At 72.9% G+C, this 47809-nt stretch carries 51 protein-coding genes; 30 read left to right on the top strand and 21 right to left on the bottom strand.

Annotated features, from left to right (window positions below; all coding sequences use genetic code 11):
- Positions 1-84, bottom strand: an 84-nt coding sequence (locus ACFY9V_RS17125) for a biotin carboxylase N-terminal domain-containing protein (RefSeq protein ID WP_355335748.1), incomplete at its 3' end; no start/stop codon positions are given.
- A 456-nt stretch (positions 85-540) separates the two neighbouring features.
- Here ACFY9V_RS17125 and ACFY9V_RS17120 point away from each other — a divergent pair.
- On the top strand, positions 541-1005 hold the full coding sequence (locus ACFY9V_RS17120; protein ID WP_355349849.1) for a hypothetical protein: 465 nt from the start codon (positions 541-543) through the stop codon (positions 1003-1005).
- A 93-nt stretch (positions 1006-1098) separates the two neighbouring features.
- Here the strand turns inward: ACFY9V_RS17120 and ACFY9V_RS17115 are convergent, their stop codons facing one another.
- The 4 genes from ACFY9V_RS17115 to ACFY9V_RS17100 form a co-directional block, all read right to left on the bottom strand.
- A complete protein-coding gene (locus ACFY9V_RS17115) occupies positions 1099-1704 on the bottom strand; it encodes a Maf family nucleotide pyrophosphatase (protein WP_391161730.1) in 606 nt (201 codons plus the stop codon).
- A 160-nt stretch (positions 1705-1864) separates the two neighbouring features.
- Positions 1865-1996 carry a morphogenic membrane protein MmpB gene (gene mmpB, locus ACFY9V_RS17110; protein ID WP_262928358.1) on the bottom strand — a complete coding sequence of 44 codons (132 nt, stop codon included), beginning with the start codon at positions 1994-1996 and terminating at the stop codon, positions 1865-1867.
- A gap of 100 nt (positions 1997-2096) precedes the next feature.
- Positions 2097-2303, bottom strand: coding sequence for an acyl-CoA carboxylase epsilon subunit (locus ACFY9V_RS17105; RefSeq protein ID WP_391161729.1), 207 nt, complete (start codon positions 2301-2303; stop codon positions 2097-2099).
- A 79-nt stretch (positions 2304-2382) separates the two neighbouring features.
- Positions 2383-3972 (bottom strand): carboxyl transferase domain-containing protein, encoded by a 1590-nt coding sequence (locus tag ACFY9V_RS17100; RefSeq protein WP_391161728.1) that lies wholly within the window; start codon positions 3970-3972, stop codon positions 2383-2385.
- 133 nt (positions 3973-4105) lie between these two features.
- On the opposite strand from ACFY9V_RS17100, the gene ACFY9V_RS17095 reads away from it, so the two are divergent.
- From ACFY9V_RS17095 to hutH, 8 genes are all read left to right on the top strand, one after another.
- Positions 4106-5002, top strand: a complete 897-nt coding sequence (locus ACFY9V_RS17095) for a biotin--[acetyl-CoA-carboxylase] ligase (protein ID WP_391049059.1) — start codon at positions 4106-4108, stop codon at positions 5000-5002.
- A gap of 396 nt (positions 5003-5398) precedes the next feature.
- Positions 5399-6451 (top strand): adenylate/guanylate cyclase domain-containing protein, encoded by a 1053-nt coding sequence (locus ACFY9V_RS17090; RefSeq protein ID WP_391161754.1) that lies wholly within the window; start codon positions 5399-5401, stop codon positions 6449-6451.
- Positions 6452-6634: 183 nt separating this feature from the next.
- Complete coding sequence (locus tag ACFY9V_RS17085) at positions 6635-7150, top strand: GntR family transcriptional regulator (protein ID WP_391161727.1); 516 nt, start codon at positions 6635-6637, stop codon at positions 7148-7150.
- Positions 7147-8070 carry an ABC transporter ATP-binding protein gene (locus ACFY9V_RS17080; protein ID WP_355349868.1) on the top strand — a complete coding sequence of 308 codons (924 nt, stop codon included), beginning with the start codon at positions 7147-7149 and terminating at the stop codon, positions 8068-8070. Before ACFY9V_RS17085 ends, ACFY9V_RS17080 begins: the two co-directional genes overlap by 4 nt.
- Positions 8070-8768 (top strand): hypothetical protein, encoded by a 699-nt coding sequence (locus ACFY9V_RS17075; protein WP_391049066.1) that lies wholly within the window; start codon positions 8070-8072, stop codon positions 8766-8768. Before ACFY9V_RS17080 ends, ACFY9V_RS17075 begins: the two co-directional genes overlap by 1 nt.
- A gap of 107 nt (positions 8769-8875) precedes the next feature.
- Positions 8876-9688 (top strand): enoyl-CoA hydratase-related protein, encoded by an 813-nt coding sequence (locus ACFY9V_RS17070; protein ID WP_355349874.1) that lies wholly within the window; start codon positions 8876-8878, stop codon positions 9686-9688.
- A gap of 112 nt (positions 9689-9800) precedes the next feature.
- Complete coding sequence (locus ACFY9V_RS17065; protein ID WP_355349877.1) at positions 9801-10952, top strand: sensor domain-containing diguanylate cyclase; 1152 nt, start codon at positions 9801-9803, stop codon at positions 10950-10952.
- 109 nt (positions 10953-11061) lie between these two features.
- Positions 11062-12615, top strand: a complete 1554-nt coding sequence (gene hutH, locus ACFY9V_RS17060; RefSeq protein ID WP_355349880.1) for a histidine ammonia-lyase — start codon at positions 11062-11064, stop codon at positions 12613-12615.
- Positions 12616-12652: 37 nt separating this feature from the next.
- Here hutH and ACFY9V_RS17055 read toward each other — a convergent pair whose 3' ends face one another.
- Positions 12653-12976, bottom strand: a complete 324-nt coding sequence (locus tag ACFY9V_RS17055; protein ID WP_391161725.1) for a hypothetical protein — start codon at positions 12974-12976, stop codon at positions 12653-12655.
- A 101-nt stretch (positions 12977-13077) separates the two neighbouring features.
- Between ACFY9V_RS17055 and ACFY9V_RS17050 the strand changes: the two genes are divergently transcribed.
- Together ACFY9V_RS17050 and ACFY9V_RS17045 are read left to right on the top strand one after the other, a co-directional pair.
- The gene (locus ACFY9V_RS17050; protein ID WP_391049076.1) at positions 13078-13428 is read left to right on the top strand and encodes a hypothetical protein; all 351 of its coding nucleotides are present in this window, start codon (positions 13078-13080) and stop codon (positions 13426-13428) included.
- A 257-nt stretch (positions 13429-13685) separates the two neighbouring features.
- Positions 13686-15026 (top strand): Ig-like domain-containing protein, encoded by a 1341-nt coding sequence (locus ACFY9V_RS17045; protein ID WP_391161724.1) that lies wholly within the window; start codon positions 13686-13688, stop codon positions 15024-15026.
- 5 nt (positions 15027-15031) lie between these two features.
- On the opposite strand, the gene ACFY9V_RS17040 is transcribed toward ACFY9V_RS17045, so the two are convergent.
- The gene (locus tag ACFY9V_RS17040; protein WP_355349892.1) at positions 15032-16162 is read right to left on the bottom strand and encodes an ROK family transcriptional regulator; all 1131 of its coding nucleotides are present in this window, start codon (positions 16160-16162) and stop codon (positions 15032-15034) included.
- A 721-nt stretch (positions 16163-16883) separates the two neighbouring features.
- A complete protein-coding gene (gene xylB, locus ACFY9V_RS17035) occupies positions 16884-18305 on the bottom strand; it encodes a xylulokinase (RefSeq protein WP_355349895.1) in 1422 nt (473 codons plus the stop codon).
- 91 nt (positions 18306-18396) lie between these two features.
- Here xylB and xylA point away from each other — a divergent pair, with 91 nt between their 5' ends.
- From xylA to ACFY9V_RS16990, 9 genes are all read left to right on the top strand, one after another.
- The gene (xylA, locus tag ACFY9V_RS17030; RefSeq protein WP_355349898.1) at positions 18397-19587 is read left to right on the top strand and encodes a xylose isomerase; all 1191 of its coding nucleotides are present in this window, start codon (positions 18397-18399) and stop codon (positions 19585-19587) included.
- Positions 19588-19894: 307 nt separating this feature from the next.
- Entirely contained in the window at positions 19895-21346 is a 1452-nt protein-coding gene (locus tag ACFY9V_RS17025) for an FtsX-like permease family protein (RefSeq protein ID WP_391161723.1), read from the top strand.
- A gap of 24 nt (positions 21347-21370) precedes the next feature.
- Positions 21371-22054 carry an ATP-binding cassette domain-containing protein gene (locus ACFY9V_RS17020; RefSeq protein WP_391161722.1) on the top strand — a complete coding sequence of 228 codons (684 nt, stop codon included), beginning with the start codon at positions 21371-21373 and terminating at the stop codon, positions 22052-22054.
- A gap of 166 nt (positions 22055-22220) precedes the next feature.
- The gene (locus tag ACFY9V_RS17015; protein ID WP_391161721.1) at positions 22221-22616 is read left to right on the top strand and encodes a VOC family protein; all 396 of its coding nucleotides are present in this window, start codon (positions 22221-22223) and stop codon (positions 22614-22616) included.
- A 260-nt stretch (positions 22617-22876) separates the two neighbouring features.
- Positions 22877-23383, top strand: coding sequence for an Asp23/Gls24 family envelope stress response protein (locus ACFY9V_RS17010; RefSeq protein ID WP_355349910.1), 507 nt, complete (start codon positions 22877-22879; stop codon positions 23381-23383).
- Between the two features lie 211 nt (positions 23384-23594).
- On the top strand, positions 23595-24167 hold the full coding sequence (locus ACFY9V_RS17005; RefSeq protein WP_391161752.1) for a sigma-70 family RNA polymerase sigma factor: 573 nt from the start codon (positions 23595-23597) through the stop codon (positions 24165-24167).
- Complete coding sequence (locus ACFY9V_RS17000) at positions 24158-24769, top strand: hypothetical protein (protein ID WP_355349913.1); 612 nt, start codon at positions 24158-24160, stop codon at positions 24767-24769. Before ACFY9V_RS17005 ends, ACFY9V_RS17000 begins: the two co-directional genes overlap by 10 nt.
- A 4-nt stretch (positions 24770-24773) precedes the next feature.
- Positions 24774-25100: an Asp23/Gls24 family envelope stress response protein gene (locus ACFY9V_RS16995; RefSeq protein ID WP_391161720.1), complete on the top strand. Its 327-nt coding sequence runs from the start codon at positions 24774-24776 to the stop codon at positions 25098-25100.
- A 103-nt stretch (positions 25101-25203) separates the two neighbouring features.
- Positions 25204-25542, top strand: coding sequence for an STAS domain-containing protein (locus tag ACFY9V_RS16990; RefSeq protein WP_355349918.1), 339 nt, complete (start codon positions 25204-25206; stop codon positions 25540-25542).
- On the opposite strand, the gene ACFY9V_RS16985 is transcribed toward ACFY9V_RS16990, so the two are convergent.
- Complete coding sequence (locus ACFY9V_RS16985) at positions 25497-26387, bottom strand: DUF3626 domain-containing protein (RefSeq protein WP_391161719.1); 891 nt, start codon at positions 26385-26387, stop codon at positions 25497-25499. The two genes, ACFY9V_RS16990 and ACFY9V_RS16985, sit on opposite strands and share 46 nt — an antisense overlap.
- Positions 26388-26437: 50 nt before the next feature.
- Positions 26438-26890: a nuclear transport factor 2 family protein gene (locus ACFY9V_RS16980; RefSeq protein WP_391161718.1), complete on the bottom strand. Its 453-nt coding sequence runs from the start codon at positions 26888-26890 to the stop codon at positions 26438-26440.
- 127 nt (positions 26891-27017) lie between these two features.
- On the opposite strand from ACFY9V_RS16980, the gene ACFY9V_RS16975 reads away from it, so the two are divergent.
- On the top strand, positions 27018-27581 hold the full coding sequence (locus ACFY9V_RS16975) for a PadR family transcriptional regulator (protein WP_355349927.1): 564 nt from the start codon (positions 27018-27020) through the stop codon (positions 27579-27581).
- A 22-nt stretch (positions 27582-27603) separates the two neighbouring features.
- Positions 27604-28776: a cystathionine gamma-synthase gene (locus tag ACFY9V_RS16970; RefSeq protein ID WP_355349930.1), complete on the top strand. Its 1173-nt coding sequence runs from the start codon at positions 27604-27606 to the stop codon at positions 28774-28776.
- A gap of 95 nt (positions 28777-28871) precedes the next feature.
- Here ACFY9V_RS16970 and ACFY9V_RS16965 read toward each other — a convergent pair whose 3' ends face one another.
- From ACFY9V_RS16965 to ACFY9V_RS16955, 3 genes are read right to left on the bottom strand one after another with little or no spacing between them, the layout of a single operon-like run.
- Positions 28872-29135, bottom strand: a complete 264-nt coding sequence (locus ACFY9V_RS16965; protein ID WP_391049106.1) for a hypothetical protein — start codon at positions 29133-29135, stop codon at positions 28872-28874.
- Positions 29132-29689, bottom strand: coding sequence for a sigma factor-like helix-turn-helix DNA-binding protein (locus tag ACFY9V_RS16960; RefSeq protein ID WP_391161717.1), 558 nt, complete (start codon positions 29687-29689; stop codon positions 29132-29134). The genes ACFY9V_RS16965 and ACFY9V_RS16960 overlap by 4 nt, the downstream gene beginning before the upstream one ends.
- A 32-nt stretch (positions 29690-29721) precedes the next feature.
- A complete protein-coding gene (locus ACFY9V_RS16955) occupies positions 29722-30279 on the bottom strand; it encodes a MarR family transcriptional regulator (RefSeq protein WP_391161716.1) in 558 nt (185 codons plus the stop codon).
- 207 nt (positions 30280-30486) lie between these two features.
- Between ACFY9V_RS16955 and ilvA the strand changes: the two genes are divergently transcribed.
- The 3 genes from ilvA to ACFY9V_RS16940 all read left to right on the top strand — a co-directional run bounded on the left by ilvA (position 30487) and on the right by ACFY9V_RS16940 (position 33866).
- The gene (ilvA, locus tag ACFY9V_RS16950) at positions 30487-31716 is read left to right on the top strand and encodes a threonine ammonia-lyase (protein WP_355350136.1); all 1230 of its coding nucleotides are present in this window, start codon (positions 30487-30489) and stop codon (positions 31714-31716) included.
- A 282-nt stretch (positions 31717-31998) separates the two neighbouring features.
- Positions 31999-33018, top strand: a complete 1020-nt coding sequence (locus ACFY9V_RS16945) for an ATP-binding cassette domain-containing protein (RefSeq protein WP_391049111.1) — start codon at positions 31999-32001, stop codon at positions 33016-33018.
- The gene (locus ACFY9V_RS16940; protein WP_355350130.1) at positions 33015-33866 is read left to right on the top strand and encodes an ABC transporter permease; all 852 of its coding nucleotides are present in this window, start codon (positions 33015-33017) and stop codon (positions 33864-33866) included. The genes ACFY9V_RS16945 and ACFY9V_RS16940 overlap by 4 nt, the downstream gene beginning before the upstream one ends.
- Before the next feature lie 132 nt (positions 33867-33998).
- Here ACFY9V_RS16940 and greA read toward each other — a convergent pair whose 3' ends face one another.
- Together greA and ACFY9V_RS16930 are read right to left on the bottom strand one after the other, a co-directional pair.
- Positions 33999-34496, bottom strand: coding sequence for a transcription elongation factor GreA (gene greA / locus ACFY9V_RS16935; RefSeq protein ID WP_188280881.1), 498 nt, complete (start codon positions 34494-34496; stop codon positions 33999-34001).
- 230 nt (positions 34497-34726) lie between these two features.
- Positions 34727-35158, bottom strand: a complete 432-nt coding sequence (locus tag ACFY9V_RS16930; protein WP_391161715.1) for a DUF4307 domain-containing protein — start codon at positions 35156-35158, stop codon at positions 34727-34729.
- 145 nt (positions 35159-35303) lie between these two features.
- Here ACFY9V_RS16930 and mca point away from each other — a divergent pair, with 145 nt between their 5' ends.
- Both mca and ACFY9V_RS16920 read left to right on the top strand, forming a co-directional pair.
- The gene (gene mca / locus ACFY9V_RS16925) at positions 35304-36176 is read left to right on the top strand and encodes a mycothiol conjugate amidase Mca (RefSeq protein ID WP_391127072.1); all 873 of its coding nucleotides are present in this window, start codon (positions 35304-35306) and stop codon (positions 36174-36176) included.
- A gap of 14 nt (positions 36177-36190) precedes the next feature.
- Positions 36191-36478, top strand: a complete 288-nt coding sequence (locus ACFY9V_RS16920) for a hypothetical protein (RefSeq protein ID WP_355350121.1) — start codon at positions 36191-36193, stop codon at positions 36476-36478.
- Between the two features lie 189 nt (positions 36479-36667).
- On the opposite strand, the gene ACFY9V_RS16915 is transcribed toward ACFY9V_RS16920, so the two are convergent.
- The 4 genes from ACFY9V_RS16915 to ACFY9V_RS16900 form a co-directional block, all read right to left on the bottom strand.
- Positions 36668-39913, bottom strand: coding sequence for a tetratricopeptide repeat protein (locus ACFY9V_RS16915; protein WP_391161714.1), 3246 nt, complete (start codon positions 39911-39913; stop codon positions 36668-36670).
- Between the two features lie 378 nt (positions 39914-40291).
- Positions 40292-41449, bottom strand: a complete 1158-nt coding sequence (locus ACFY9V_RS16910) for a hypothetical protein (protein WP_355350115.1) — start codon at positions 41447-41449, stop codon at positions 40292-40294.
- Between the two features lie 281 nt (positions 41450-41730).
- Positions 41731-42465, bottom strand: coding sequence for a trypsin-like serine protease (locus ACFY9V_RS16905; protein WP_355350112.1), 735 nt, complete (start codon positions 42463-42465; stop codon positions 41731-41733).
- 152 nt (positions 42466-42617) lie between these two features.
- A complete protein-coding gene (locus ACFY9V_RS16900; protein ID WP_391161713.1) occupies positions 42618-43604 on the bottom strand; it encodes a LysR family transcriptional regulator in 987 nt (328 codons plus the stop codon).
- A gap of 127 nt (positions 43605-43731) precedes the next feature.
- Here ACFY9V_RS16900 and ACFY9V_RS16895 point away from each other — a divergent pair, with 127 nt between their 5' ends.
- Positions 43732-44976 (top strand): MFS transporter, encoded by a 1245-nt coding sequence (locus ACFY9V_RS16895; RefSeq protein ID WP_391161711.1) that lies wholly within the window; start codon positions 43732-43734, stop codon positions 44974-44976.
- A 124-nt stretch (positions 44977-45100) separates the two neighbouring features.
- Positions 45101-45646, top strand: coding sequence for a VOC family protein (locus ACFY9V_RS16890; RefSeq protein ID WP_391049126.1), 546 nt, complete (start codon positions 45101-45103; stop codon positions 45644-45646).
- An 18-nt stretch (positions 45647-45664) separates the two neighbouring features.
- On the opposite strand, the gene arsB is transcribed toward ACFY9V_RS16890, so the two are convergent.
- Both arsB and ACFY9V_RS16880 read right to left on the bottom strand, forming a co-directional pair.
- On the bottom strand, positions 45665-46831 hold the full coding sequence (gene arsB / locus ACFY9V_RS16885) for an ACR3 family arsenite efflux transporter (RefSeq protein ID WP_391161751.1): 1167 nt from the start codon (positions 46829-46831) through the stop codon (positions 45665-45667).
- Positions 46828-47136 carry a metalloregulator ArsR/SmtB family transcription factor gene (locus ACFY9V_RS16880; protein ID WP_355350097.1) on the bottom strand — a complete coding sequence of 103 codons (309 nt, stop codon included), beginning with the start codon at positions 47134-47136 and terminating at the stop codon, positions 46828-46830. Before ACFY9V_RS16880 ends, arsB begins: the two co-directional genes overlap by 4 nt.
- A gap of 199 nt (positions 47137-47335) precedes the next feature.
- Between ACFY9V_RS16880 and ACFY9V_RS16875 the strand changes: the two genes are divergently transcribed.
- The gene (locus tag ACFY9V_RS16875) at positions 47336-47749 is read left to right on the top strand and encodes an arsenate reductase ArsC (protein ID WP_391161710.1); all 414 of its coding nucleotides are present in this window, start codon (positions 47336-47338) and stop codon (positions 47747-47749) included.
- Positions 47750-47809 lie beyond the last annotated feature (60 nt).

Genomic DNA, 47809 nt, shown 5'->3' with positions numbered 1-47809 from the left:
CACACTCGCGATCCCCGCATCCCGGCAGGCACGGGCAACGCGGACAGCAATTTCACCGCGGTTCGCGATGAGCACCTTGCGCACGATGGCTCCCTCCTTGAAACAAGCCGAGTTTAGGTACTGGCCACACTTGGTGCCGAGGCACCCCTGCACGTGAGCTTCCCCACACGGAGGGTGATCCATGGGCCTGAAGAACCCGTGAACGCCTGCTCAGTCCACGGTACGGCCCCGCTCGGGCCGATGTCCCGCACTCATCGGTGTGGGGGAGATCTCCCTGTAAGTCTGCGAAGAGACCTGACGTTCTTTTGTGGAAACCCTACGAATAGCGAGCGGAATCTTTGCCGTCGGTGTTTCCCGACCGGCCGCCGGTGTCCCCGAACGAGTGGGGTGACGTTCCGGATCGCGCGCGCCGGACTCCCCGTACGGGTGGAACGACCGGCGTGGCCAGACCCCTTGCCGCCGGTTGTACCGGTGAGTAGCCTGCGACAGGCGGGGGTACCAGCGGTAACCGGGCCCCGGACGACGGCCGAAGGGGACAGTGTGCGCAGAGGTATAGCCGTCGGCACCGCCGTGGTCCTTGTTCTCGAAGCCCTCACCATCGCCTTCGTAAACTGGATACTCGGCCTCGCCGTACGCCATCAGTCCATGTCGCTCGCCGGTCTCGACTCCGACGCCATGGCCATCGGATCGTGGGTGGGCGGCGCGCTGTTCGGCCTCTTCCTCATCCTGTGCGCGGTGCTCGTCGTGCGGATAGTGCGCCGCGACGAGATGACCGGCCGGGTCGCCAGGATCGTGCTCATCGTCTGCGCGGTGGTGCACGGCGTGGTCGGCGCGCTGGTCGTCGGCCTGATCGGCTGGTACGCGTTCGTGCTGATGATGGTGATACTGGGCGGCCTCGTCGCCACGCTGCTGATGTACGCGCCCGAGGACCGGCCGCGGGAGGCCGCCGAGAGCGGGACCGCGAACGGCAACGGCGGCGAACTCCCGCCGCCCGCCACGGCCTGAGCGCCCCCGGAACCGGCCCCAGACCCGGAACCGACCCCGGAACCGGCCCAGGACCGACCCCGGACCCCGCCTCCCGCGCCAGCTGACGGCGGCTCAGACCCACAGATCGGTGATCCGTACCCCCAGCTCGGCCAGCAGCCGCCGCAGCAGCGGCAGGGACAGGCCGATCACGTTGCCCGCGTCGCCTTCGATGCCCTCCAGGAAGGGCGCGGAGCGGCCGTCGAGGGTGAACGCGCCCGCCACGTACAGCGGTTCACCGCTCGCCACATACGCGGCGACCTCGTCGTCGTCCGGCGTCCCGAACCGTACGGTCGTGGACGCGGTCTCGGCGACCTGCTTGCCGCTCGCGGTGTCGATCACGCAGTGCCCGGTCCGCAGCACCCCGCTGCGCCCGCGCATCGCCTGCCAGCGCGCCACCGCCTCGGCCGCGTCCGCGGGCTTGCCCAGCGCCTGGCCGTCGAGTTCGAGTACGGAGTCGCAGCCGATCACCAGCTCGCCGCCGTCGAGCGCGCCGCTCCCGGCCACCGCGTTGGCCTTCGCCTCGGCCAGTACGCGGGCCAGTTCGGCGGGCGTGGCGGCCGTGATCGCGTCCTCGTCGACACCGCTGACGATCACGCGCGGGTCGAGGCCCGCCTGTTTCAGCAGCCCGAGCCGGGCGGGCGAGGCGGACGCGAGGACAAGGGTTCTGGAGCTGCTCATCGGCCCATCGTAGGCACCGACACCCGTACGGGGGACGCCGGTTCAGGACGCGGGTTCACGGCCGCGTCCGGGGCGGCTGGCGGCGCCGGTGCCGCTCTCCGGGCCGGTCCTGGCCGGTGCGGGCCGTTCTCCGGGCCGGTCCTGGCCGGGACGCGCGGGTTCACGACCTCCAGGTCGCCACCAGCATGACCACGGCGGCTGCCAGCGCGATCACCAGCATCGCGCGGCGCAGCATCGCCTGCGCCTTGCGCATCTCCTCCGGCGGTTCGTCCCGCGGGTCCGACCACAACATGTCTCCAGGGTTGCGCCCCGGCGAACCGGAGCGCCTGAGTACGGATACTCAGGATCACCCTGTTACTGGTGTGACATCCGCCGCCGACCCGACATTCCGCTCACGCGGGCCACGCCGACGCCCGCCACGCGCCGGGCCCCGGCGCCGGTACGCCGCGCGGCACATTGCGCGCCAGGTCGGCCCAGCCGTCCAGCGGGGCCGGGCCGTCGGCGCTCTTCCCGGCCGCCGCGGCCCGCGCCTGGACGAGGGCGACGACGGCCGCCAGTTCCTCGGGGGTCGGGCTGCCCCGCTCCACCTTGATCACCATGAGCGCTCTCCTCCTCGGCTCGCGGGTCCGTGTCCGGCGGGTCCCGCGGGTCCTCGCCCCCGGGCCCCGCGCGGTCCGTCTACAGCGGGATGTTGCCGTGCTTCTTCGGCGGCAGGCTCTCCCGCTTGTTGCGCAGCGTCCGCAGCGCCTTCACGAGCTGCGCGCGGGTCTGGGAGGGCGCGATGACCGCGTCCACGTAGCCGCGCTCCGCGGCGATGTACGGATTCAGCAGCGTGTCCTCGTAGTCCGCGATGAGCCGCGCCCGCAGCTCCTCCGCCTCCTGCGGGGTGGCCGCCTCCGCCAGCGTGCGGCGGTGCAGGATGTTGACGGCGCCCTGCGCGCCCATCACCGCGATCTGGGCCGTGGGCCAGGCCAGGTTCAGATCCGCGCCCAGGTGCTTGGAGCCCATCACGTCGTACGCGCCGCCGTACGCCTTTCGAGTGATGATCGTGATCAGCGGAACCGTGGCCTCGGCGTACGCGTAGATCAATTTGGCACCGCGGCGGATGATGCCGTCCCACTCCTGACTGGTGCCGGGGAGAAATCCGGGAACGTCGACGAAAGTGACCACGGGGATGTTGAAGCTGTCGCAGGTCCGCACGAAACGCGCCGCCTTCTCGGAGGCGTTGATGTCGAGACAGCCCGCGAATTGGAGCGGCTGGTTGGCGACCACGCCCACGGGACGGCCTTCGACACGGCCGAGACCGGTGAGGATGTTCGGCGCGAACAGCGCCTGGGTCTCCAGGAATTCGCCGTCGTCCAGGACGTGCTCGATCACCTTGTGCATGTCGTACGGCTGATTCGCCGAGTCCGGGATCAGCGTGTCCAGTTCGAGGTCCTCGTCCGTGACCGCCAGATCCGCCTCGGCGGCGAAGGACGGCGCCTCCTGGAGGTTGTTGCTCGGCAGGTACGACAGCAGCGCCTTGACGTACTCGAAGGCGTCCTTCTCGTCACCGGCCAGGTGATGCGCGTTCCCCGACGTCGAGTTGTGGGTACGGGCGCCGCCCAGCTCCTCCATGCCGACGTCCTCGCCGGTCACCGTCTTGATCACATCGGGACCCGTGATGAACATGTGCGAGGTCTGGTCGACCATCACCACGAAGTCGGTGATCGCGGGGGAGTACACCGCGCCGCCCGCGCACGGGCCCATGATCAGGCTGATCTGCGGGATCACCCCGGAGGCGTGGGTGTTGCGGCGGAAGATCTCGCCGTACATGCCGAGCGAGGTGACGCCCTCCTGGATGCGGGCGCCGCCGGAGTCGTTGATGCCGATCACCGGGCAGCCGGTCTTCAGCGCGAAGTCCATCACCTTGACGATCTTCTCGCCGTAGACCTCGCCGAGCGCGCCGCCGAAGACCGTGAAGTCCTGCGAGAACACCGCGACCGGGCGGCCCTCGACCGTGCCGTAGCCGGTGACGACACCGTCGCCGTACGGCCGGTTGCTCTCCAGGCCGAAGTTGGTCGAGCGGTGCCGAGCCAGCTCGTCCAGCTCGGTGAACGACCCCTCGTCCAGGAGCAGTTCGATCCGCTCGCGGGCCGTGCCCTTCCCCTTGGCGTGCTGCTTGTCCACCGCGCGCCCGGAGCCCGCGTGCGTCGCCTCCTCGATACGGCGGCGCAGGTCCGCGAGCTTGCCCGCGGTGGTGTGGATGTCGTGTTCCTGCTCGGACATGGAGGCGGCTCTCCTGCTCTCGGCGGGACTTGCTGACTGGCCGGTAACGCTGTTCCGTAGCGTAGTGGCGACTCTGGGGTACGAGCAGTGCGGCGTTGGACACACTCCGGTACCCGCCTCATAGGGTGAGGACATGACGCCCAGCCGCTGGTCCGACCTGGAACGACCGCCGCTCAACGCCGCCGCGCTGCGGCGCGCCGTGGTCACCCCCGACGCGCTGTGGACCGCGCTGGACGTGGTGGACGCCACCGGCTCCACCAACAGCGACCTGGCCGCCCGCGCCGCGCGGGGCGCCCCCGAGGGGGCGGTCCTCGTGGCCGAGGAGCAGACCGCGGGCCGCGGACGGCTGGACCGCCGCTGGTCGGCGCCGCCGCGCTCCGGGCTCTTCTTCTCGGTACTGCTCCGACCGGGTGGCGCCATGGCCGCCCGTACCGCGCCCGACGGCACGCCGCTCCCGGCACACGCCCCGGTGCCGGTGCACCGCTGGGGCTGGCTGCCGCTGCTCGCCGGGGTCGCCACCGCCACCGCCCTGTCGCGGGCCGCGGGCGTCGACACGGCACTCAAGTGGCCCAACGACCTGCTGGTCACCGTGGACGGCGAGGAACGCAAGGCGGGCGGCATCCTCGCCGAGCGCGCGGGCGACGACGGCGTCGTCATCGGCATCGGCCTCAATGTGTCGCTGCGCGCCGCCGAGCTGCCCGTCCCCACCGCCGCGTCCCTCGCCCTGGCCGGGGCCAAGGGCACCGACCGCGACCCGCTGCTGCGGGCGGTCCTGCGCTCGCTGGCCGACTGGTACGGAGCCTGGCGCGCGGAGGACGGCGACCCCGCCGCGTCCCGGCTCCAGCAGACCTACGCGGCGGGCTGCGCCACCCTGGGCCGGGAGGTCCGCGCGGAGCTGCCGGGCGACAAGGAACTGGCCGGTACCGCGGTCGGGATCGACGGCGACGGCCGCCTGGTGATCGCTACCCCGGACGGCGCCGAGCAGCCGGTCGCCGCGGGCGACGTCGTCCACCTCAGGCCCGCGCGCTGACGCGGCGGGACACCGCCGCGGAGACCGGCTCGCGCGCCGTTCCGTCGCGCGTCACGGGTGTCTCACCGGCGCCCTGGTGAGAGTGAGCCACGGCACACCTGCCGTATCGTTGAGGGGCTGCGTCGTCTCGATGATCGGAAGGGCTGTGCGCAGGGATTCCTCAAGGGCTGGGCGGTGAGCGTGGAGAACGCGGGCACCCCGCCAGACGAGCCGCACGACTCGGATCCGGGTGCCGCCCCGGAGCCGGACGGCGTCGATCCCGCCGACCCTCCGATCGCACCGGACGCCGCGGACGTACCCGACCCCGTGAACGCGCCGGATCCGGCCGATTCCGTCGACGGCACGGACGCGTCAGACCCGGCCGACCCGGCCGACCCGGCCGACCCGGCCGATCCAGTGGATCTTGAGGAGCCGGGAGAGCCGGGCGAGTCGGGGGAGCACCCACTGGCGCTGCGCCTGGAACAGCTCATCCTCGGCGCGCCCCGCCGCTACACCCCCTTCCAGGCCGCCCGCACCGCGGGCGTCTCCATGGACCTGGCCTCCCGCTTCTGGCGGGCCATGGGCTTCGCCGACATCGGCCAGGCGCGCGCGCTCACCGAGGCGGACGTCCTCGCCCTGCGGCGGCTGGCCGGCCTGGTCGAGGCGGGGCTGCTCAGCGAGTCGATGGCCATCCAGGTCGCCCGCTCCACCGGCCAGACCACGGCCCGGCTCGCCGACTGGCAGACCGACTCCTTCCTCGAAGGTCTCACCGAGCCGCCCGAGCCGGGGATGACCCGCGCGGAAGTCGCGTACCCGCTGGTCGAACTCCTCCTGCCGGAACTGGAGGAGTTCCTCATCTACGTCTGGCGCCGCCAGGTCGCCGCCGCCACCAGCCGGGTCGTGCAGTCCGACGACGAGGAGGCCGTCGACCGGCGGCTGGCCGTCGGCTTCGCCGACCTCGTCGGCTTCACCCGGCTCACCCGGCGCCTGGAGGAGGAGGAACTGGGCGAGCTGGTCGAGGCGTTCGAGACCACGGCCGCCGACCAGGTCGCCGCGTACGGCGGACGGCTGATCAAGACCCTCGGCGACGAAGTCCTCTTCGTCGCCGACGACCCCGGCACCGCCGCCGAGATCGGCATACGCCTCATCGAGACCATGACCGGCGACGACAGCATGCCCGCCCTGCGCGTCGGCATGGCCTTCGGCACCGTCACCACCCGCATGGGCGACGTCTTCGGCACCACCGTGAACCTCGCCTCCCGGCTCACCTCGATAGCGCCGCGCGACGCCGTCCTCGTCGACGGCGACTTCGCCGAGGCGCTGGGCGAGGCCGGTGACGCGCCGCTGTCCGAGGCGGACGTGGACGCCACCGAGGCGGAGAAGTACCGCTTCGCCCTCCAGCCGATGTGGCGCCGCCCCGTGCGCGGCCTCGGCGTCGTCGAGCCCTGGCTGCTCTCCCGCCGGGACTGAGGTCCGCTCCGCCCCGACCGCGCCACGGGCGCGCGCTCCGGCCTGCCCGCGCGCCGCGTCCCTGACGCCGTGTCCCGCTTCCGCCGGGTCACCCGACATCCCTTCGCCTCTTTTGGCGTGCCCTCTTGCCCACCCTGTTGGTTCCTTAGTACGGTAGGGAACCACCAGAGCAACGGAGGCAGGATGTCACTCCTGGAAGAGGGCGGGCCGATCTTCGCCCAGATCGCGGCCGAGCTGGCGAATCAGATCGCCGACGGGACGGTGGGCGAGGGCGAGCGCGTCGCGTCGAGCAACGAGCTCGCGGTCTTCTACCGGGTCAACCCGGCCACCGCGGCGCGCGCGCTCACCGTCCTGTCGGACGAGGATCTGGTGGAGAAGCGGCGCGGCGTCGGCATGTTCGTCGCTCAGGGCGCGCGGGACCGGCTGGTGCGGGGCAGGCGGCGGCGCTTCGCCGAGCGGTACGTACGGCCGCTGGCGGTCGAGGCGGCGCGCCTCGGGATCGGGCAGGACGAACTGCTCGGCCTGCTGCGCGACGAGCTGGCCTCGGTCGCGGTGACGTCGCAGGCGGCGGGCGCCACCGCGCCGCACTCCGCACCGCACTCCGCGCCGTCCGCCGGAACCCCGGCCGCCACGACCGCCCCGCCTGGTACCACGACCGCCACCACGACCACGGCGGCGACGGTCGGGGGCGACGTATGAGCCCGGTCGTCTCGCTGACCGGCGTCGGACGCGCCTTCCGCGACCACCAGGCGCTCACCGACGTCAGCTTCGAGCTGGACACGCCGTGCATCGCCGGACTGGTGGGCCGCAACGGCGCGGGGAAGACGACGCTGCTGCGCATCCTGGCGGGCCAGGAGATCGCCACCTCCGGGACCGTGCACGCCTTCGGCGCCCGGCCGTTGGAGAACGACGCGGTGCTGCGCCGGATGATCCTCGTCCGCGAGGACCAGACGTACCCCGACCTGAAGGTGCGGCACGCCGTCGCGGCGGCCTCGCTGCTCTACCCGAACTGGGACAAGGAGCTGGCGGGCACGCTGCTGGACGCGTACGAGCTGCCGCCGACCCGGCCGATCAAGAAGCTCTCGCGCGGCATGCGGACCGCCCTCGGCATCATCATCGGGCTGGCCGCCCGCGCCGAACTCACGCTGTTCGACGAGCCGTACGCGGGCCTCGACGCGGTCGCCCGCTCGCTCTTCTACGACCAGCTCCTCGCCGACTACGCCGCCCACCCCCGGTGCGTCGTGCTCTCGACCCACCTCATCGACGAGGCCGCCGAACTCCTCGACCGCGTCCTGGTCCTGGACCGCGGCCGGCTGGTCCTCGACGCGCCGACCGAGGAACTGCGCGGCACCGCCACGACCGTCACCGGCCCGGCCACCGCCGTGGACCGCTTCATCGCCGCCCGTGCGACGCTGAGCCGCCGCACGATGGGCGCGCAGACCAGGGCGGTGATGGTAGGCCGCCTGGACGACCGCGACCGCGAACTGGCCGCACACCTGCGCCTGCGCCTGGAGGAGTGCACCCTCCAGCAGCTCGCGGTCCACGCGGCCGAGCGTCACGGCGCGCCCGGCGCCGGACCCCACGACCCGTCCGGCCTCACGACTGCGAGGGCATCCTGATGCGTCCCACCCCGGTGCTCTCCGTCGTCCGGTATCTGCTGCTGGACCGCTTCACCTACCTCGTCCTGCCCTGGGAGTGGGCCGCCTTCGGCTTCGTCCTGGACGTGGTGATCCTGCGGCTCACCCCGGCGGCCCACGCCGACCACCGCTGGGTCGGCGGCCTGGCCGCGGCCTTCCTCGTGATGTTCGCCGTGGGCCTCCAGACCGTCGCCCGCGCGCTGCCGTTCGCCCTCACCCTCGGTGTCAGCAGACGCACCTACCTGCGCGGCGTCACCGCCCTGGCCGGGGCCCTCGCCGTGACCTTCGGGCTGGTCGTCGCGGTCGGCCAGGTCCTCGAACGCGCGACCGGCGGCTGGGGCATGCGCATGGCCTACTTCCGCGTCCCGTTCCTGCTGGACGGCGCCTGGTACGTCTCCTGGCTCACCGCCGCCGTCGCCTTCTTCCTGCTGTTCGTCTACGGGATGTGGTACGGCCTGGTCTTCCGCCGCGCCGGGTTGCCCGGCACCACGGCCTTCGGCGGGGCGCAGCTCGGGGTGCTGGCCCTGGTCGCGCTGATCGCCACATGGGCGCACGGCTGGAAGGGCATAGGCCACTTCTTCGCCGGGCTCACCGCCCTGGGGGTCACCGGGGTCCTCGCGGCCGTCGTCGCCGTGCTGCTGGCCGGGGGATTCGCGACCGTCCACCGTATGACCGTATGAATCCGACGTGAGGCGAGCGCCGTCCGGCCCTGTGCGACCGTGCCGTCCCCCGCGGGGAGGGGGATGGCAGGATGGGGGTTCACGGTCGTTAACCGGAGGGCGGGCGAATGGAAGCGCAGGGGACGGCGGAACGACGGTTCGGGGAGTGGGTGGCGGTCCGCCGGCACGGCGACCGCGTCGCGGAACTGGTGCTCGACCGGCCGAAGGCGATGAACGCCGTCTCCACGCGGATGGCCGTCGCGATCGGCGACGCCTGCGCGGCGCTGGCGGCCGACCCCGGTGTCAGCGTCACGGTCCTGACGTCCACCCATGACAAGGCGTTCTGCGTCGGCGCCGACCTCAAGGAGCGCAACGCGTTCACCGACGCCGACCTCGTACGCCAGCGCCCGCACACCAGGGCCGCGTACACCGGCGTCCTGGAACTGCCGATGCCCGCCGTCGCGGCGGTGCACGGCTACGCGCTCGGCGGCGGCTTCGAGCTGGCGCTCGCCTGTGACGTGATCGTGGCCGACGAGACGGCCGTCGTCGGCCTGCCCGAGGTCTCGGTCGGCGTCATCCCCGGCGGTGGCGGTACCCAACTGCTGCCCCGCAGGGTCGGCGCCGCCCGCGCGGCGGAACTGGTCTTCACCGCCCGCCGCGTACCGGCCGCCGAGGCGCTCGCCCTCGGCCTGGTGGACCAGCTCGCGGCCGGGAACGACGCCCGCGCCGAGGCGCTGGCGCTGGCCGACCGGATCGCCGCGAATTCGCCGGTCGGCCTGCGCTCGGCCAAGCGCGCGCTGCGCCTGGGCCAGGGCCTCGACCTGCGCGCCGGGCTGGAGATCGAGGACGCCGCCTGGCGCGCCACCGCCTTCTCCGCCGACCGCGCGGAAGGCGTGGCCGCCTTCAACGACAAGCGGCCCCCGCGGTGGCCCGGCGCGTGATCGCCGCGCGCGGCCACTGTGCGTAGTCGCCGACGGGCGGGCGCAGCGCCGAACGGGCTCCGTTCGGCGCAGCCAGCGCTCCAAACCGGACAAACCTCCCTAGCCTGGACAGATGGTGGACGGGACGGCCGATCTCCGGCTTCGAGCGGTCGTCGAGCTGGCACAGGCACTGGCGACCGAACAGACGCCGCTGGCCGCGGTACGGGCCGGGGCGCGGCGGGCGCGGCTCGCGATGGACGCGTCCTTCGCGGCGATCTCGACGTGGGAGCGGGAGACCGGGCGGCTGCGGGTCCTGGTCAACGACGGGGAGCTGGCGCCCGGCGAGGAGCCGGAGCCGGACGACGAGTCGTACTCGGTGCACGACTTCCCGGAGATCGTGGAGTTCCTGCACGGTGAGTGGGCGCGCGGCGGCGAGCCGCACGCCTGGGTGGAGACCGCCGAAGGAACCGGCGCGTCGCCCGGCGGCAGCAGTTGGGGCCGGGCCGCGGCGCTGCGGCGGCGCGGACGCGGCTCCTGCGTGGTCGCGCCGATCGTGCTGCACGGCAGGGCGTGGGGCGAGCTGTACGTGGCCAGGCGCGCCGGGGTGTCCGGCTTCGACCGCGGGGACGCCGACTTCGCGACGGTGCTGGCCGCCGTCATCGCCTCCGGGATCGCCCAGACCGAACGGCTCGCCGAGGTGCAGCGGCTGGCCTTCACCGACCCGCTGACCGGGCTCGGCAACCGCCGGGCCGTGGACGTACGCCTCGACGAGGCGCTGGAACGGCACCGGGCGGACGGGGCCGTGGTCAGCCTCGTGGTGTGCGACCTCAACGGTCTGAAGAAGGTCAACGACCGGCTCGGGCACGCCGTCGGCGACCGGCTGCTGGAACGATTCGGCTCGCTGCTCTCGCTGTGCGGCGCCATGCTTCCCGGCAGCCTGGCCGCCCGCCTCGGCGGTGACGAATTCTGCGTCGTGGCCGTCGGGCAGGAGCCGGACGAGGTGGTCGCGGCGGCCGACGAGCTGTGCGGGCGGGCCGCGCAGCTCGAAGTCGGCGAGGGCGTGGCCTGCGGCGTGGCGTCCACCGGCGATCCGATCGGGCCCGTGCGCTCGGCGCGGCGGCTGTTCCGGCTGGCCGACGCGGCGCAGTACCAGGCCAAGGCGCTGCGCGCGGCGCACCCCGTCGTCGCGGGGCGCGCCGGGCCCGAGGACCCCGTCGTGCGGCTCGCCGACTCGCCGCCGGCCCGCGAGGGCGAGCGCCGCCGCATCCGCGGCAACCGTCCTTAGGGCGTGTCCGCGACGTCCCGTCCGGCCGGGACCCGCGGGGGCGGGGCCGGAGAGTGCTGGTCGCAGAGGGGAGTGACAGGGCGGCTTTCAGTGCTTAGGGTGCGTGAATATGAATATGCATAACGTGGTCATCGGTGCGCACGGCGCCCCCGCCGACGACGTACTCGCCGTGGCGCGCGACGGCGCGCGGGTGGAGCTGGCGCCGGAAGCGCTGGCGGGGATCGCCAGGGCGCGTGAGGTGATCGAGGCGCTGGCGGCGAAGCCCGAGCCGGTCTACGGGGTGTCGACGGGCTTCGGGGCCCTGGCGGTACGGCACATCAGCCCGGAGCTGCGGGCCCAGTTGCAGCGCAGCCTCGTACGGTCGCACGCGGCGGGGATGGGTCCGGCGGTGGAGCGCGAGGTGGTCCGCGGGCTGATGTTCCTGCGGCTGAAGACGCTGGCGTCCGGCCGTACCGGGGTGCGCCCGGTGGTCGCGGAGACGATGGCGGCGCTGCTGAACGCCGGGATCACGCCCGTCGTCCACGAATACGGCTCGCTCGGCTGCTCGGGCGACCTCGCCCCGCTGGCGCACTGCGCGCAGGTGCTGATGGGCGAGGGCGAGGCGGAGGGCCCGGACGGTACGGTGCGCCCCGCCGCGGAACTCCTCGCGGAGCACGGCATCGAGCCGGTCGTCCTGCGGGAGAAGGAGGGCCTGGCCCTCATCAACGGCACCGACGGCATGCTCGGCATGCTGGTGATGGCCTGCGCCGACCTGGCCCGGCTCTTCACCGCGGCCGACATCACCGCCGCGCTGACCCTGGAGGCCCTGCTCGGCACCGAGAAGGTCCTCGCCCCCGAGCTGCACGCGATCCGCCCGCACCCCGGCCAGGCGGCCAGCGCCGAGAACATGCGCCGGGTGCTGGAGGGGTCCGGGCTCACCGGCCACCACCAGGACGACGCGCCGCGCGTGCAGGACGCGTACTCCATCCGCTGCGCCCCGCAGGTCGCGGGCGCGGGCCGCGACACCCTCGCGCACGCCCGCCTGGTCGCCGAGCGCGAACTGGCCGCCGCCGTCGACAATCCGGTGGTCCTTGAGGACGGCCGGGTCGAGTCCAACGGCAACTTCCACGGCGCGCCGGTCGCGTACGTCCTGGACTTCCTCGCCATCGCCGCCGCCGACCTCGGCTCCATCGCGGAGCGCCGCACCGACCGGCTGCTGGACAAGAACCGCTCGCACGGCCTGCCGCCGTTCCTGGCCGACGACCCCGGCCTCGACTCCGGTCTGATGATCGCCCAGTACACGCAGGCCGCGCTGGTCAGCGACATGAAGCGGCTCGCGGTGCCCGCGTCGGTGGACTCGATCCCGTCCTCCGCGATGCAGGAGGACCACGTCTCCATGGGCTGGTCGGCGGCGCGCAAGCTCCGTACGGCCGTCGACAACCTCACCCGGATCATCGCCGTCGAGATGTACGCGGCCACCCGCGCGCTGGAGATCAGGACCACGACGGGCGAGCAGCGCCCGGCGCCCGCTTCGGCCGCGGTCCTGGCGGCGGTACGCGCCGCGGGCGTGCTGGGCGCGGGCCCCGACCGCTTCCTGTCGCCGGACCTGGAGGCGGCCTACCGCTTCGTACGGGCCGGAGAGCTGGCGCGCGCGGCGGAGTCGGTCACCGGCCCGCTCGCGTGAATCCGTGAGCGGAACGGCGACCGTGTGAGCGACGCCGTCAGAAGCTCTGGCGGGTGCGGCGGCCGGCGTTGACGATCAGCCCCGCGCCCGCCACCAGGAACGCGGCACCGCCGATGAGATACGGCTTGGTGTCGATGCTGCCGGTGTCGGCGAGGCCGATCTGCTCCGCGGCGGAGCGCGTGGTGGCCGTGCTGGCCGTACTGGCCGTACTGGCCGTGCTTGTCGTACGGGTGTGGGCCGCGGTCTTCGTGTGCGCGGAGGTCGCGGCGTCGTCGGGACTCGCGCTCGCGGACGGGACGAAGAACAGCGCCGCGAGCGCGGCGGCGGCTGCTGCGGCGACATAGGGACGGGGCGAGGTCAACGGATCCCCCAGCTGGTGCGGCGAATTGACCGTAGGGGCAGATGGTAGTGACTTGGTGTGGCTCGTGGGAAGCCGCGGCGAAGGCGCTTACGCTCCGTGGCATGAGCGCTACTGAGATTCCCCGCGGCGAGAGCGGTCCGCGGTACGTACGACTCCAGGTGGAACTCGTCCTGGAGGTCTCCGGGCCCGACGAGCTGCGCGGCGCGGCCCTGGACCACATCGGCGCCGACGAGTTCATGCCGCCGCAGGAACGCCTGCACGCCCGCGACGCCGTCGGCAAGGACGAGTCGGAGGCGCTGGCGTACCTCGTCGACCCGGCCGACCTGCTCTCGGCCGTGCCGGGCGTCGACCTCGTCCAGGCGTCGTGGTCGTGCGCGCACACCGAGTACGACCCGGACTCCGACGAGTGGGACCTCGACGAGGAGGACGCGGACGGGGACGCCGAGGACTAGGGCCTGTCCGGGGGTCCGGCGGCGCCGGAAGCGGAGCCGGACGCTTCGCGCCGACCGGCCCGGAGGCGGCGCCGGGACAACCCCTCCCACCTGCGCGAACGCGCCGCCTCCCGTCGCGTGCGGCCGGAAACGGCCCGCGTGCGTTACCCCACAATTCCGGCACTCGGGGCACGGTTACCGGTGTCGGCCTGTTTTCATGGCATGTGGACGAAGCTCGTCATTCACCCGCGAGCGACCCCAGCCCATTGGAGACACGCGTGACGCCGCCCGACAACGCACATGCCCCCGCCAAGCGCTCGCCCTTCACCCGCCGCCGCGCACTCGCGGCCGCCGCGGTGCTGATCGGCGGCGCCGTCACGCTGACGGCGTGCGGCGGCGGAGGCGGCGGTGGCGACAAGGCCGCGGGCGGCGACAAACCGACCAGCTCCGCCAGCTCGTCCCCGTCTGCCGGGCAGTCCCCGTCGGCCGCCGCCCAGTCCAAGGAGGACGCCGCGGCGGCGAAGCAGGCGTCCGACGCGAAGATCACCATCACGCCCAAGGACGGCAGCACCGGCGCGAGCATCCACAACGACGCCAAGGTCACGGTGGCGGGCGGCACCCTCACCTCGGTCACCATGACGTCCAAGGCCACCGGCAACAAGATCGCGGGCACCATATCCGCCGACCGCACGAGCTGGACCCCGGACGTCGCGCTGGCCCGCGGCACGCAGTACGCGATATCGGCCGCCGCCACCGACTCCCAGGGCCGTACGGCCGCGGCGAACGGCACCTTCTCGACCGTCTCCGCCTCCAGCAGCTTCATCGGCTACTTCACGCCGGAGGACGGCTCCACCGTCGGCGTCGGCATGCCGGTCTCGATCAACTTCGACAAGGCGATCACCAACCGCGCCGCCGTCGAGGCCGCGGTCTCGGTGACCTCCAGCAGCGGCCAGCGGGTCGAGGGCCACTGGTTCAGCTCCACCCGGCTCGACTTCCGCCCCCAGCAGTACTGGCAGGCGGGCTCGCACGTCTCCCTCAAGCTCAAGCTCGACGGCGTCAAGGGCGGCGCGGGCATCTACGGCGTCCAGGACAAGACGGTGAACTTCACCGTCGGCCGCTCCCAGGTCTCCACGGTCGACGCCGCGACCCACCAGATGACCGTCGTCCGCGACGGCAAGGTCCTCAAGACCATCCCGATCTCGGCGGGCGCCCCGGACCACAGCACGTACAACGGCCAGATGGTCATCTCCGAGAAGTACCAGACCACGCGGATGAACGGCGCGACGGTCGGCTTCACCGAGGACGACGGGAAGGGCGAGTACGACATCCCCGACGTCCCGCACGCCATGCGGCTCAGCAACTCCGGGACCTTCATCCACGGCAACTACTGGGGCAGCAAGTCGATCTTCGGCGCCACCAACACCAGCCACGGCTGCGTGGGCCTGAGCGACACCAAGGGCGGCAAGGACCCCAACACCCCGGCCGCCTGGTTCTACAACAACTCCATGGTCGGTGACGTCGTCATCGTCAAGGACTCCGCCGACAAGACGATCCAGCCGGACAACGGGCTCAACGGCTGGAACCTGTCCTGGGCGGCGTGGACGGCTCCGCAGGCGTAAGGCTTTCACGCCTCCTGCTGGAGGGCCCAGCTCGCCGGGTCCTCCAGCACCGTGCGGACGGAGCTGTACGCCGCGCCCCGCAGCACCCCGTCGCGGCCCAGCCTGGACGTCACCACGTCCTCAGGGCGCCACTGCCGGTCGGTGACGCGGGCCGCCAGCTCCCGCCGGACGCCCGGCAGCAGCCACGGCGCCAGTTCGGCCAGCGGGCCGCCGACCACCACCGCCTGCGGGTCCAGCAGGTTCACCGCGCCGCTCAGCGCGATGCCGAGCGCCGCGCCCGCCTCCTCCAGCGCCTTCAGCGCCGCCGGGTCGCCGTCGGCCGCCGCCGCCCGCAGTGCCGGGCCGCCGCCCGCGCCCACCCCCGCCGCCCGCAGCAGCGCCTCCTCGCCCGCGTACGTCTCCAGGCAGCCGTGCGCGCCGCACGAGCACAAGGGGCCGTCCGGGTGCACCGGTACGTGGCCCAGCTCGCCCGCGAAGCCGCGGGCGCCGCGGAACAGGCGGCCCTCCACGACGAGGGCGGCGCCGATGCCGATCTCCGCGGAGACGTGCACGAAGTCCGCGAGCCTCTCGTGGCCGCCGAGCCACAATTCGGCGAGCGCGCCGAGATTCGCCTCGTTCTCCACGACCGTGCCCTCGCCGAGGGGGGCCGCGACGGCCACGTCCTCCCAGCCCAGGTTCGGGGCGCGCAGGACCGTGCCGCGGTCCTTTCCGACCAGGCCGGGGACCGCCACTGTCGTGGCGACCGGGCGCAGGCCGCTCCCGGCCGCCTCCCTGGTCACCTTCGCCGTCAACTCGGCCAGTTCCGCCAGCACTTCGGCGGCCGGGCGGCCGCGGTTCGCCGCCTTCGCCTCGGCGTGGCAGCGGACGGTGCCGCGCAGGTCCACCACGCAGGCGGCCAGGTGGTCGACGCCGACCTCGGCGCCGAGGCCGGCGGGGCCGCGCTCGCTCAGGGCCAGGGCGGTGCCGGGGCGGCCGACGGTGCCGGGGCGCTGCGCGCCGCGCTCTTCCACCAGGCCGGCCGCCAGCAGTTCGTCCACCAGCGTCGAGACGGTCGCCCTCGTCAGGCCGACCTCTGCCGCGACGGCGGCGCGCGTGACGTTCTCGCCTGCGGCGAGGGCACGCATGACCAGTGCCATGTTGCGGCGCCTCAGGCCCGCTTGCGCGCCCATTCCCTTACCCACGCCGTCCTCCATCCCATCCCCCCAAGTATGTGCGGCTGCGCCGCGGCGGTGTTCTCTGCCCGCCCGCCCACCCGTGCGGGTGTTTTCTTCGTCTGCGGGTGCCGCTTGTGCCTGGGTCGGTGCCGGTCCGGGGCACCTCCTCGAAATGCGGCTACCTGGTCTCCTGTATCCGGCACCCTTCTTGTCACCGCATTTCTGCGGGGGCACCCCGGCCCGTCCCCTCCCGGCCCGTCGGCGTCCGACGGTCCGGTGGGGGTTGCCGGGAGGGGGATTCTTTCGGCGGGCCGCCCTGCGCCGGTGCCCCCTCCCCGGTGAGTCGGAATGCTCGGGCCCTTCCTCCAAGAGCCCAACGAAGCCCCTGCCACCCCCCCCAGCACCCGCACCCCCGGCTGGACGTCGGGTGGCGCAGGTCCCGCACGCCCTCCCACCCCCTCCCCCCCCAGCCACAGCGGACAGGCGGGCGCCGGCGGACCGGAGGGGACGGTGCGGGGTGCCCCCGCAGGGGGACGAACGGAAAGGGGCTGGACGTTTTCGAAGTGGGTGCACGTTCGTCGCCCGAGGAGGTGCCCCGGGCCGGGACCGACCAGGCACGGGCGGCACCCGCAGACGAAGAAAGCACTCGCACGGGTGGGCGGGTGGGAAAGAAACGGGCGCCGCCCCCAGAAAGGCGGCGGGGTCAGCGGCCGGCCGCCAGCGGGAGCGCGGAGGAGAGGCGGGCGAGCGCAGCGTCATCGCGGGGAAGGGGCGGGTGGAGAGCCCCTGCCGCGGTACCCCAGCGGAGCGCGACGGCGGAGGGAGACTCCTTGGTGAGGAGAGCCGCGGCCTGCGCGGCGGCGCCCAGCGCGACCAGCTCCGCGGCACGCGGCACCTGAACGGCCCGCCCCGAAAGGCGGCGGACGGTGTCGAGCCAGGCCGCGCCCCGGGCGCCGCCGCCGATGAGGAGAAGGGGCTGGTCGGAGGGGGCGGAGTCCACGGCGAGCACCTGGTCGAGGGCGGAGAGAAGCGCGTAGACGGCCCCGTCGTAGGCGGCCTGGAGCACCTGTCCGGCGGACGTGTCGTGGCGCAGGCCGGTCAGCAGCCCCGAGGCGTACGGCAGGTTGGGAGTGCGCTCACCGTCGAGGAAGGGGAGGAAGGCGACGGAGCCGCCGGGCTCCACCTCCTCCCGGTCGAGCCGCAGGAGCGCGGCCACCTTGTCGACGGCCAGCGTGCAGTTGAGGGTGCAGGCCAGCGGCAGCCAGCCCCCGTCGGCGGCGGCGAAACCCGCGACGGTCCCGGACGCGTCGGTCGGCCGCCGCCGCGAAACGGCGTAGACCGTACCGGAGGTACCGAGGCTGAGGACGGCGCGTCCGGGTTCGAGGCCGAGGCCCAGCGCGGCGGCGGCGTTGTCGCCGGTGCCGGAGGCGACAAGGGTGCCGGGCCGCAGGGGCAGACCGGCGGAGACGGTGCCCGCCTCCTCGCCGGGCCCGAGGACGGTCGGGAGCAGCGCGGGGTCGAGCCCGATCTCGGCGAGCAGCCCGTCGTCGTAGGTCTCGGTGCCCGAGGCCCACCAGCCGGTGCCGGAGACGTCGCCGCGGTCGGTGACGGCGGCGCCGCCGAGCCGCTCGGTGAGGAAGTCGTGGGGGAGGCGTACGGCCGCGGCGGCTGCCGCGACCTCGGGCTCGTGCTCGGTGAGCCATGCCCACTTGGCGGCGGTGAAGCTGGCCGCGGGGACGGAGCCGAAGCGCTCGGCCCACCACTGCGCGCCGTGCCGTTCGACGAGCGCGGCGGCCTGCGGCGCGGACCGTACGTCGTTCCAGAGCAGCGCGGGCCGCAGCGGGCGTCCGGCGGCGTCGAGGACGACCAGCCCGTGCTGCTGCCCGCCGACCGATATCGCCTCGGCGCGCGCCGCGTACTCCCCGGTCTGCCCGATCGCGTCGCGCAGCGCCGTCCACCACACCTCGGGGTCGGTCTCGCGTCCGGCCCCCGAGCTGACCGTGTGCGGCGCCTGCCCGGCGGCCAGGACGGCGCCGCTGTCCACGTCGACGGCCAGCACTTTCGTGGACTGCGTGGAGCTGTCCACCCCGAGCACGACCCGTCCCGTCCCTGCTTTCGACCCCATGCGATTCCCGATCCCTTCGCGAGCGCCACTTCCCATCGCTGGTCTCGCATACTAATTTGTTTAACAGTCTGACGAATAGGAGCCAGTCGCAATGACTTCCGAGAGTCTTACCCCGGCCCCCGAGCACAAGTTCACCTTCGGCCTGTGGACCGTCGGCTGGCAGGGCCGCGACCCGTTCGGCGACGCCACCCGCGCCCCGCTGGACCCGGTCGAGTCCGTCAACCGGCTCTCCGAGCTGGGCGCGTACGGCGTCACCTTCCACGACGACGACCTGATCCCGTTCGGCTCGACGGACGCGGAGCGCGACGCGCTGGTCAAGCGGTTCCGGCAGGCGCTGGACACCACCGGGATGACCACCCCGATGCTGACCACGAACCTCTTCACGCACCCGGTCTTCAAGGACGGCGCCTTCACCGCCAACGACCGCGATGTCCGCCGCTTCGCCCTCCGCAAGACCCTCCGCAACATCGACCTCGCCGCCGAGCTGGGCGCGGAGACGTATGTGGCGTGGGGCGGCCGGGAGGGCGCGGAGTCCGGCGGCGCCAAGGACGTACGGCTGGCGCTCGACCGGATGAAGGAGGCGTTCGACCTGCTCGGCGAGTACGTCACCGAGCAGGGCTACAACCTGCGGTTCGCGGTCGAGCCGAAGCCGAACGAGCCGCGCGGCGACATCCTGCTGCCGACCGTCGGCCACGCGCTGGCCTTCATCAACTCGCTGGAGCGCCCCGACATCGTCGGCGTCAACCCCGAGGTCGGCCACGAGCAGATGGCCGGGCTCAACTTCCCGCACGGCATCGCCCAGGCGCTGTGGCACGGCAAGCTCTTCCACATCGACCTCAACGGCCAGACCGGCATCAAGTACGACCAGGACCTCCGCTTCGGCGCGGGCGACCTGCGCTCCGCCTTCTGGCTGGTCGACCTGCTGGAGACCGCCGGATACCAGGGGCCGCGGCACTTCGACTTCAAGCCGCCGCGTACCGAGGACTACGACGGGGTGTGGGCGTCGGCCGCGGGCTGCATGCGCAACTACCTGATCCTCAAGGAGCGCGCCGCCGCCTTCCGCGCCGACCCCGAGGTGCAGGCCGCGCTGCGGGCCTCGCGCCTGGACGAGCTGGCCCTGCCGACGCTCGGCGCGGAGGACACGCTGGGCGGACGGCTGGCCGGACTGCTCGCCGACCGCGGCGCGTACGAGGACTTCGACGTCACGGCGGCGGCCGAGCGGGGCATGGCCTTCGAAGCGCTCGACCAGCTCGCCATGGACCACCTGCTGGGTGTCCGCTGACCGGGGGCAGGCGGCCCGGCCCGCGGTGACTCCCGCGGGGTGCGGGTCGCACCCCGCGTCAGACTTCCCGAGCGAACTGTCACGGGCCTGTGCAGGGCCCGTGGGAGAGCTGTTCAAGGAACTCCTCACCCGGGCTTTATCCCCGGCTCATCGCGGCACCCTGTTTCTCAGCACTCCCTCACACCCGCCTCACCGGAACGTCACCGCTGATTCCTAGCGTTCGCGGCAGCGGGAGCGGAGTGGACGCACCCCCTCCTCGCGTCCACTCCACTCCCGGCTCCACCCACTGCCACCCACGAGGAATCGGATGTTCTTCACGTATCTCCGGCGCGAGCTGCGCCGCCGACGCAAGGCGGCACTCGTCGTCGCCCTGGGCCTCGCGCTCGGCATCGGGCTGGTCATCACCGTCAACTCCGTCTCGTCCGGCATGGGCCAGGCGCAGGACAAGGTCCTCCAGTCGCTGTACGGCCTCGGTACGGACATGACCGTCACCAAGGCCGCGCCCGCCGCCACCGCGAGCGGTGGTACGACCCGCCCCAAGTTCGACTTCGACGCGAACAGCGACGGAAAGACGCAGAGCAGCGACCGCGTCATGGTCCAGGGCTTCCAGACGCTGGCGTCCTCGGTCGTCGGCAAGGTGAGCGGTCAGCAGCACGTCGCGGGCGCGGTCGGCGGCCTCAGCCTCCAAGTGCTCAAGATCGACGGCTCGTTCACGCAAGGACAGTTCCAGCAGAAGCAGGGCACCTCCGGCGGCGGCGGGCGCGGCGGCGGCAACACCCCGCCGCAGGGCGAAGTCCGGGGCGGTGGCGCGCAGTTCGACGCCAACAGCTACACGCTGTACGGCGTCGATGTCTCCAACCTCGCGCTCGGCCCGCTGACTTCGTCGAAGATCACCTCGGGCACCACCTTCACCGCCGCCCAGGCGGACGCCGAGGTCGCCGTGGCCGACTCCGCGTACGCCAAGGAGAACAAGCTCTCGGTCGGCTCGACGGTCACCGTCAAGGACACGAAGTACAAGGTCATCGGCATCGCGACCGCCGACAGCGGCCAGGCGGCGGCCAACCTCTACCTGCCGCTGAAACAGGCGCAGACGCTCTCGGACTCCGCGGACAAGATCACCACGGTGTACGTCAAGGCGTCCGGCTCGCAGCAGATCGACAGCGTCAAGTCGGCCATCCAGAAGAACATTTCGGGGACCACGGTCACCACCTCGGCCGATCTGGCCTCCACCGTCTCCGGCTCGCTGTCGACGGCGTCCTCGCTCGCCACCAACGTCGGCAAGTGGCTGTCGATCGCCGTCCTGGTCGCGGCCTTCCTGGTCGCGGGGCTGCTCACCTCCTCCGCCGTCAGCAGGCGGGTACGGGAATTCGGCACGCTCAAGGCGCTCGGCTGGAAGAGCGGCCGGATCACCCGGCAGGTGATGGGCGAAGCGCTGGTCAACGGGCTGCTCGGCGGTGTCCTCGGCATCGCGCTCGGCCTGGCGGGGGCGTACGCGGTCACCGCGATCAGCCCGACGCTCAGCGCTCAACTCGGCTCCAACGGAGGCGGTGGCGGCGCAGGCGGCGGTGGCGGCGGCTTCGGCGGCCCGGCCCGTTCCGCCGCCAAGACCGTCGACATCGCGCTGAGCGCCCCGGTCAGCGTCCACACCATCGCCCTCGCCGTCGGCCTGGCCGTCGCGGGCGGCCTGATCGCGGGCGCCTTCGGCGGCTGGCGCGCCTCCCGGCTGCGCCCCGCCGACGCCCTGCGCCGCGTCGAATAGCCCCTCGTCCAGAAGGAATTGACCATGTATCAGTTGACCGGCGTGACCAAGCGCTACCGGCGCGGCAAGGCCACCGTGGACGCCCTCAAGGGCATCGACCTGGCCATCGCCGACGGCGACCAGCTCGTCATCCAGGGCCCCACCGGCGGCGGCAAGTCCACGCTCCTCCAGATGCTCGGCGGCCTCGACCGCCCGACGTCGGGCGCCGTGGAACTGGACGGCGTCGACCTCGCCAAGCTCGGCGAGGCCAAGCTCACCAAGGTGCGGTCGGAGAACATCGGCTTCATCTTCCAGAGCTTCAACCTCATCCCGACCCTCACCGCGCAGGAGAACGTCGAGACCGCCCTCGTACCCATGGGGGTCAAGGGCGCGGCCCGCCGCGAACGCGCCGCGCGGGCACTGGAGTCGGTGGGCCTCGGCGAACGGCTGGCCCACCTGCCCTCCGAGCTCTCCGGCGGCCAGCAACAGCGCGTCGCCATCGCCCGCGCCCTGGTCAAGGAGCCCAAGGTGCTGCTCGCCGACGAGCCCACCGGCAACCTCGACGAGGGCACCCGCGACGACATCATGGGCCTGCTCGAAGGGCTCTGGCGCGACCGCGGCCTCACCTTCATCCTCGTCACCCACGACTCGGGCATCGCCAAGCGGGCGCCGCGGCTGGCGACGATCAGGAAGGGGACGCTGACGCTGCGCGAGCGCACAGCCGCCTGAGCGGGGAGCGCGGCGGGCCCCTCGCCTCCCCTCCGCCGGTCGATCCGTCCGGCGGCGGAGAGGCGGCGCCGCGTTGTCGGTGCCCGGTGCCACGCTGGACCGCGGACGGGCCGCACGCCCGAGAGCCGGGCCGCCGTGCCCGGCCCGCCGCGACCAGGGGAGACCGATGTCAGAGCCGACCGCACCACTGCGTACGACCTTCACCGCCGTCGTCCTCGACGCGCCCGACGCGACGGCGCTCGCCGACTTCTACCGGCGGCTGCTCGGCTGGGAGGTCACCGCGCGGGAGCCCGACTGGGTCAAGCTCAACCCGCCCGGCGGCGGCACGGGCCTGTCCTTCCAGACCGAGCCCCTCTACACCCCGCCGACCTGGCCCTCCGCCCCCGCCGCGCAGCAGATGATGCTGCATCTCGACTTCGAGGTCACCGACCTCCCGGCGGGCACCGCCACCGCCCTGGCCTGCGGCGCCACCCTCGCCGCGCACCAGCCGGAGAACGACACGCGGATCTTCCTCGACCCGGCCGGTCACCCCTTCTGCCTCTGGGTGCGCACCGACGTCTGAGCCCCGCCGGGACCGGGGGCGCGGAGCCTCAGGACCCGGGCCGGGCCCGCTCCCGCCGACCCGCGCGGGAATCTCTTCGAGAAGATCCCGGATTCGCGCGTGAGGTCTCCGGATCAGGGGTGTCTTAAGAATGTCAGGGCCCATGAGGCCGCCACATGCACCGTAGGGTCGGCGTATTCGTACGATCCACCGTCGTGCGATCCGCGTCAGTGGATCCGCGCGACCCGGCCGGTGCACTTGCGAACACCAGGAGACCCGGTATGACCACGACGAAGGCCGAAGCGCCGGTTTCGCCCCAGCGCACCAGCACGGACCGCGACGACGACGGCAGCAAGGGGCAGGGCCTGGAGAAGCGGGCCGACGGCGCCTTCCGCGTGCCCGCCGAGCGCGGCCGTACGTCCATCGCCAATTCCGTCGTGGAGAAGATCGCGGGCATGGCGGCACGCGAGGTGCTCGGCGTCCACGACTTCGGCGGCAGCCTCGCCCGCAGCATGGGCGCCATCCGCGACCGCGTCCCCGGTGGCCGCCCCAACGTGACCCGCGGCGTCAAGGTCGAGGTCGGCGAACGGCAGACGGCCGTGGACCTGGAGCTGGTGGTCGAGTACGGCGTCGCCATCACCGATGTGTCCGCCGACGTACGGGAGAACGTGATCTCCGCCGTCGAGCGCATGACCGGCCTCGAGGTCGTCGAAGTCAACGTCTCGATCGTCGACGTGCACCTGCCCGACGAGGACGACGACACCCCCGCCGAGGGACGAGTGCAGTAGCCGTTCTCCGGGGGCGCCGGGGCTGTCCCACCCCGGCGCCCCCGCACGCCGCTGCCGCTCGCACGAACCCGGTGCCGTACGGCACACCCCCGTGGACCGCGATCACCTGTTGGACGGACGACGTTGACCTGCTTGTACGTGCCTCTGCTCGCCGCCGAGGACCCGGCGCGGTGCCGTGTCCGGTGAGGCGTCCGACGGGGCGCCGTCGCATGTGCCCCCGCCCGAGTCGGAGCCGCCGGCGTCCGGGCGGGAGGAAGACCTGCTGGTCGCCCGCGCGAGCGAGGGCGACGACGAGGCGTTCGAGATCCTGGTACGGCGGCACAGCGGCGAACTGCTGCGCCTGGCACGCCGGTTGCTCGGCAACGACGCCGAGGCGGAGGACGCGGTGCAGGACGCGTATGTCAGCGCGTGGCGGCGGCTGCCGGAGTTCCGCAGGAACGCGGCCTTCGGCACGTGGATGTACCGCATCGTGACCAACCGCTGCCTCAACGTCCTCAGGGGCCGCCGCCCCACCCAGCCGCTGGACTCGATCGTCGAACCCGCCGCGCCCGAGTACCAGTCCTCGCCCGTCCGCGCCGCGGAGTCCGCCGCGTCGGCCGAGGCGCTGCACCGCGCGCTGGCCGGGCTCACCCCCGAGCAGCGCGCGTGCTGGGTGCTGCGCGAATTCCACGGCCTGTCGTACGACGAGATCGCCGCCGCCGTGGGGATCGGCGAACCGGCCGTCCGGGGACGGATCTTCCGCGCCCGCCGCTATCTGACGGAGGCGATGGACACATGGCGCTAGACGACGAACTCCTGCCCTGCGACGCCTCGTTGGCCGATCTGTGGGAGGGCGGCGAGCCCGCCCCCGGCCACGAGGACTGCCCGCACTGCCGGGACTCGCTCGCCGAACTGGCCCAGCTCGACCAGGCCGTGCACCAGGCGCTGGCGGTACGCGACCTGCCCGCGCCCGATCTGGCCGCCCGCGTGATGGACCTGGTGCGGACCGAACTGCGGCCCGGCCGCCTCGTACCGCTCGGCGACCCCGCGGCCGACGACTGGATCACCGAGACCGCCGCCGCCCGGCTCTTCCGGCAGGCCGCGGACGCGGTTCCCGGTGTCGTGGCCGGGAGCTGTCGGATCACCGCGGCCCGCGAGCCCGCGCGCTACGTACTGCCCGGCCTGCCGCTGCCGCGCGTGCCGCTGCGGGTCCGCCTGGAAGTGGCCGTCGTCCTCAGCCGTACCGTCCCCGAGGCCGCCGCGGCGGTCCGCGAACGCGTCATGAACGCGGCGCACGCGGTGATCGGCCTGGACGTCGCCGCGGTGGACGTGTCGGTGGTGGACGTCCTGGACGACGGGGCGGCGGCCGACCGCCCGCTCAACGACGCGACCTCCGGGGAGGGCTGACCCGATGAACCCGCTGACCCGCACACCGGAAGAGCGCGAGACCGCGACCGCGGCGGGCGCCGCCGCGGTCGACGTCCCCGGCGTCGCCTACCTCAGCCCGCGCCTGACCGACCGGCTGCGCTCGCGTACCGCCCCCGGTGTCACCGTGCGGTGGCGGACCGACCCCGCGCAGTGCGCGGTCACGGTCTCGCTGGCCGTACGCACCGGCTACCAGGCGGCCCGGGTCGCCCAGCACGTGCGGGAGGCGGTCGTCGAGGCGGTCTACACGACGTATCCGCAGACGCTGACCACGCCGGTCACGGTGTCGGTGACGGTCACCGCGATCGTCTGAGACCGTCCGTTTTCACCGGGTACGTCCCCGCGCGTGATGTCCGTCCGCCCACGGTGTCCAAGGGTGCAGACCCTTCGAGATTCGAGAGAGGACACAGACCGCCATGGACGCCACGGCTCCCTTCACCTGTCCGACCGCGCTGGACGACGACGGGATACTCACCCTCCGGCCGTGCGGGGACATCGACCTCGAAGCGCGCCCGGCCCTGACCCAGGCCCAACTGGCGCTGCGCCCCGGCCTGCGGGGGGTCCACCTCGACTTCGACGCCGTCCCCTTCATGGACACGACGGCGCTGCGCTTCCTGAGCAGCCTGCACGCCCGCTGCACCGCCTTCGCGCTCCCGCTCCACATCACGGGTCTGCGCCCCCAGCACCGCCGCATGCTCTCCCTGTCCGACTACCGCCTCCCCACCTCCCCGACCTCCCCCACCACAACCGCCTGACCCTCCGGCGGCGCCCCGAAGCGGGCCACGCAGTGCCAGACGCGCTTGAGCGACTGCGGGTCGTGGCGGCCGGTGCGGGCGGCCTCGCCGATGACGCGCGGGTCGAGGAATCCGCCCTCCGCGATCTCGGCGCCCAGCGCGACGAATTCCGGCCCCCGGTAGTCCGGGTGGCGGCGCAACTCCGTGACGGCGAGGCGGAAACCGGCGTGCCACTCCAGCGGGCACGGCAGCAGGCGCGCGGCGTCCTCCACGGTGGTGCCGCGGTGGCTCGGGTCGAGCACCAGCGCCTCCACGTCCTCGGCGAGCACCACGGGACCGTGCACCTGCGCCTCCACATAGCCGTCGAGCGCGTCCCCCCGCCCGGCCGCGGTGTCCGCGCGGGCCAGCTCCACCAGGGCCGACACCGTCCCTTCGACCCCGAAGTCGGACGGTTCCCGGGCGCTGTCCGGATAGCAGAAGGTCGCCCGTGCCAGCGTCCCGGCGCGCAGCCGGAAGTGCGCGGACCCGAAGCGCGGGGCCGCGCCGACCTGCTCGCGCCGGAAGTTCAACGCCCCGTACACCGGCCGTGCCCGCCCGTCCGCCCGGTCGTACGCGCCCCCGAAGATCCGGCTCTCCCACCGCCACCGGTCTCCGCCCGGATACGCGGTCAGGCCCCCGTTGCTCGTACCGGTCACGAACTGCGACCGGTACACGCCCTCCCGTCCCAGCGCCTCCAGCATCCCCCCGCGGTCCGGATGGAAATTCACGCTCACCCGCACCCCGGCGGCAACCGGCGTCCCGGCCCGCGCCAGCCCGGTCACGTGGCGCAACGCCTCATCCGCCGCGAGCGGCGTTTCCCCGGTCACGTCATCCACCCCTTGCCCCCTGCCTCCTGTGCGGGCCGAGCCGTCGGCCGTCAGCGCGGGGCCGGGGCCGGGGCCAGGCCGTCGGCGACGAGGCCGGCGAGGACGGCTTCGCCGAGGGTCTGGACGGCGGACTGGGGGCGGACCATGACAGTGATCTCCTTGATCAGCCCGGCCGGGTCGAACTGGAGCATGTCGATGCCGTGGATCTCCTTGCCGTTGACGGTGGCGCGGAAGAGCAGGATCGCGGACGGGGCGTCGGTGCCGTCACCGGTGGTCCGGGCGGAGCCGTCGAACCGGCCGATGTAGCGGAAGTCCTCGAAGGTGCGCACCAGGACGTGGAAGAGGCCGACGACGAGCGGCTTGCCCTCGAACGGGGTGAACTTCACCGGGCTGTAGAGCCGGATGTCGTCGGTGAACAGGCGGCTGAGGGCCTCGACGTCGCCCGACTCGACGGCGGCGCGGAAGGCGGAGGGGTCTGCGGTCACGGCGTCCGTCGCGGTCACGGCGGCTGCTCCTTCGGTTCTGGAGGGCTGCCCTGGGCGGACCCCCTAGTCGTGCATCTGATTAGTCACTTTCTTGAGTACCATGTCGAGCGTACAACGGACCGGGCGGACGGGAGGAGGCCGGGCGATGGCTTTGCGCCACGCGGTCCTCGCGGCGCTGCTGGACGAGGAGCTGAGCGGCTACCAGCTGGCCAAGGCGTTCAACGTCGGCGTGGCCAACTTCTGGCACGCGCTGCCCCAGCAGCTCTACGCGGAACTGACCAGGCTGGAGAGCGACGGCCTGGTCACCGGCCGGGAGGTCGTCCAGGACACGCGGCCGAACAAGCGCCTCTTCCAGGTGACCGACGCCGGCCTCGCCGAACTGGAACGCTTCGCGGCGGCGCCCGCGAAACCGTCCTTCATCCGTGATGAACTCCTTGTGAAGGTTCAGACCGCCGACCGCCTCGGCACCGAGGCCGTCATCGCCCAGCTCATGGAGCGCGCCGCCTTCGCGGCGGCGAAGGCCGAGCTGTTCACGACCCTGCTCGGCAAGCTCCGCGGCGACCGGGACGAGGAGGACTTCCTGCGCCACGGCACCCGCATCGGCCCGTATCTGACGTGCCTGCGCGGCCTCGCCTTCGAGCGGGGAAACGCCGAGTGGTGCGAGCGCAGCGCGGCCGTGCTGCGCGCGAGGCTGTCGGCGCGGGCCTGACGGCGGCACTACGCTCGGGGCCATGAGCGACAAGCACATCGGGCACCAGGACATCGGCCACCAGCACTTCGAGACCCTCGCGATCCACGCCGGCCAGGCCGCGGACGCGCAGACCGGGGCCGTGGTGACGCCGATTTACCAGGTGTCGACGTACAAGCAGGACGGTGTCGGCGGCCTGCGCGGCGGCTACGAGTACAGCCGGTCGGCCAACCCGACCAGGACCGCCCTCGAAGAGAACCTGGCGGCGCTGGAGGGCGGCAGCCGCGGCCTCGCCTTCGCCTCGGGGCTCGCGGCCGAGGACTGCCTGCTGCGTACGATGCTCGCGCCGGGCGACCACGTGGTGATCCCGAACGACGCGTACGGCGGCACCTTCCGGCTCTTCGCGAAGGTCGTGGAGCGCTGGGGCGTGCGCTGGTCGGTGGCCGACACCTCCGACGTCCAGGCGGTACGGGACGCGCTCCGGCCGGAGACCAAGCTGATCTGGGTCGAGACGCCCTCGAACCCGCTGCTCGGCATCACCGACATCGCGGCGGTCGCCGGGGTCGCCCGGCAGGCCGGGGTGCGGCTGGTGGTCGACAACACCTTCGCGAGCCCTTACCTCCAGCAGCCGTTGGCGCTCGGCGCGGACGTCGTCGTGCACTCCACGACCAAGTACATGGGCGGGCACTCCGACGTGGTCGGCGGCGCGCTGGTCACCTCGGACGCGGGCCTGGGCGAGGAGTTGGCGTACCACCAGAACGCGATGGGCGCGGTCGCCGGGCCGTTCGACGCGTGGCTGGTGATGCGCGGCGTCAAGACGCTCGCGGTACGGATGGACCGGCACAGCGCCAACGCGACGCGGGTGGCCGGCATGCTGGCCGCGCACCCGAAGGTGGCGCAGGTGTACTACCCCGGTCTGCCGGAGCACGCGGGGCACGAGGTGGCCGCCAAGCAGATGAAGGCGTTCGGCGGCATGGTGTCCTTCCGCGTCGTGGGCGGCGAGGACGCGGCGGTCGCCGTCTGCGACCGCGCGGAGCTCTTCACGCTCGGCGAATCCCTCGGCGGCGTCGAGTCGTTGATCGAGCACCCGGGCCGTATGACGCACGCCTCGGTGGCCGGTTCCGCGCTGGAGGTGCCCGCCGATCTGGTACGCCTGTCGGTCGGCATCGAGGCCGCGGACGACCTGCTGGCCGACCTGGCGCAGGCCCTCGGCTGAGGTCGTGACACGGTCGTGAGAGCGTGAACTCCCGGGCCCGTACGGTCGCGCGCGCCGCGTACCGTACGGGCCCGGCGCCTTTCCCACGAAAGGCGTCAGCCCGTCGCCGACCACCAACTGCCGTCCGTCGGCGTCGTAGGGGCCGAGTGGTCGGGCCAGGCCACCGCGGCCAGGACCAGACCGGCCACGACGGCCGCGAACAGCACCAGCCACAGGGCGAGTCGGACCACCCGGCGGCGGCGTACGATCCGGCGTCCGCGGGCGGCGGCGCGGGCGGTGAGATCGAGCGGGACCACCGGGTGCGGGGTGTCCAGCAGGCGGCGCACCTCGTCGTCGCGGCGGTTGGGCAGGCGGCTCACGGTGCCACCGCGCTGGACTCGGCCAACTCCGCTGCCTCGGAAGCCGGTTCGGTCTCCCTGGGGGCTCTGCGGGCCCGCGCCGCGGCGGCGGCCACGGCCCTGGCCGCCGCGTCGGCGGCCGGATCGTCCTCTTCGGGCCTGCTGCGCAGCGTGGCCGTCCCGCGGGCGCAGATGGCGCGCACCCGCTCGACGGGCAGGCCGAGTTGGGCCGCGGTCTGCTCCTCCGCGACGCCCTCGAAGTGCCGCATCACGACGATCAGCCGCTCCTGGCCGCTGAGCCGGTCCAGGGTGCCGCCGCGGGGCCGCCGCCACCACGGGCGGTAGGCGAACCGCCGTACCAGCTCGCTCCTGGCCCGTTCGTACGGGTCCTCCGCGCGCATCGTGAGCCAGTTGGCGTAGACGTGCGCGAGCGTCGCGGTCAGGAGGCGGTCGGCGGCCTCAGGGTCGCCCGCCAGCAGTGTGGCGGCGTGCAGCAGACGGCCCGCCGCGCCCGCGGTGAACGCCGCGAATTCGGCGTCCCGTCGGTTTTCCGCTGCCGCCCGGCGCTTCCCCACGCGGCCATGGGACGGCAACCGGGTGTTCCGGGTCAAGCCCCTTGCGTGTCTCCCCGCGACCCCGTCGCGCCGCCGGTCCCCTCGGTCCCACCGGCCTCGTCGGACTCCGGCTCCTCGCGCTGTCCCGCCCCGGTGTGCCAGTCGGCGAGCGAGGTGTTGAAGCGGGCCAGCAGCTCGGTGAAGATCGCCCGCTCCCGCGGGGTCCACTCGTCGGTGACCTCGGCCATCAGCCGGCGGCGGGAGTCGCGTACCGCGTCGAGCCGGGACCGGCCGCGCGGCGACAGGGCGAGGACGACCGCGCGGCCGTCCTCCGGGTGCGAGGTGCGCTTGACCAGGCCGGTGTCGACGAGCGGGGCGACCTGGCGGGTGACCGTGGAGGAGTCGATGCCCATGGCCTCGGCGAGCGCCTTGACGCCCATCGGGCCTTCGCGGTCGAGCCGGTTGAGCAGCAGGTAGGCGGCGCGGTCCATGGAGTTGCGGGCCTTGCCGACTCCGCCGAGCCGCGTCTGTTCCGCGCGACGGGCGAAAAGTGCGACCTGGTGCTGGAGGCGCTCAAGGAGTTCGGTCGAGGTCTCCGTGGGGTTGGACATGACCTTGAAGCTCGCGTTCTGTCGGTCCTGTGAAGGGGAACGGGAAGGCGGAAGTTGTGGAGAAGAGTACGCGGCGCGGAAGGCCCCGTGACCCTTCACCGGCAATACGCCGCCCGCCGCGGCCCCGGCCCTGACACGTATTCCGGCCGCCGGTGACACCCTTGGCCCCCGGCGGTGGCGGTCCGCCGGAGCTGGGAGACTGGGCCCATGGACAGTTCGGTGCCCGCAGCGTCCCCTTCGATCACCCTCGATGACGTGCGAGGAGCGCACAAAATGCTCTCCGGGGTGGCCCGTATCACCGCGATGGAAGGCAGCCGCCATCTGTCGTCGCTGGTCGGAGCACCTGTGCACCTCAAATGCGAGAATCTTCAACGCACAGGTTCGTTCAAAATTCGCGGCGCGTACGTCCGCATCGCGGGCCTCGGCCCGGAGGAGCGCGCGGCCGGGGTGGTGGCGGCCAGCGCCGGGAACCACGCCCAGGGCGTGGCCCTCGCGGCCTCCCTGCTCGGCGTCCGCTCGACCGTCTTCATGCCCGTCGGCGCCCCGCTGCCCAAGGTGGCCGCGACCCGTGACTACGGCGCCGAGGTACGGCTGCACGGCGCGGTCGTCGACGAGACGCTGCGGGCGGCCATCGAGTACGCCGAGCAGACCGGGGCGGTCTTCATCCACCCCTTCGACCACCCGGACATCATCGCCGGGCAGGGCACGGTGGGCCTGGAGATCCTTGAGCAGTGCCCCGAGGTCGGCACCATCGTGGTCGGCATCGGCGGCGGCGGTCTCGCCGCCGGTCTCGCGGTCGCCGTCAAGGCGCTGCGGCCCGATGTGAAGATCGTCGGCGTGCAGGCCGCGGGCGCCGCCGCGTATCCGCCCTCGCTCGCCGTCGGCCGCCCGGTGGCGCTCGGCACGGTCGCCACGATGGCCGACGGAATCATGGTCGGCCGCCCGGGCGACATACCGTTCGCCCTGGTCAGGGACCTGGTGGACGAGGTCGTGACGGTGACGGAGGACCAGCTCTCCTCCGCGCTGCTGCTCTGCCTGGAACGCGCGAAGCTGGTCGTGGAACCGGCCGGGGCCAGTCCGGTCGCGGCGCTGCTGGCCGCGCCCGAGGCGCTGCGGGGGCCCGTCGTCGCGGTGCTCTCCGGCGGCAATGTCGACCCGCTGCTGATGCAGCGCATCCTGCGGCACGGCATGTCGGCCGCCGGCCGTTACCTGTCCCTGCGGCTGCGTCTCACCGACCGGCCCGGCGCGCTCGCCACGCTCCTGGGGGTGTTGTCAGTGGTCGACGCTAACGTCCTCGATGTCAGCCATGTGCGCACCGACCCGCGGCTCGGCCTCACCGAGGCCGAGGTCGAGGTGCACCTGGAAACCAAGGGACCTGAGCACTGTGTCGCCGTGGGCGAGGCACTGGAGAACGCGGGTTACACCGTCATCCGGTGACCGCCCCGGCGGCCGGAGCTCGCCGTCGTACGACCCGCCGCCGCGGGGGAATCGCCCGCCGAGCCCCGCGACGGCGCGCTGTTTACCAGGTTCCGTGGCGGACGCGAAATTGGCTTGACGCGATATATCGCGTCTGTCATTCTCGCGTTCCATCGCGGTTCGCCGCGCGGTCCGCCGCGCGCTGAGCGATGAGTTTCGGCCGTTCGGGCGGTCGAAGTCATGAAGCCGCACACCGCACCAGTCGTGAGAGCTGCACACCGCACCAACGGACGGAGTGACAAAATGCCGGGCGCCATCTATGCAGAGGGTCTTGTGAAGACCTTCGGCGATGTCAAGGCACTGGGGGGAGTGGACCTCGACGTGCCGGAGGGCACGGTCCTCGGGCTGCTCGGGCCGAACGGCGCGGGAAAGACCACCGCCGTCCGGGTCCTGACCACACTCCTGCAACCCGACAGCGGCAGAGCCGTCGTCGCGGGCATCGACGTACTGAAGCATCCCAACGAGGTCCGCAGGCACATCGGCCTGTCGGGTCAGTTCGCCGCGGTCGACGAGTATCTGACCGGCCGGGAGAACATCCAAATGGTCGGCCAGCTCTACCAGATGAGCGCCAAGGCGGCCCGCGCGCGGGCTGACGAACTGCTGGAGCGCTTCAATCTGGCGGACGCCGCGAACCGGCCCTCCAAGACCTACTCCGGCGGTATGCGCCGCCGCCTGGACCTCGCCGCCGCGCTCGTCGTGAGCCCGCCGGTGATGTTCATGGACGAGCCGACCACCGGACTCGACCCGCGCAACCGCCAGCAGCTCTGGGAGGTCATCCAGGAACTGGTCGCGGGCGGCACCACCTTGCTGCTCACCACCCAGTATCTGGAAGAGGCCGACCACCTCGCGCACGACATCTGCGTGATCGACCACGGCAAGGTCATCGCGCGCGGCACCTCCGACCAGCTCAAGGCGCAGACCGGCGGCGAACGCGTCGAGGTCGTCGTGCACGAGCGGGACCGCATCTCCGACGCCGCCCGCGCGCTCGCCGGATTCGGCAAGGGCGACGCGAAGATCGAGGAACACCAGCGGAAGATCACCGTCCCGGTGACCGGCGGCGCCAAGCTGCTCGCCGAGGTGATCCGCGACCTGGACGCGCAGGGCATCGAGATCGACGACATCGGCCTGCGCCGACCCACCCTGGACGACGTGTTCATCTCCCTGACCGGCCACGCGGCCGAGCAGGACAACGCCGCCGACGAGGAGACCGAGGACCCGGGCGCCCGCAAGGCCGACGCGTCCCGCAAGGAGGCAGTCAAGTGAGCGCCACGACCGACATCGTGACCACCGCCGCGCCCAAGGGCGCGGGCGGCGTCGTCCAGTCCGTCAGGGACTCGCTGGTCGTCGCCAAGCGCAATCTGATCCGGATGCTGCGCATCCCCGAGATGATCATCTTCGGGCTGATCCAGCCGATCATGTTCGTGGTGCTGTTCAGCTACGTCTTCGGCGGCTCGGTCGCCGTCGGCGGCTCCCTCAGCGCCTCGGACTACCGCAACTTCCTGATGGCGGGCATCTTCGCCCAGACGGTCACCTTCGCCACCGCCGGCGCGGGCGCGGGCATCGCCGACGACATGAACAAGGGCCTCATCGACCGCTTCCGGTCGCTGCCCATGGCGCGCGGCGCGGTGCTCACCGGCCGCACCCTCGCCGACCTCGTCCAGACGACGCTCACCGTCGTCGTCCTCGCGGTGGTCGGCGTGCTCGTCGGCTGGCGCATCCACAACGGCGTGCCGAAGATGATCGGCGCGTTCCTGCTGCTGCTCCTGCTGGGCTACGCCTTCTCCTGGATCGGCGCGCTGATCGGCCTGTCGGTCCGCACCCCGGAGGCGGCCACCTCGGGCGGCCTGATCTGGCTCTTCCCGGTGACGTTCGTGTCGAACGCCTTCGTGGACTCGTCCAACATGCCGGGCTGGCTCCAGGCGGTCGCCGACTGGAACCCGTTCAGCGCCACCGTGCAGGCGTGCCGCGTGCTCTTCGGCAACCCGGGCGTCTCGCAGTCCGGCGCCTGGCCGATGCAGCACCCGGTGTGGGCGTCGCTGATCTGGTCCGTGCTCATCATCGTGGTCTTCCGTACGCTCGCGGTCCGCAAGTACCGCTCGGCGACCGCTTAACAGCCGGTCACCGCGGAGAGCCGGACGACCGCCTCACGCTCGACGATCGCGTCACGCCCGACGCCTTCGCGGAGAGCCGCGTCACACATGTGCCGCCCGTGCCACGGGGACGGGCGGCACACCGCTGTCCGCTCAGCCCTGGTACGGCTTCACGTCGAGGACCTTCACCGACGCGCTCTTGCCGTTGGGCAGTTCGTACGTGGCGTCCTCGCCCGGCTTCTTGCCCGCCACACCGCGGCCGAGCGGCGACTGCGGCGAGTACGTGTCCAGGTCGCTGGAGACGCCCTCGCGGGAGCCGAGCAGGAAGGTCATGGTGTCGTCGGGGTCGCCGTCGAAGGCGATGGTCACCACCATGCCGGGCGCCACCACACCGTCGTCCGCCGGGGCCTCGCCGACCTTCGCGGACTCCAGGATCTGGTTGAGCTGGCGGATGCGCAGCTCCAGCTTGCCCTGGTCCTCACGCGCCGCGTGATAGCCGGCGTTCTCCTTGAGATCGCCTTCCTGGCGGGCTTCCTCGATCTTGGCGACGATCTCGGCGCGCGCCGGACCAGACAGATGCTCCAGCTCGGCCTTGAGCTGGTCATACGCCGCCTGGGTCAGCCAGGTGACGTTCTCGCTGGTCTGGGTCACAGGTGCTCCTCGTCGGTACTGGTCATGCCGTGTGCCTGTCCCGCGGACTCCCCGCGGGGCGGTGTGTGCCGTCGCACCCGTGGGGCCGACGGCTCGTCCCCACGGCCGGTGCCGGGGTGCGCCCCGATGAACAAGTCCATTGCCACCGGTCGCCGGGACGAAACCACGAGCCTAACAATTACTCGTCGGTCAAGGGGACGAGAAACGAACGCGGGTGCCGGGGTCCGGGGTCAGCCGCGCGGGGCGGTCTGGCAGCTGACCAGCTCACCGGTCTCACCGCGCGAGGTCGTCCGCACCGTGACGACGGTGTCGACCTGCCGGGCGTGCTGCGCGAGGCGGACGTCCTTGCGGCCCACCTCGTTGTGGTCGACGTCCACCGAGCGCAGGGTGCAGACGGCGACGGTCCCCGGGTCCTTGTGGACCTCCAGGTGGATCTCCACGGCCTGGTCCGACACGGCCTTGAAGGCGATGACCTGACCGCTGACCTTGGTGCCGGTGAGGGCGTGCCAGCCGTACCAGCCGACGCCGACGGCCATCAGCGCGCCCAGCACGACGGCGGCGATCCGCAGCTTGCGGTCCGCCCGCGCGTCGGCGCCCGGACCGTACCTGCCGTCGGGCAGGGCGGGGCGGGCGCCCGGCTCACCGGGCCGCACGGCGGTCATAGGCTTTTCCTCCCGAGCGCGGGAACGGCGGAATTAATCGTCCCCTCACTCGGTCACTATAGGAGGCGCCCTCTCGGCCGACGGAGGGGGCTTAGAAGACGGGGGCTCGGCGCCGCTCGGACCCCGAAGACCTGAGGACCCAGCCTTGACTGAGCAGCTTCGACTGATGGCCGTTCACGCCCACCCCGACGACGAGTCGAGCAAGGGCGCGGCCACCATGGCCAAGTACGTGTCCGAGGGGGTGGACGTACTGGTGGCGACCTGCACCGGAGGCGAGCGTGGCTCGGTGCTCAACCCCAAACTCCAGGGCGACCCCTACATCGAGGAGAACATCCACGAGGTACGCGCCAAGGAGATGGACGAGGCGCGCCAGATCCTGGGCGTCCGCCAGTCCTGGCTCGGCTACGTCGACTCGGGACTGCCAGAGGGCGACCCGCTGCCGCCGCTGCCCGAGGGCTGCTTCGCCCTCCAGGACGTGGACGTGGCCGCGGGCACCCTGGTGAAGCTGATCCGCGAGTTCCGGCCGCACGTCATCACCACGTACGACGAGAACGGCGGCTATCCGCACCCGGACCACATCATGACCCACAAGATCTCGGCGGTGGCCTTCGACGCCGCGGGCGACCCCGAGCGCTACCCCGAGGCCGGGGAGCCGTGGACGCCGCTGAAGCTCTACTACAACCAGGGCTTCAACAAGGAGCGCACCCTCGCGCTGCACGAGGCGCTGCTCGCGCGCGGCATGGAGTCCCCGTACGGCGAGTGGCTCAAGCGCTGGGAGGAGTTCGACCGCCCGGAGCGGCAGCTCACCACCCACGTGCCCTGCGCGGACTTCTTCGAGATCCGTGACAAGGCGCTGCTCGCGCACGCCACGCAGATCGACCCGGACGGCGGCTGGTTCCGTATCCCGATGGACCTCCAGCGGGAGGTCTGGCCGACCGAGGACTACGAGCTGGCGCAGTCCCGCGTGGACACCTCGATCCCTGAGGACGACCTCTTTGCGGGGATCGAGAGGGCCTAGGCGACAATGGGCGGGTGAACGCCTCCCACGGATTCAATACGCTGGTCCCGCTCGCCTCGAACGCCGCCGGTGAGCTGAACCAGGACAAGGTGACGCCGGGGCTCCTCGGTTTCGTGATCTTCGCCGCCATCGCCATCGGGCTGTGGCTGCTGATGAAGAACATGGGCAAGCAGATGAAGAAGATCGATTTCACCGAGGAGCCCGCGGCTCGCCCGCCGCATGAGGCCCCCGCGGCCTCTCCCTCCGCTTCTCCCGCCGCCTCCGCCTCCGCCTCCTCCGCCCCGGAGCCGCCACGCCCCTGACGGGGGGCGGCCCTTGCGCAGGGCGTGCTTTTCAGGGGCGCGGGGAACCGCGCGGCCAGCCGCCACCGGCCGGTGGTCCGGAGACCACCGATCTGCCCCGCCGGGGCGGGTGGTGACCTGCGGGAGCGTCGTGGCCGGCCGCGCGGTTCCCCGCGCCCCCGACGGGGCACGTCGTGTGCAAGGGCGGGGTCAGACGGGGACGGCCATGACCATGCGGGCGGAGCGGCCGGGGGTCATGCCGAGGCGCCAGGTGTCCCAGGGTCCGCCGGGGGCGACGGTGCCGCGCTCCAGGAGGAGGGCGTACGCCTCGACGTACTCCTCGAGGTCCGGGTCCCGCCCCGGATAGGCGTCGGCGAGGAGCCCGGCGAGGGCTGAGCGGGCCAGGGGCAGGCCGTCCTCGGAGAGCAGCGGCTGGACGGTGGCGCGCAGGAAGACGGCCCAGTCGTGGCCGCGCCGGTCGCCGAGCCCACGGAAGAGCTCGACGGCCTCGTCGAGGAGGGCGAGGGCCTCGGGCAGCCGCCCGTTCCCGGCGTCGATGACGGACAGCTCGACGCACGACCACGCCTCGCCGTGCTCGACGCCGATCCGGCGGAAGTCCTGGCGGGCGTCCTGGAGGAGCTGCCGGGCGAAGCCGCTGTTGCGCAGATTGCCGGTACGGGCCGCCCGCTGGTCACGGGTGACCCGCGCGGAGTGGTGCCGGGCGCAGGCCAGCCCGTAGACGTCCCGCATGCGGGAGAACATCGTGCGGGCGCGTTCCAGGGTGCGCAGCGCCGAGTCGGTGTCGCCGGACTCCTCCAGCGCGTGCCCGAGGTAGTACAGCGTCCACGCCTCGCCGCGCGCGTCCTCGCAGGCGCGGTGCCGCTGCACCGCCTCGTCCAGGTCCTGGGCGGCCTGCCGGGCCTCGCCGCGCAGCAGCAGGGCCCGGGCGAGCTGCGTCGCGGTCCACGCGCCGCCGCGCGGGTCGCGGGCCAGCGCGTACGACTGCCCGGCGGCGCGCAGTTCGGCCTCGCCGAGGTCGAGCCGCCCGAGCCGCAGGTACACCTGGCCGAGCTGGAGGTGCGCCCACGCCTCGCCCTGCACGCTCTCGTTCTCGCGGTGCAGCGCCAGCGACTCGCGCAGCAGCTCCAGCGCCGTGCCGACCTGGCCCATGTCGCGCAGCACGGCGGCCAGCGCGTGCAGCGTCCAGGCCCGGTCCTCGTCCAGCTCGGGGGCGGACTGGATCTCCAGCGCCTCGCGCAGCCTGCGCTCGGCCTCCTTGAGGTTGCCCTGGTGGTGCAGGGTGATGCCGAGGCTGTCCAGCGCGCGGGCCGCGCCCGACGGGTGCCGCGCCTCGAAGTACAGGTCGACCACCGACGTCAGCGTCGACCGCGCCTTGTCCAGCTCGCCGAGCTGCCGGGCCGCGATGCCGGTACGCCACTGCACCGACCGCACCAGCACCGAGCGGTCCTCGTCGGGGCCCGACTTCTGCTGCCCGGCGGCCTGTTGGGCCTGCGCCATCTCGCTGATCTCGCCGAGCCGGTAGAGGTCGCCGCGCAGCAGGCAGTAGTCGCACAGCGCGCCGAGCAGCGCCTGTACGGCGGCCCGGTCGACGCCCTCGGTGTCGCGCAGCGCGGCGGTGATGAAGCTGGACTCCTCGTCCAGCCAGCGCAGCGCCAGCTCCAGTGAGGCGAAGCCGTGCTGGCCGAAGCGCCCGGCGCGGGTGGAGGTCTTGCCCTCGACCAGCCGGATGACGGTGTTCGCGAGGTCCGCGTACGAGCGGATCAGCCGCTCGTGGGCGGCGCCGCGCTCCACCGGGTCCTCCTCGTCCAGCAGCCGTTCGCCCGCGAAGGCGCGGACGAGGTCGTGCGGGCGGTAGCGGCTGCCGCGGACGTTCTCGATCAGCCCCGCGGCGGCGAGTTCGTCGAGCCTGCGGGCGACCTCGCGTTCGTCGGTGGCCATCAGGGCCGCCGCGGCGGCGGCGCCGAAGCTGGCGCGCCCGGCCAGCGCGAGGCGGCGCAGCAGGCGGCGGTTGGGCTCCGGCTGGTCGTGGTAGCGCAGTGCGAGGACGCGGTCGACCGGGTCGCGCGGGCCGAACACCTCCAGGTCTGCGGCGAGTTCGGTGGCGCCGTGGTGGTCGGGGAGCGCGGCTCCGGCGATCCGCAGGGCTATCGGCAGACCCGCGCACAGGTCGCGCAGCCGCTCGGCCTCCTCCCGCAGCGGGGCGGCGCCGCCGCCCGCCGCGGCCAGTTCGCCCAGCAGCTCCAAGGTGTCGTCCGCGTCGAGCGCGCCGACGTCCAGGCTGTGCACGAAGGCGCCGGGCAGCGCCAGTTCCTCCGGGTCGAACGGCGCGCGGCTGGTGACCAGCACCAGGCTCTCGGACCGCTCGGGGACCAGCGTCCTGATCTGCGCCGCGTCGGTGGCGTCGTCCAGCACGATCACCACGGGCACGTCCCTGAGGTGCTGCTGGTACTGCTCGCTGAGCCGTCGCAGGTGCTGTTCCTGATTCTGCCGCTCGCGGAAGAGGAGCTGGTCGCGGGGCGCGCCGAGCCGGTTGAGCAGGTGCAGCAGCGCCTCCCTGGTGGGCAGCGGCGTCCTGCCGTCGCTCGCGCCGCGCAGGTCCACCACGCACGCGCCGCGGAACTGGTCCTTCAACTGCCGTGCGGTACGCACCGCCAGCGTCGTACGGCCGCTGCCCGCCGGGCCGTGCAGGACGACCACGGTGGGCCGTACCGCCGTGGACACCCGGGCCTGGTGCACCCACTGGGCGATCCGCGCGACATGGGCGCGGCGCCCGGCGAACGGGCCTTCTGCGTCCGGGAGATGGCCGAACGACTGCTCCAGTACGGCGCGTGTGCGGGCCGCCGCGCTGCGGTCGTTGCCCGAACGGCGCGGCGGGGAGGGCTGGTTGGGCACCTTGGCGGACTGCTTGCGGGGCGGCGCGGGGACGACCGCGCGCTGCGCCTCGATGAACGGCCGTACGCCGCGGCGGTCGAGCGCGGCCAGCCACAGCAGCCGCAGTTGTTCCGGACCGCCCGGTAAGCCCTGGCCGGCGCCCGCGCGCCGCGCCTTTCCCTGCTTGCCCGCTCCGGTCAGCGTCACCGCTCCCGCCGCGCCGACCGCGAGGCCGGTCACCAGCGCGGGTCCCGCCGCGAGGCCGTAGCCGAGGTCGACTCCGAAGGCCACCGCGGCCGTTACGCCCGCGACCAGGCCCTGCACCGCGGCGGTGGCGCGCCCCGAGCGCTCCTGCGGTCCGGCCGCCTGACCGGCCTCCAGCGCCCTGACGTACGCCCCGTACTCCTCGTCCGCCGCGGCCGCGATCTCCTCCAGCCGCTCCAACCCCCGCGCCAGCAGCGCCTTCCCGTCCACGCCCTGCCCCTGCTGGGCCACCGCCCGCTCCAGCAGGCGCACCACCTCGGCCCGGTGCGGGGCGCGCAGCGCGGCCCGTGACTCCGGCACATGTCCTCCCGCGTACGGCTTCGACAACTTCGACGTGCGGACAACCCATGAGTGGGTTTGGTGCCCACCCAGCGCCCGCGTCAAGCCCCCGCGGCCCTGTGGATCCCACAGCGCCGTCCCCGCGCGCCCCTCCTGGGCGCGGAGCCGCCGTCGCCGCCGCGCGCACGCGCGCGGTTCAGGCCCGCGCGGGGAGGCGGGTTCCGGTGGTGCGGCGCCGGTGAACAGGCCGATCAGGCCGTAGGGCGTCTTGTCGCCGAGGCAGAGGTCGAGCATCTCGTGCGCCTCGGCGTCGGCGCCCGGCTCTCCCGCGCGCCGTGGCAGTCCGCGATGCCGCGCGTCTTCGACGGCGTCGGCGCTACGGCTTGTGAACCGCCCGGCTCACGGGGAGTGGTTCCAGACCAGCAGCAGATAGCCGCCGAAGTACCCGGACACCAGCGTCAGCGTCGTCACGACGGTGACGGCCGTACCGGTCCTGGCCTTGGCCAGTGCCACGGCGGGCGGGATGAGCAGCGGGAAGGCCGCGACGAGGAAGCGCGCCTTGGAGTGGTAGTAGCCGGAGCCGCCGATCGAGGTGGCCAGCAGCAGGAAGCTGAAGAGCAGCAGCGGCCAGGGCTGCCGGTCGAGCACGCCGAGGACGAAGAGCGCCACGGCCAGCAGCAGGACGACGGTCACCGCGTACAGGTCGAGCGCCGACGGCGTGCTGAGGATGTGCCGGGCGCTGTCGACGGTGAACCGGCCGCCGTCCCACGACGATCCCCAGCCGTCCTTCTGGATGTGGAACCAGCCGTCCAGCCGGTGCACCCGCAGGCCCACCCACACCAGATAGCCGATCCAGCCGGCGGGCGCGATCAGCAGCGCCGCCCACGCGCGCCAGGCGCGCGGCGCGCGGACGATCGCGAACAGCGCGGCCAGGCAGACCACCGGCACCAGCGCGGAGGCGGTCGGCCGGGTCAGCCCGGCGAGCAGGCACAGGAAGGCACTGGTCAGCCAGTGTTCGCAGAGCAGCGCGTACAGCGTCCAGGCGGCCAGCGCCGTGAACAGGCTCTCGGTGTACGCCATCGACTCGACGACGGCGTGCGGGATGACGCCCCACAGCACGGCGAGCACCACCCCGGCGCGCTGGCCGTACAGCTTCGCGCCGACCGCGTAGATGCCCCAGGCGGCGGCCAGCGCGAAGAGCCAGCCGAGGACGACGCCGGTGGTCGCGGGCCCGGTGGGGGACAGCGCGGCGGTGCCGCGCACCAGTTGGGGGTAGAGCGGGAAGAACGCGAGGTTGCTCTGCGCCGGGGTGCCGTGGTCGTAGCCGTGCTCGATGATGCCCAGGAACCACAGCGAGTCCCATTTGCGGCCCAGCAGCCCCAGCAGGCTCTTGTGTTCCGACCGCGCCCACATCCAGAGCATCGCGGTCGCCGCGAGCCGCACCAGCAGATAGCCGAGGACCGCGGGCGCCGCCGCGCGGGCCGCGCGCCGCAGCGCGTCTCCCCGGCCGGTGGGCTCCGCCGCGGGCGCCGGCCGGGTGTGGTCGAGCAGCGCCACGACGCTCCCTCTTTGGCGTGAAAAACGGTGCATACGGGTGAGGTGCAGAATTGCGGCAGTCTATCCGGTCGGTGTACGGCGGTTGTCCCGCACCTGTCCGGCAGCTGTCCGGCCCCTCGCCGAAGCCCGCGCCACGCGCCCCGCCGACTTCCAGGCCATGTCGCCGCTTGTTCCGTACCCAGCAGGCCCGGTGGCGGTGGCGGGTACCGCCGGGTGACGGGGCGGATCTGGGCGTGCGGTGGCGGCCACCGCCGGGTGCGGATCGAGGCGGGCGGTGGGGGCTACCGGCGGGTGACCGAGCGGATCCAGGCGAGCTGCTGACCGACGTCCCCGGCCTCGGCGACCTTCTCCCGGTCGGAGCCGTCGAAGACGCCGAGGAGGGTTTCCGCGCCGTGCGGGGCGACGCTCATCACCGGTCCGCCGGAGTCCCCGCCCGCGGGGATCCCGGACACCTTCACCATGCAGAAGTCCGAGCCGCCCGGCGCGGTGGCGCCGTCGCACCGCGGGTCGTCCGGCCGGACGACCCGCAGCCGCGACTGCTTGAGCACCGGCGACTGGCAGGAGTTCTCGTCCCCGGCGCACGTCGCGCCCCACCCGTACACCCGCACGGTCCGGCCGGGGCGGACGGGCGCGGTGGACAGGCGCGCCGTGCGGACGTGCATGGCCGGCACCTCGACCAGCATCATGTCGGCGACGGCGCTTCCCACGCGCCCGCCGGGCACCGGCCGGACCGTCGTGCCCTTGCGGACGTCGAGGCTGCCCACCCGGAACGTGATCCGCTTGTCCGCGACCGGCCGCGCCTGCTCGAAGAAGCAGTGCGACGCGGTCAGAATCCACCGGCGCGTCACGGCCGTCCCGGTGCACACGGGCTTCCCGTCGACGAACATCCGCACCGCCCACGGCCCGTACGTGCTCTTCGACCCGCCGATCACCGCGGAGGCCGGTGCCGACGCCGTCACGATCCCCGTCACGGCCACTAGTACGGCCGTCAGCAGCACCCGAATCCGCCCCGCCATCCGCGACCACCCCTCACGCTCACCCGGCACCGCTCCCGCTGGCGCCACTGGTGCCATTGGCACCACTTCCGCCACTTCCGGAACATCCGCCCATGAGCGTACGCGCCGACCCCCGGCTTTCCGGACCGGACGCGCACCGGGCGTCACGTCGGTCAGCCGCCACCCGGCGCATCCGGCCCGGAGTTCGTCGGCGGTGACACCGGAGGCGGGGGGGTCACCCAGTCGGGGCGCCAGGTCCCGGCGGCGTCGTGGGCGGTCGCCGCGGCGGCGAGGTGGGCGCGCAGAACGGCCAGCGCCGGGTGGGGGTTGTCGCGGTGCCACAGGAGGGCGTGCGGGTAGACGGGGGTGGGGTCGGTCACCGGGATACGGCGCAGGCCGTGGCCCGCGGGCCAGATGAGACGGGTGGGCTCGCCCATGAAGGTGGCCAGCGCCGGGGTCTCGGCGAGGGTGTCGAGAAGCGCGTCGGAGCCGAAGTTGGGGCCGGTCGCCTCGATGGTGAGGCCGAACTCGTCGACGAGGTCGTCGTAGTAGGCGCCCCACTCCGAGCCGGGGACGATGCCGGGCATCCAGATCCGGTGCCCCACGAGCCGCTCGACGGTCACCGACCGGGCGCCCGCCAGCGCGTGGGCCGGGCCGGTGAGGAGCTGGAGCGGCTCGTCGAGCACCCGTACGGACGCGACGTCCTCGGGGAGCGGCAGCCCGGGCGCGGCGACGGCGCGGAAGGTCGCGTCGATCGCACCGGACCTGACGGCGCCGACGGCCGTGCCGAATTCCAGCAGCATCACCACGTCGAGGTCGATCTCGGGGTGCGCGCGGTGGAAGCCGCGCATCAGGCCCGCCTGCGCGCCGCGCGAGGCCATCACGTCGACGCGCAGCGGACGGCGGCCGGGGCGTACGGACGCGACCGCGCGTTCGGCGACGCGCAGCAGTTCGCGCGCGTGGGGCAGGAACGCCTGGCCGTCGATGGTGAGTTCGGCGCCGCGCGGGGCGCGGGCGAACAGCCGCATGCCCAGGGCGCGTTCCAGCGCGGCGACCCGCTTGGAGACCGCCTGCTGGGTGATCGACAGGTCGGCGGCGGCCTTCTGGAACTGGCCCGCGTCCGCGACGGCGACGAAGGTGCGTACGGCTTCGAGGTCCACGTCGATTCACCTTAGTGAACAACGAATGGTTGTGGATCGCGGGCGGTGCGGTTGTTTGACCTGCGGTTGTGCCGCTCGCTTAGCTCTCACCGGTCCACGTCGGCCCGTCGAAGGGGGAGCGCCGCGCATGAGGGGCAGGAGAGCGCTGGGCCGGCCGTTCGGCTGGCTGTGGGCGGCGTACGCGGTGAGCGCCTACGGGTCGGGGCTGGGCTTCGGCGCGCTGCCGCTGATCGCGGTGCTGGCCCTGCACGCGGGCCCCGCCGAGGTGTCCGCGCTGTCCGCCGTGGGGCCCGCGGTGGGAGCGCTGATCGCGCTGCCGCTCGCGCCGTGGGTGGAGTTCCGGCGCAAGCGCCCGGTCATGGTCGCGATGGACCTGACCCGGTTCGCGGTCATGGCGACGGTCCCGGCCGCGTACGCCCTCGGCTGGCTCAGCTTCGTCCACCTGCTCGTGGTCTCCGCCGTGTCCGCCGCGGCCAAGATCGCCTTCAACGCCTCCAGCGGCGCCTACCTCAAGACGCTCGTCCGGCCGGACGACCTGCTCGTGGCCAACGCCCGCTTCGAGTCCACGAACTGGAGCTCCATCGCGGTCGGGCCGCCGCTCGGCGGAGCGGCCATCGGCCTGTTCGGGCCGGTCGCCACCGTCGTGGCCGACGCGCTCAGCTACCTGTGCTCCGCGCTGTGCGTCACCGCGATCCGCGGCCGGGAGGACACGCCGCGGCCCACCGGCACACCGACGACCCGGGCGGGCGCGCTGCTCGACGGCTGGCGGCACCTCCTGGGCCACCCCGGCCTGCGGGCGCTCTACCTCAACCAGCTGCTCGTCGGCGGTCTGATCATGGCCACGGAACCGCTGCTCGCCGTGCTCCTGCTGCGCCAACTCGGCTTCCCGCCCTGGCAGTACGGCCTCGCCTTCGCCGCGCCCTGCGTCGGCGGGCTCATCGGCTCGCGGCTGGCCCGCCGGGTGGTGGCCCGCCACGGGCAGCAGTGGGTCTTCCGGACCGTCGGCACTCTGCGCGCCGTCTGGCTGATCGGGCTGGCCTTCGTCCGGCCCGGCGTCGTCGGCCTGCTCACCGTGATCGCCGTCGAGCTGGCGATCATCGTCAACATGAGCCTGTACACACCGGTGCTCGCCACCTACCGGCTCGAACACACCCCCCGGCACCTCGTCGCCCGGACCCTGTCGGCCTGGTCGATCGGCCAGCAGACGGCCATCGCCGTCCTCACCGCGCTCGCCGGGCTGCTCGCCGACGTCACCGGCCCGCGCACCGCCCTCACGGTCGTGGGCCTGCTCATCCTGACCACCCCGCTCCTGCTGCCCCGCCGCGACCTCACCCCGAGCCCCGAGCCGGCCGTGGCCCCCGGCCGGCCGTGACCGACCGGGCCCGGGCGGGGGTATCGGCGGATCGCGGCACCGCCGCTGCGCCGTTGCGGACCGGAACTGACCGCAATCGCGCCTAGCGTCGCTGTCGACAACCGATGTCAGCGAAAGGACCGCGATGCCCGAGAAGACCAATGCCGCGCCCGAGGGCTACACCACGGTGGCGCCCTGGGTGGTCACCGACGACACGGGGGCGTTCCTCGACTTCGTGGCCGCGGCGTTCGGGGGTGAGGAACTCGGGCGGGTGGCGACGGAGGACGGCCTGATCGGACACGGCGAGATCCGTATCGGCGACACCGTGGTGCTGGCCTTCGACCGGCACGCGGACTGGCCCGTCGTGCCGAGCCTGCTGCGGGTGTTCGTCGCCGACGCCGACGAGGCGTTCGCGCGGGCCGTCGCGGCCGGCGGCCGTATCGTCACGGAGCTGGCCGACGACGCCTTCGGACAGCGCGGCGGCCGGATCAAGGACCCCTTCGGCAACATCTGGTGGGTGGTCAGCCGCGTGGAGGACGTCTCCGCGGACGACATGTGGAAGCGGCTGGAGGACCCCGTGTACGCCGAGGCCATGCGCGTGGCCCAGGAGACCCTCGACGCCGAGCTGAGCGGCCGGGCCGGCCGCAGCAGCGCCCCCGTCAGGACCTGGCCCCGCGGCCAGGACGCGTAAGGCGTAGGTCAATCAGCGTCAATCAGCCGTCGTCAGCGCGTCGGCGGTGAACCTCCGGCGCCAGGCGAGCGCGACGTGGACGAGGCCGATCAGGACGGGGACCTCGATCAGCGGGCCGACGACCCCGGCCAGCGCCTGGCCGGAGGTGACCCCGAAGGTGGCGACGGCGACCGCGATGGCCAGTTCGAAGTTGTTGCCCGCCGCGGTGAACGCGAGGGTCGCGGTGCGGTCGTAGGCCAGACCGACACCCTTGCCGAGGAGGAAGGCGCCGAAGAACATGACCGCGAAGTAGACCAGCAGCGGAGCCGCGATCCGTACGACGTCCAGCGGGCGCGAGGTGATCGTCCCGCCCTGGAGGGCGAAGAGGACGACGATCGTGAACAGCAGCCCGTACAGCGCCCACGGGCCGATCCTCGGCAGGAACGCGCTCTCGTACCGCTCGCGCCCCACGCGCCGCTCGCCGACGCGGCGCGTGAGGAACCCCGCGAGCAGGGGCACGCCGAGGAAGACGACGACGTTCAGCGCGATGTGCCAGGCGGAGACGTCCAGGCCCTGGCCGTCGCCGAGGTTGAGCAGACGCGGCAGCAGGTCGAGGTAGAACCAGCCCAGCAGCGCGAACGCGAGCACCTGGAACACCGAGTTGAGCGCGACCAGGACGGCGGCGGCCTCGCGGTCGCCGCACGCGAGGTCGTTCCAGATGACGACCATGGCGATGCAGCGGGCGAGTCCCACGATGATCAGACCGGTGCGGTACTCGGGCAGGTCCGGCAGGAAGAGCCAGGCCAGCGCGAACATGATGGCGGGGCCGACGACCCAGTTGAGGAGCAGGGAGGACGCCATCAGCTTCCGGTCGCCGGTGACGCGGTCGAGCCGGTCGTAGCGGACCTTGGCCAGCACCGGGTACATCATCACGAGCAGACCGAGCGCGATCGGCAGCGAGATCCCGCCGATCTCGGTCTTCGCGAGCGCGTCGTTCAGCCCCGGGACGGCGCGGCCCAGCCCCAGACCGGCCCCCATCGCGGCCAGGATCCAGACCGCGAGGTAGCGGTCCAGGGCGGAGAGCTTCCCGACGACCGAGTCGCGCGGGGCCGGACCGCCGCCCGGTGGGCGGGCGGCGGCGGGCTGCGCGGAGGGCGCGGGTCGGAGCTGCGCGGAGGGCGCGGGCCGGGGTTCCGCCGAGGTCACGGGCACGCCCGCTTGTTCTCGGCGGCGGTACGCGCGGACTCCGCGAGCGCGGCGAACCGCTCGGACAGTCCGGCCAGCACCTCGGGGCGCAGCTTGTAGTAGACGAACCGGCCGCAGGGCTCGGTGTCCACCACGCCCGCCTCGCGCAGGACCTTCATGTGGTTGGAGAGATTGGTCTGCCTGGCTCCGGTCTCCTCGACCAGGTGCGTGGTGCACAGGGTCTCGCGAGCGAGCAGGGTCACGATCCGGAGCCTGAGCGGGTCGGCCAGCACCCGCATCAGATCAGTGTCGACTGATGTCAGCATGGACTGATACTGTCACACATCAGTCGCTGCTGATACCAGCGCGGGCTGAATCGTTCGTTCGCCTCGCCACGTCGCCGCAGCGAACCCGTCCCGTCAAGCCGTCGCACCAAGCCCGCCTCATCACGCCGGTCTCATCACGCCGGTCCCACCACGCCCGTCCCATCACGCCGTTCAACCGAGGAAGGAACAGGGAAGTCCCATGTCCGACAAGCCTTCCGTCCTGTTCGTCTGCGTCCACAACGCCGGCCGCTCGCAGATGGCCGCCGCGTGGCTCACCCACCTGGCCGGAGGCCGCGTCGAGGTCCGCTCCGCCGGGTCCGACCCGGGCGCCGCCGTCAACCCGGCCGCCGTCCGGGCCATGGCCGAGGTCGGCATCGACATCTCCGCCGAGGCCCCGAAGATCCTCACCGTGGACGCGGTACGCGAGTCCGACGTGTGCGTCACGATGGGCTGCGGCGACACCTGCCCGGTCTTCCCCGGCAAGCGCTACCTCGATTGGAAGCTCGACGACCCGGCCGGCCAGGGCGTCGAAGCCGTGCGCCCGATCCGCGACGAGATCAAGTCCCTGGTCAAGACCCTCCTCGACGAGATCGCCCCACCCCCGGCCCCTTGACCGCCCCGCCCCCCGCCGGACCCCGTCCCCACCGGTCCCGCTCCCGCTCCCGCCCGGTGC

Origin of the sequence: Streptomyces sp. NPDC008317, assembly GCF_042955955.1 — a bacterium.
In the GTDB taxonomy this organism is placed as follows: Bacteria; Actinomycetota; Actinomycetes; order Streptomycetales; family Streptomycetaceae; genus Actinacidiphila.
Note: the sequence above shows the minus strand (reverse complement) of the source record. Positions and strands in the feature narration are given on the sequence as shown.

What these genes read in the sequence shown, in the direction of transcription:
- ACFY9V_RS17115 (WP_391161730.1), bottom strand. Translation starts at nt 1,704, where the DNA reads ATGAGCAGCTCCAGAACCCTTGTCCTCGCGTCCGCCTCGCCCGCCCGG.
- mmpB (WP_262928358.1), bottom strand. Translation starts at nt 1,996, where the DNA reads ATGTTGTGGTCGGACCCGCGGGACGAACCGCCGGAGGAGATGCGCAAG.
- ACFY9V_RS17105 (WP_391161729.1), bottom strand. Translation starts at nt 2,303, where the DNA reads ATGGTGATCAAGGTGGAGCGGGGCAGCCCGACCCCCGAGGAACTGGCG.
- ACFY9V_RS17100 (WP_391161728.1), bottom strand. Translation starts at nt 3,972, where the DNA reads ATGTCCGAGCAGGAACACGACATCCACACCACCGCGGGCAAGCTCGCG.
- ACFY9V_RS17095 (WP_391049059.1), top strand. Translation starts at nt 4,106, where the DNA reads ATGACGCCCAGCCGCTGGTCCGACCTGGAACGACCGCCGCTCAACGCC.
- ACFY9V_RS17085 (WP_391161727.1), top strand. Translation starts at nt 6,635, where the DNA reads ATGTCACTCCTGGAAGAGGGCGGGCCGATCTTCGCCCAGATCGCGGCC.
- ACFY9V_RS17080 (WP_355349868.1), top strand. Translation starts at nt 7,147, where the DNA reads ATGAGCCCGGTCGTCTCGCTGACCGGCGTCGGACGCGCCTTCCGCGAC.
- ACFY9V_RS17075 (WP_391049066.1), top strand. Translation starts at nt 8,070, where the DNA reads ATGCGTCCCACCCCGGTGCTCTCCGTCGTCCGGTATCTGCTGCTGGAC.
- ACFY9V_RS17070 (WP_355349874.1), top strand. Translation starts at nt 8,876, where the DNA reads ATGGAAGCGCAGGGGACGGCGGAACGACGGTTCGGGGAGTGGGTGGCG.
- ACFY9V_RS17065 (WP_355349877.1), top strand. Translation starts at nt 9,801, where the DNA reads ATGGTGGACGGGACGGCCGATCTCCGGCTTCGAGCGGTCGTCGAGCTG.
- hutH (WP_355349880.1), top strand. Translation starts at nt 11,062, where the DNA reads ATGAATATGCATAACGTGGTCATCGGTGCGCACGGCGCCCCCGCCGAC.
- ACFY9V_RS17050 (WP_391049076.1), top strand. Translation starts at nt 13,078, where the DNA reads ATGAGCGCTACTGAGATTCCCCGCGGCGAGAGCGGTCCGCGGTACGTA.
- ACFY9V_RS17040 (WP_355349892.1), bottom strand. Translation starts at nt 16,162, where the DNA reads ATGGCACTGGTCATGCGTGCCCTCGCCGCAGGCGAGAACGTCACGCGC.
- xylB (WP_355349895.1), bottom strand. Translation starts at nt 18,305, where the DNA reads ATGGGGTCGAAAGCAGGGACGGGACGGGTCGTGCTCGGGGTGGACAGC.
- xylA (WP_355349898.1), top strand. Translation starts at nt 18,397, where the DNA reads ATGACTTCCGAGAGTCTTACCCCGGCCCCCGAGCACAAGTTCACCTTC.
- ACFY9V_RS17025 (WP_391161723.1), top strand. Translation starts at nt 19,895, where the DNA reads ATGTTCTTCACGTATCTCCGGCGCGAGCTGCGCCGCCGACGCAAGGCG.
- ACFY9V_RS17020 (WP_391161722.1), top strand. Translation starts at nt 21,371, where the DNA reads ATGTATCAGTTGACCGGCGTGACCAAGCGCTACCGGCGCGGCAAGGCC.
- ACFY9V_RS17015 (WP_391161721.1), top strand. Translation starts at nt 22,221, where the DNA reads ATGTCAGAGCCGACCGCACCACTGCGTACGACCTTCACCGCCGTCGTC.
- ACFY9V_RS17010 (WP_355349910.1), top strand. Translation starts at nt 22,877, where the DNA reads ATGACCACGACGAAGGCCGAAGCGCCGGTTTCGCCCCAGCGCACCAGC.
- ACFY9V_RS17000 (WP_355349913.1), top strand. Translation starts at nt 24,158, where the DNA reads ATGGCGCTAGACGACGAACTCCTGCCCTGCGACGCCTCGTTGGCCGAT.
- ACFY9V_RS16995 (WP_391161720.1), top strand. Translation starts at nt 24,774, where the DNA reads ATGAACCCGCTGACCCGCACACCGGAAGAGCGCGAGACCGCGACCGCG.
- ACFY9V_RS16990 (WP_355349918.1), top strand. Translation starts at nt 25,204, where the DNA reads ATGGACGCCACGGCTCCCTTCACCTGTCCGACCGCGCTGGACGACGAC.
- ACFY9V_RS16975 (WP_355349927.1), top strand. Translation starts at nt 27,018, where the DNA reads ATGGCTTTGCGCCACGCGGTCCTCGCGGCGCTGCTGGACGAGGAGCTG.
- ACFY9V_RS16970 (WP_355349930.1), top strand. Translation starts at nt 27,604, where the DNA reads ATGAGCGACAAGCACATCGGGCACCAGGACATCGGCCACCAGCACTTC.
- ACFY9V_RS16955 (WP_391161716.1), bottom strand. Translation starts at nt 30,279, where the DNA reads ATGTCCAACCCCACGGAGACCTCGACCGAACTCCTTGAGCGCCTCCAG.
- ilvA (WP_355350136.1), top strand. Translation starts at nt 30,487, where the DNA reads ATGGACAGTTCGGTGCCCGCAGCGTCCCCTTCGATCACCCTCGATGAC.
- ACFY9V_RS16945 (WP_391049111.1), top strand. Translation starts at nt 31,999, where the DNA reads ATGCCGGGCGCCATCTATGCAGAGGGTCTTGTGAAGACCTTCGGCGAT.
- ACFY9V_RS16930 (WP_391161715.1), bottom strand. Translation starts at nt 35,158, where the DNA reads ATGACCGCCGTGCGGCCCGGTGAGCCGGGCGCCCGCCCCGCCCTGCCC.
- ACFY9V_RS16905 (WP_355350112.1), bottom strand. Translation starts at nt 42,465, where the DNA reads ATGGCGGGGCGGATTCGGGTGCTGCTGACGGCCGTACTAGTGGCCGTG.
- ACFY9V_RS16895 (WP_391161711.1), top strand. Translation starts at nt 43,732, where the DNA reads ATGAGGGGCAGGAGAGCGCTGGGCCGGCCGTTCGGCTGGCTGTGGGCG.
- ACFY9V_RS16890 (WP_391049126.1), top strand. Translation starts at nt 45,101, where the DNA reads ATGCCCGAGAAGACCAATGCCGCGCCCGAGGGCTACACCACGGTGGCG.
- ACFY9V_RS16880 (WP_355350097.1), bottom strand. Translation starts at nt 47,136, where the DNA reads ATGCTGACATCAGTCGACACTGATCTGATGCGGGTGCTGGCCGACCCG.
- ACFY9V_RS16875 (WP_391161710.1), top strand. Translation starts at nt 47,336, where the DNA reads ATGTCCGACAAGCCTTCCGTCCTGTTCGTCTGCGTCCACAACGCCGGC.